This is a genomic window from Streptomyces sp. NPDC032091 (assembly GCF_055580265.1).
Map to the genome: position 1 here is coordinate 54,178 of NZ_JBVILR010000026.1, position 56,390 is coordinate 110,567.

At 72.9% G+C, this 56,390-nt stretch carries 47 protein-coding genes (2 of these 47 only partly in view); 24 read left to right on the forward strand and 23 right to left on the reverse strand.

Annotated elements, in window-relative coordinates; all coding sequences use genetic code 11:
- Positions 1-47: the 5' portion of a multidrug effflux MFS transporter gene (locus ACZ5NJ_RS31885; protein ID WP_468769456.1), read on the reverse strand. The gene continues 1,270 nt to the left of window position 1, outside the view; the window shows 47 of its 1,317 coding nt (coding positions 1-47); it begins with the start codon at positions 45-47; its stop codon lies off the left edge, out of view.
- 108 nt (positions 48-155) lie between these two features.
- Here ACZ5NJ_RS31885 and ACZ5NJ_RS31890 point away from each other — a divergent pair, with 108 nt between their 5' ends.
- Positions 156-917: an SDR family oxidoreductase gene (locus ACZ5NJ_RS31890; RefSeq protein WP_468769458.1), complete on the forward strand. Its 762-nt coding sequence runs from the start codon at positions 156-158 to the stop codon at positions 915-917.
- An 86-nt stretch (positions 918-1,003) separates the two neighbouring features.
- Here the strand turns inward: ACZ5NJ_RS31890 and efeU are convergent, their stop codons facing one another.
- Genes efeU through efeO form a run of 3 tightly spaced genes read right to left on the reverse strand, consistent with a single transcriptional unit; the run spans position 1,004 to position 4,358 of the window.
- Positions 1,004-1,840, reverse strand: a complete 837-nt coding sequence (efeU, locus tag ACZ5NJ_RS31895; RefSeq protein WP_468769460.1) for an iron uptake transporter permease EfeU — start codon at positions 1,838-1,840, stop codon at positions 1,004-1,006.
- Between the two features lie 30 nt (positions 1,841-1,870).
- Entirely contained in the window at positions 1,871-3,175 is a 1,305-nt protein-coding gene (gene efeB / locus ACZ5NJ_RS31900) for an iron uptake transporter deferrochelatase/peroxidase subunit (RefSeq protein ID WP_468769462.1), read from the reverse strand.
- 31 nt (positions 3,176-3,206) lie between these two features.
- On the reverse strand, positions 3,207-4,358 hold the full coding sequence (gene efeO / locus ACZ5NJ_RS31905) for an iron uptake system protein EfeO (protein ID WP_468769464.1): 1,152 nt from the start codon (positions 4,356-4,358) through the stop codon (positions 3,207-3,209).
- A 304-nt stretch (positions 4,359-4,662) separates the two neighbouring features.
- Between efeO and ACZ5NJ_RS31910 the strand changes: the two genes are divergently transcribed.
- Entirely contained in the window at positions 4,663-5,313 is a 651-nt protein-coding gene (locus ACZ5NJ_RS31910) for a PhzF family phenazine biosynthesis protein (RefSeq protein WP_468769466.1), read from the forward strand.
- A 194-nt stretch (positions 5,314-5,507) separates the two neighbouring features.
- On the opposite strand, the gene ACZ5NJ_RS31915 is transcribed toward ACZ5NJ_RS31910, so the two are convergent.
- Positions 5,508-6,155, reverse strand: a complete 648-nt coding sequence (locus tag ACZ5NJ_RS31915) for a biliverdin-producing heme oxygenase (protein ID WP_468769468.1) — start codon at positions 6,153-6,155, stop codon at positions 5,508-5,510.
- 130 nt (positions 6,156-6,285) lie between these two features.
- On the reverse strand, positions 6,286-7,143 hold the full coding sequence (gene map / locus ACZ5NJ_RS31920) for a type I methionyl aminopeptidase (RefSeq protein WP_468769470.1): 858 nt from the start codon (positions 7,141-7,143) through the stop codon (positions 6,286-6,288).
- 81 nt (positions 7,144-7,224) lie between these two features.
- Between map and ACZ5NJ_RS31925 the strand changes: the two genes are divergently transcribed.
- A complete protein-coding gene (locus ACZ5NJ_RS31925; protein ID WP_468769472.1) occupies positions 7,225-7,473 on the forward strand; it encodes a hypothetical protein in 249 nt (82 codons plus the stop codon).
- Between the two features lie 10 nt (positions 7,474-7,483).
- On the opposite strand, the gene ACZ5NJ_RS31930 is transcribed toward ACZ5NJ_RS31925, so the two are convergent.
- Positions 7,484-8,107: a hypothetical protein gene (locus tag ACZ5NJ_RS31930; protein ID WP_468769474.1), complete on the reverse strand. Its 624-nt coding sequence runs from the start codon at positions 8,105-8,107 to the stop codon at positions 7,484-7,486.
- Between the two features lie 96 nt (positions 8,108-8,203).
- Here ACZ5NJ_RS31930 and npdG point away from each other — a divergent pair, with 96 nt between their 5' ends.
- Both npdG and ACZ5NJ_RS31940 read left to right on the forward strand, forming a co-directional pair.
- A complete protein-coding gene (gene npdG / locus ACZ5NJ_RS31935) occupies positions 8,204-8,908 on the forward strand; it encodes an NADPH-dependent F420 reductase (protein ID WP_468769476.1) in 705 nt (234 codons plus the stop codon).
- Between the two features lie 103 nt (positions 8,909-9,011).
- The gene (locus tag ACZ5NJ_RS31940) at positions 9,012-9,194 is read left to right on the forward strand and encodes a hypothetical protein (protein ID WP_079426446.1); all 183 of its coding nucleotides are present in this window, start codon (positions 9,012-9,014) and stop codon (positions 9,192-9,194) included.
- A 14-nt stretch (positions 9,195-9,208) separates the two neighbouring features.
- On the opposite strand, the gene ACZ5NJ_RS31945 is transcribed toward ACZ5NJ_RS31940, so the two are convergent.
- Positions 9,209-10,009, reverse strand: coding sequence for a site-2 protease family protein (locus tag ACZ5NJ_RS31945; protein WP_468769478.1), 801 nt, complete (start codon positions 10,007-10,009; stop codon positions 9,209-9,211).
- Between the two features lie 62 nt (positions 10,010-10,071).
- Here ACZ5NJ_RS31945 and ACZ5NJ_RS31950 point away from each other — a divergent pair, with 62 nt between their 5' ends.
- Positions 10,072-13,368: an AfsR/SARP family transcriptional regulator gene (locus tag ACZ5NJ_RS31950; protein ID WP_468769480.1), complete on the forward strand. Its 3,297-nt coding sequence runs from the start codon at positions 10,072-10,074 to the stop codon at positions 13,366-13,368.
- A 59-nt stretch (positions 13,369-13,427) separates the two neighbouring features.
- Here ACZ5NJ_RS31950 and ACZ5NJ_RS31955 read toward each other — a convergent pair whose 3' ends face one another.
- The 3 genes from ACZ5NJ_RS31955 to panB all read right to left on the reverse strand — a co-directional run bounded on the left by ACZ5NJ_RS31955 (position 13,428) and on the right by panB (position 16,264).
- Entirely contained in the window at positions 13,428-14,270 is an 843-nt protein-coding gene (locus ACZ5NJ_RS31955; RefSeq protein WP_468769482.1) for an ABC transporter permease, read from the reverse strand.
- Positions 14,267-15,289, reverse strand: a complete 1,023-nt coding sequence (locus tag ACZ5NJ_RS31960; protein ID WP_468769484.1) for an ATP-binding cassette domain-containing protein — start codon at positions 15,287-15,289, stop codon at positions 14,267-14,269. Before ACZ5NJ_RS31960 ends, ACZ5NJ_RS31955 begins: the two co-directional genes overlap by 4 nt.
- A 114-nt stretch (positions 15,290-15,403) precedes the next feature.
- On the reverse strand, positions 15,404-16,264 hold the full coding sequence (gene panB, locus ACZ5NJ_RS31965) for a 3-methyl-2-oxobutanoate hydroxymethyltransferase (RefSeq protein ID WP_395512041.1): 861 nt from the start codon (positions 16,262-16,264) through the stop codon (positions 15,404-15,406).
- 307 nt (positions 16,265-16,571) lie between these two features.
- Here panB and ACZ5NJ_RS31970 point away from each other — a divergent pair, with 307 nt between their 5' ends.
- The gene (locus ACZ5NJ_RS31970; RefSeq protein WP_468769486.1) at positions 16,572-17,621 is read left to right on the forward strand and encodes an endonuclease/exonuclease/phosphatase family protein; all 1,050 of its coding nucleotides are present in this window, start codon (positions 16,572-16,574) and stop codon (positions 17,619-17,621) included.
- A 113-nt stretch (positions 17,622-17,734) separates the two neighbouring features.
- On the opposite strand, the gene ACZ5NJ_RS31975 is transcribed toward ACZ5NJ_RS31970, so the two are convergent.
- Complete coding sequence (locus tag ACZ5NJ_RS31975) at positions 17,735-19,489, reverse strand: NAD+ synthase (RefSeq protein WP_468769488.1); 1,755 nt, start codon at positions 19,487-19,489, stop codon at positions 17,735-17,737.
- A gap of 69 nt (positions 19,490-19,558) precedes the next feature.
- Positions 19,559-21,127, reverse strand: coding sequence for a DUF4352 domain-containing protein (locus ACZ5NJ_RS31980; protein ID WP_468769489.1), 1,569 nt, complete (start codon positions 21,125-21,127; stop codon positions 19,559-19,561).
- A 274-nt stretch (positions 21,128-21,401) separates the two neighbouring features.
- Between ACZ5NJ_RS31980 and ACZ5NJ_RS31985 the strand changes: the two genes are divergently transcribed.
- Positions 21,402-22,202, forward strand: coding sequence for a DUF998 domain-containing protein (locus ACZ5NJ_RS31985; RefSeq protein WP_468769491.1), 801 nt, complete (start codon positions 21,402-21,404; stop codon positions 22,200-22,202).
- Positions 22,199-23,116 carry an alpha/beta fold hydrolase gene (locus tag ACZ5NJ_RS31990; RefSeq protein ID WP_468769493.1) on the forward strand — a complete coding sequence of 306 codons (918 nt, stop codon included), beginning with the start codon at positions 22,199-22,201 and terminating at the stop codon, positions 23,114-23,116. Before ACZ5NJ_RS31985 ends, ACZ5NJ_RS31990 begins: the two co-directional genes overlap by 4 nt.
- Here the strand turns inward: ACZ5NJ_RS31990 and ACZ5NJ_RS31995 are convergent.
- From ACZ5NJ_RS31995 to ACZ5NJ_RS32005, 3 genes are all read right to left on the reverse strand, one after another.
- Positions 23,085-23,813, reverse strand: coding sequence for a DUF305 domain-containing protein (locus tag ACZ5NJ_RS31995; RefSeq protein ID WP_468769495.1), 729 nt, complete (start codon positions 23,811-23,813; stop codon positions 23,085-23,087). The genes ACZ5NJ_RS31990 and ACZ5NJ_RS31995 overlap by 32 nt on opposite strands.
- The gene (locus ACZ5NJ_RS32000) at positions 23,810-24,469 is read right to left on the reverse strand and encodes a DUF3105 domain-containing protein (RefSeq protein ID WP_468769496.1); all 660 of its coding nucleotides are present in this window, start codon (positions 24,467-24,469) and stop codon (positions 23,810-23,812) included. The genes ACZ5NJ_RS31995 and ACZ5NJ_RS32000 overlap by 4 nt, the downstream gene beginning before the upstream one ends.
- Positions 24,470-24,540: 71 nt before the next feature.
- Entirely contained in the window at positions 24,541-24,984 is a 444-nt protein-coding gene (locus tag ACZ5NJ_RS32005) for a hypothetical protein (protein WP_468769498.1), read from the reverse strand.
- A gap of 173 nt (positions 24,985-25,157) precedes the next feature.
- Here ACZ5NJ_RS32005 and ACZ5NJ_RS32010 point away from each other — a divergent pair, with 173 nt between their 5' ends.
- On the forward strand, positions 25,158-26,519 hold the full coding sequence (locus ACZ5NJ_RS32010; RefSeq protein ID WP_344153501.1) for a glutamine synthetase family protein: 1,362 nt from the start codon (positions 25,158-25,160) through the stop codon (positions 26,517-26,519).
- Positions 26,520-26,577: 58 nt separating this feature from the next.
- Here the strand turns inward: ACZ5NJ_RS32010 and ACZ5NJ_RS32015 are convergent, their stop codons facing one another.
- From ACZ5NJ_RS32015 to ACZ5NJ_RS32030, 4 genes are all read right to left on the reverse strand, one after another.
- Positions 26,578-29,757 carry a tetratricopeptide repeat protein gene (locus ACZ5NJ_RS32015; protein WP_468769500.1) on the reverse strand — a complete coding sequence of 1,060 codons (3,180 nt, stop codon included), beginning with the start codon at positions 29,755-29,757 and terminating at the stop codon, positions 26,578-26,580.
- 10 nt (positions 29,758-29,767) lie between these two features.
- Positions 29,768-30,115, reverse strand: coding sequence for a trypco2 family protein (locus ACZ5NJ_RS32020; protein WP_468769502.1), 348 nt, complete (start codon positions 30,113-30,115; stop codon positions 29,768-29,770).
- An 83-nt stretch (positions 30,116-30,198) separates the two neighbouring features.
- The gene (locus ACZ5NJ_RS32025) at positions 30,199-32,277 is read right to left on the reverse strand and encodes a PIG-L family deacetylase (RefSeq protein ID WP_468769504.1); all 2,079 of its coding nucleotides are present in this window, start codon (positions 32,275-32,277) and stop codon (positions 30,199-30,201) included.
- Between the two features lie 338 nt (positions 32,278-32,615).
- Positions 32,616-34,820, reverse strand: a complete 2,205-nt coding sequence (locus ACZ5NJ_RS32030) for a PIG-L family deacetylase (protein ID WP_468769506.1) — start codon at positions 34,818-34,820, stop codon at positions 32,616-32,618.
- Between the two features lie 302 nt (positions 34,821-35,122).
- Here ACZ5NJ_RS32030 and ACZ5NJ_RS32035 point away from each other — a divergent pair, with 302 nt between their 5' ends.
- From ACZ5NJ_RS32035 to ACZ5NJ_RS32045, 3 genes are all read left to right on the forward strand, one after another.
- The gene (locus ACZ5NJ_RS32035; RefSeq protein ID WP_468769510.1) at positions 35,123-38,110 is read left to right on the forward strand and encodes a bifunctional [glutamine synthetase] adenylyltransferase/[glutamine synthetase]-adenylyl-L-tyrosine phosphorylase; all 2,988 of its coding nucleotides are present in this window, start codon (positions 35,123-35,125) and stop codon (positions 38,108-38,110) included.
- Between the two features lie 4 nt (positions 38,111-38,114).
- Positions 38,115-38,603, forward strand: a complete 489-nt coding sequence (locus ACZ5NJ_RS32040) for a hypothetical protein (protein WP_468769512.1) — start codon at positions 38,115-38,117, stop codon at positions 38,601-38,603.
- A gap of 73 nt (positions 38,604-38,676) precedes the next feature.
- The gene (locus ACZ5NJ_RS32045) at positions 38,677-39,135 is read left to right on the forward strand and encodes a hypothetical protein (protein WP_468769514.1); all 459 of its coding nucleotides are present in this window, start codon (positions 38,677-38,679) and stop codon (positions 39,133-39,135) included.
- Positions 39,136-39,175: 40 nt separating this feature from the next.
- On the opposite strand, the gene ACZ5NJ_RS32050 is transcribed toward ACZ5NJ_RS32045, so the two are convergent.
- The 3 genes from ACZ5NJ_RS32050 to ACZ5NJ_RS32060 form a co-directional block, all read right to left on the reverse strand.
- A complete protein-coding gene (locus tag ACZ5NJ_RS32050; RefSeq protein ID WP_468769516.1) occupies positions 39,176-40,090 on the reverse strand; it encodes a phosphatase PAP2 family protein in 915 nt (304 codons plus the stop codon).
- Between the two features lie 102 nt (positions 40,091-40,192).
- Positions 40,193-41,227: a LacI family DNA-binding transcriptional regulator gene (locus ACZ5NJ_RS32055; protein ID WP_468769518.1), complete on the reverse strand. Its 1,035-nt coding sequence runs from the start codon at positions 41,225-41,227 to the stop codon at positions 40,193-40,195.
- Between the two features lie 26 nt (positions 41,228-41,253).
- Positions 41,254-43,044, reverse strand: a complete 1,791-nt coding sequence (locus tag ACZ5NJ_RS32060) for a glycoside hydrolase family 13 protein (protein WP_468769521.1) — start codon at positions 43,042-43,044, stop codon at positions 41,254-41,256.
- Positions 43,045-43,265: 221 nt separating this feature from the next.
- Between ACZ5NJ_RS32060 and ACZ5NJ_RS32065 the strand changes: the two genes are divergently transcribed.
- From ACZ5NJ_RS32065 to pulA, 11 genes are all read left to right on the forward strand, one after another.
- Positions 43,266-44,540 carry an extracellular solute-binding protein gene (locus ACZ5NJ_RS32065; RefSeq protein ID WP_468769523.1) on the forward strand — a complete coding sequence of 425 codons (1,275 nt, stop codon included), beginning with the start codon at positions 43,266-43,268 and terminating at the stop codon, positions 44,538-44,540.
- An 8-nt stretch (positions 44,541-44,548) separates the two neighbouring features.
- Positions 44,549-45,589: a carbohydrate ABC transporter permease gene (locus tag ACZ5NJ_RS32070; RefSeq protein WP_468769525.1), complete on the forward strand. Its 1,041-nt coding sequence runs from the start codon at positions 44,549-44,551 to the stop codon at positions 45,587-45,589.
- Positions 45,586-46,455, forward strand: a complete 870-nt coding sequence (locus ACZ5NJ_RS32075; RefSeq protein WP_468769527.1) for a sugar ABC transporter permease — start codon at positions 45,586-45,588, stop codon at positions 46,453-46,455. The genes ACZ5NJ_RS32070 and ACZ5NJ_RS32075 overlap by 4 nt, the downstream gene beginning before the upstream one ends.
- Positions 46,456-46,534: 79 nt before the next feature.
- Positions 46,535-48,157, forward strand: a complete 1,623-nt coding sequence (locus ACZ5NJ_RS32080; protein ID WP_468769529.1) for a glycoside hydrolase family 13 protein — start codon at positions 46,535-46,537, stop codon at positions 48,155-48,157.
- A complete protein-coding gene (locus tag ACZ5NJ_RS32085) occupies positions 48,145-49,152 on the forward strand; it encodes a LacI family DNA-binding transcriptional regulator (protein WP_395513810.1) in 1,008 nt (335 codons plus the stop codon). Before ACZ5NJ_RS32080 ends, ACZ5NJ_RS32085 begins: the two co-directional genes overlap by 13 nt.
- A gap of 677 nt (positions 49,153-49,829) precedes the next feature.
- Positions 49,830-51,380: a M4 family metallopeptidase gene (locus tag ACZ5NJ_RS32090; protein WP_468769531.1), complete on the forward strand. Its 1,551-nt coding sequence runs from the start codon at positions 49,830-49,832 to the stop codon at positions 51,378-51,380.
- 87 nt (positions 51,381-51,467) lie between these two features.
- Complete coding sequence (locus tag ACZ5NJ_RS32095) at positions 51,468-51,722, forward strand: hypothetical protein (protein WP_468769533.1); 255 nt, start codon at positions 51,468-51,470, stop codon at positions 51,720-51,722.
- A complete protein-coding gene (locus ACZ5NJ_RS32100; RefSeq protein ID WP_468769535.1) occupies positions 51,719-52,087 on the forward strand; it encodes a hypothetical protein in 369 nt (122 codons plus the stop codon). Before ACZ5NJ_RS32095 ends, ACZ5NJ_RS32100 begins: the two co-directional genes overlap by 4 nt.
- Entirely contained in the window at positions 52,084-52,359 is a 276-nt protein-coding gene (locus ACZ5NJ_RS32105; protein WP_468769537.1) for a hypothetical protein, read from the forward strand. Before ACZ5NJ_RS32100 ends, ACZ5NJ_RS32105 begins: the two co-directional genes overlap by 4 nt.
- A 168-nt stretch (positions 52,360-52,527) precedes the next feature.
- Positions 52,528-54,252 carry a carbohydrate-binding module family 20 domain-containing protein gene (locus ACZ5NJ_RS32110; protein WP_468769539.1) on the forward strand — a complete coding sequence of 575 codons (1,725 nt, stop codon included), beginning with the start codon at positions 52,528-52,530 and terminating at the stop codon, positions 54,250-54,252.
- 81 nt (positions 54,253-54,333) lie between these two features.
- Positions 54,334-56,390, forward strand: the beginning of a protein-coding gene (pulA, locus tag ACZ5NJ_RS32115; protein WP_468769540.1) for a pullulanase-type alpha-1,6-glucosidase. Its footprint extends 3,340 nt past the window's final position; 2,057 of the gene's 5,397 nt are visible here — the first part of the coding sequence; it begins with the start codon at positions 54,334-54,336; the stop codon falls past the right edge of the window.

A 56,390-nucleotide genomic window follows, 5' to 3' on the forward strand; every position in this document is an offset into this window, starting at 1 on the left:
GGCGGGGACGCGTGCGAGGGGGCCGCGGAGGGGCCTCTCTCCGACATACGGGACTCCAGTCTTTTCATCTGCTTTATGCACCCCTGACCGACCCATGCTCTCAGCTGTCGGAACGTTCCGGACCGGATGTCCGCTGTGACGTAACCTGCGGCCCCATGAGCGCACCTGGGAAGAAGATCGCCGTAGTGACCGGGGCCGGCTCCGGGATCGGCCGCTCCGTGGCCCTCGCCCTGGCCGGGGCGGGCTGGTCGGTGGCCGTGGCCGGGCGCCGGGTCCAGCCCCTGGAGGAGACCGCCGCGGCCGCCGGGCAGGACGCGGACGTCCTGCCGGTACGGGCGGACGTCAGCGACCCGGGCGACGTGACGGCGCTGTTCGAGACGGTCCGCACCCGCTACGGCCGCCTCGACCTCCTCTTCAACAACGCCGGCACCTTCGGCCCGGCCGGCGTCCCGCTGGAGGACATCGCGTACGAGGACTGGCGCCAGGTCGTCGACGTCAACCTCACCGGGGCGTTCCTCTGCGCACAGGGGGCCTTCCGGGTGATGAAGGCGCAGGACCCGCAGGGCGGGCGCATCATCAACAACGGCTCCATCTCGGCCCACGTCCCGCGCCCGAACTCGATCGCCTACACGGCGACCAAGCACGCCATGACCGGCCTGACGAAGTCGCTGTCGCTGGACGGGCGGCCGTACCGGATCGCCTGCGGCCAGATCGACATCGGCAACGCGGCGACGGACATGACGGCGCGGATGCAGACCGGGATCCTCCAGGCCAACGGACAGCTGGCGGTGGAGCCGGTGATGGACGCCGCGGACGTCGCCCGCACGGTCCTGCACATGGCCGGGCTCCCGCTGGAGGCGAACGTCCAGTTCGCCACCGTGATGGCGACGGCCATGCCGTACATCGGCCGCGGATAGCAGCGGACCGCCGGGGAACGAGTACGGCGCCCGGTTCGTCCCCGCGGAGGGGGAAACGAGCCGGGCGCCGGGCCGGAGGGAGCGGGCTACTTCACCGCGGCCGGGGTCCTGGCCGCGCCGCGCACGCCCGCCGGGAGCAGGAACAGGGTCAGGACCGCCACCAGGTACAGGGACCAGACCACCAGCTGTGCCACCGTCGGGTCCGGCTGGAAGTTGAAGACGCCCTTCAGCAGGACCCCGTACCAGCTGTCCTGCGGGATCGCCGAGCTGATGTCGAACGCCTTGTTCTGCAGGCCGCCGATGAACCCGGCCTCCTGGAGGTCGTGCACGCCGTAGGCGAGGACGCCCGCCGCCACGACGACCAGCATCCCGCCGGTCCACGTGAAGAACTTCGACAGGTTGATCTTCAGCGCGCCCCGGTAGAACAGCCAGCCCAGCACGATGGCGGTGGCGATGCCCAGCAGCACCCCGATCAGCGGCGCCGAGGAGCCCTCCCCGCTGGCCCGTACCGACGCCCACACGAACAGCGCCGTCTCCAGGCCCTCGCGGCCCACCGCCAGGAAGGCGGTCGCGACCAGCGCGCCGGTGCCCATCGCGAGCGCCGCGTCGAGCTTGCCCTGGAGCTCGCTCTTCAGGTGCCGGGCGGTCTTCTTCATCCAGAAGACCATCCACGTCACCAGGCCGACCGAGACGATCGACAGGCTGCCGCCGAGCAGCTCCTGCGCCTCGAAGGTCAGCTCCTGCGTGCCGAAGGTGAGCAGCGCACCGAAGGCCAGCGAGATCGAGCAGGCGATCCCGATGCCGAGCCACACGGGCCGCAGCGCGGCCCGGTTCCCGGTCTTGACCAGGTAGGCGACCAGGATGCAGACGACCAGGCTGGCTTCGAGGCCCTCGCGCAGGCCGATCAGATAGTTGCCGAACACGGCGTTTCCTCTCCGGAAGGGACTACGCGACTACGCGAACAGCGTCCGGCCCCACCAGTCGTCCTTGTCGCGGACGCCCGGCGGGACGGCGAAGACGGCCGAGCCCACGTGCTGGATGTACTCGTTCAGCGCGTCGTTCTTCGACAGCTGGCGCTGGATCGCGACGAAGCCCTTGCGGACGTCGCGCTGGTAGGCGAGGAAGAACAGGCCCGCGTCGAGCCGGCCCAGACCGTCCGTGCCGTCGGTGAAGGAGTAGCCGCGGCGCAGGATGGTCGCGCCGTTGTTGCTGTCGGGGTGCGCGAGGCGGACGTGCGAGTCGGGCTTCATCGCCTTCAGGAACGGCTCGTCGCGCTCCTTGGACTTGCCGACGGGCGCGCCCTCGCCCTTGTCGCGGCCGAAGATGTCCTCCTGCTCGCGCAGGGAGGTGCGGTCCCAGGTCTCGATGTGCATCCGGATGCGCCGGGCGACCAGGTACGAGCCGCCGGTCATCCAGTCGCTGCCGTCGCCCGCGCCGACCCACACGTGCTTGTCGAGGGCGGCGGTGTCGGTCCCGGCGATGTTCCGGGTGCCGTCCTTGAAGCCCATCATGTTGCGCGGGGTCTGCTCGTCGGGCGTGGTCGAGGAGGTCTTGCCGAAGCCGAGCTGCGACCAGCGGATGGCGACCTTGCCGAAGCCGATGCGGGCCAGCTGGCGGATGGCGTGCACCGCGACCTGCGGGTCGTCGGCGCACGCCTGGACGCACAGGTCGCCGCCGGAGCGGGCCTGGTCCAGGTTGTCGTGGGGGAAGGCCTCCAGGTCCACCAGGGCCTCGGGGCGCTTGCCCTCCAGGCCGAAGCGGTCCTTGGCGAACAGGCCCGGGCCGACGCCGAAGGTCAGGGTCAGGCGGGAGGGCTTGAGGCCCAGGGCCTCGCCGGTGTCGGTCGGCGGGGCCTCGGGCGCGCCCTCGAACACGTCGCCGACGGGCAGGCCGGCCGTCATCAGCCGGGCGGCGGCCGTCCAGTCCTTGAGGAGCTTGACGAGCTCCTCGCGGTCCTTCGTCTTCACGTCGAAGGCGGCGAAGTGCAGCCGGTCCTGGACGGCGCTGGCGATGCCCGCCTGGTGCTCGCCGTGGAAGGGCACGGCCGCGCCGGCGGAGGCCGCCGGCGCGATGTCCGAGCCGCCGCCGAACGCGGCCGCGGCACCGCCGGCCGCGGCGGCGCCGAGCGCGAGCCCGGCTCCGCCCCAGCCGAGCACGGCGCGGCGCGAGGGCGCGACGGCGCCGTCGGCGGACTCCTGGGCGGACTCCTGGGCGGACTCCTGGGCCTCGGACACCTTCGGCTCCTGGGCGTCGGTCATGGTGAGATCTCCCGCTCTGCCTGGCTGTGGACTACTTGGCGACCGCGGCGGCCAGCTTCGAGAGCGGCTCGGCCAGGGCGCTGACACCGTCCGAGAGCTCCTTGCGCTCGGTCTCGCCGACCTTGTCGTAGGAGGTGAACTCGTAGGAGTTCTTGTCGGCGCGGTACTTGTCCAGGAGGGTGTTCAGCGCGGCGAACTGGGTGTCCAGCTGCTTGGCGAGCTCCGGGTCGTTCTTGGCGGTGACGGCCTTGAGGAGCTCGTAGGACTTCTCGGCGCCCTCGACGTTGCCCTTGAAGTCGACCAGGTCGGTGTGGCTGTAGCGCTCCTCCTCGCCCGTCACCTTGCCGGTGGCGACCTCGTCGAGGAGCTCCTTGGCGCCGTTGGCCATGGAGGTGGGGGTGATCTCCGCCTCGCCGACCCTCTTCTGCCAGGCGGTGAGGTCGGTGATCAGGGTGTCGGCGAGCTTCTTGTCGTTGTCGTCGATCTTGTTGTCCTGGAAGAGGGACTTCTCCAGGCGGTGCCAGCCGGTCCAGTCCTTCGCCGGGTCCTGGCCGGCCTCCAGGCCGTCCTCGCGCACGTCGACCTTCGGGTCGATGTCGCCGAAGGACTCGGCGACCGGCTCGGTGCGCTCCCAGCCCAGGCGGGAGGGGGCGTAGGCCTTCTTCGCGGCCTCCAGGTCGCCGGCCTTGACGGCGTCGGCGAAGGCCTGCGCCTTCGGCATGGTCTCGTCGGCCTGCTCCTGGACGTACTTGCGGTACGAGGCCACGGCGGCGTCCAGCTCGGGGCTGCGCTTCTCCGCGCCGCCCTTGCCGGTGGCCTTGACCTTGGTGCGGATGCCGTCGCCCTTCATGCCGGGCTTGCAGGTGAAGAGGTAGTCGCCGGCCTTGATCTCGGCGGTGATGGTGGCCTTGGTGCCGGGGCCGATGTTCTCGCGCTCGGCGACGATGCGGTCGTCGGGGAAGAGCACGTACAGCTCGGTGACCTTGGAGCCCTTGTTCTCGACCTCGATGGAGACCTTGCCCGCCGGGAACTCCGTCTTCGAGACCTCGCAGGCGCTGTCGGTCGCGTTCACGTGGAGCGCGTCCGATCCGCCCTTGTCGCTCTTCTCCGCGCAGCCGGTGACGGCGGTGAGCGCGGCGACGGCTGCGGCCGCGGTGAGGACGGTGAGGCGGGCGGGGCGCATGAGGGCTCCTGGCGAGGGTGGAGGCGTGGGGCAGCCTGGTGAGGCGGACCTAACTTAACCGAGGCTTACCTCACCGATACCCACTCGTCCAGTGATTCAGCTCTCACCTTCCGGCCCCGGACACGGGCCCGTCACGGCCCTTCCATGGGCGGCTCAAGCGAAGGTCAAGCAAGAGTCAAGTGTCTGCCCGCGTTCCCGTGTGGACCGGGGTTACCGTCCGGTTTTGCCCGGGCTTCGGCGGGCGGCGGAAGCGCCGGGGGGCGCACGGGGCCGGGTCCGCGCCGGGCCGTGCTTCAATGCCGCTGTGAACGATCTCGACGTGATCAAGGTGTTCTGCGCGGGTGACGGCCGGCACGGCAACCTGCTCGGAGTCGTCCGCGACGGCCGTACCGTCCCGGACGACGCGGCCCGGCAGGCCCTCGCCGCCGAACTCGGCTACAGCGAGACGGTGTTCGTCGACGACCCCGAGCGCGGCGTCGTCGACATCCGCACCCCCGGCACGCGCATGTCCTTCGCCGGACACCCGCTGGTCGGCGTCGCCTGGCTGCTCGACATCGAGGAGCTCCAGCCGCCCGCCGGCCCCGTGTGGGCCCGCGGCGACGGGGAGTTCACCTGGATCACCGCCCGCCCCGAGTGGGTCACCGGCAAGCGCACCCGGCAGTACGCCAGCGCCGCCGAGGTCGAGGCGCTGCCCACCCCGCCGCCCGGCGAGGGCTGGCTCTACGCCTGGGCCTGGGAGGACGAGCCCGCCGGCCGGATCCGCGCCCGGGGCTTCCCGCGCCGCCCCGACGGGGTGATCGCCGAGGACGAGGCCACCGGCTCGGCGGCGATCCTCCTCACCGCCGAACTGGGCCGCGCCCTGAACATCACCCAGGGCGCCGGCTCCCAACTGCTCACCGCCCCGGCCCCGGACGGCACGGTGGAACTGGGCGGCCGCGTCCGCTTCGCGGCCTAGGGGGTGTCCGCAAAGTAGCGTCGTCCGCCCGCAGGGCGGGCCCTGCGGCGTCCGGTGCGTGCTCTCGGTGCGCCGGGCGCGAGACCTCGTACTGGACGTACTCGGTCTTGCGCCCGGTGCGGCGAGAGTGCGTGCCGGGCGTCGCGGGGCAGGCGGGACTTTGCGGACACCCCCTAGGAACACGCCCCCTGGCGCTACGCGCTGATCCGGAACTCCTCCCCGAGCTCCCGGAACACGGCCCCGTTGAAGTCGAAGGCCCGCTTGCACTCGTCGACGATCCGCCGCTTCTCCAGGTCGTCGGCGGCGATCGCGTCGAGCAGCTCGCGGTACTCCCGCTTGAACGCCGCCGGATTGGCGATGTCCGCGAAGACGTAGAACCGCACCCCGTCGCCCTTGCGCGCGAAGCCCCAGGTCCGCTCCGCCCTGTCCCGGATGATCTGCCCGCCGGAGAGGTCGCCCAGGTAGCGGGTGTAGTGGTGGGCGACGTACCCGCCCGGCCAGCTCCGCGCGCAGTGCGCCACCCGGGCCGCGTACGCCTCCGTCGCGGGCAGCGCCGACACCCTCTCCCGCCAGCCGGGCCCGATCAGGTGCGCCAGGTCCCGCTCGATCTCGGCGACCCGCATCAGCTCCGGCCGGATGAACGGGCCCGCCACCGGGTCCTGGCGCAGGGCGCCGGCCGCGTCCTCCAGCGCCCGGTACACGAACCACAACTGCTCGGTGTAGCGGGTGTAGGCGTCCACTCCGAGCCGACCGCCGAGCAGGTCGCCCATGAACGCGGAGGTCTCGGCTTCGGTGTGCTGCTCGTGCGAGGCGACACGGATGAGCGTGGAGAAGGCGTCCAAGACGGACCTCCGCAGAAGAGGAATCGGGCGCGGCGACACCGCCGCCACGCCCGATCCTCCTGCTTAGGCATACCTAAGTCAATGTGTTCCCGACGGGTTGTCGGTAAAAAGTCCCCTACGGCGAAGGCCGCTACGGCAGGGTCAGGATCTCCGCCCCGGTCTCCGTCACCACCAGCGTGTGCTCGAACTGCGCCGTCCGCTTGCGGTCCTTCGTGACGACCGTCCAGCCGTCCTCCCACATGTCGTACTCGTGGGTGCCCAGCGTCAGCATCGGCTCGATCGTGAACGTCATGCCCGGCTCCATGACCGTGGTCGCGTGCGGGCTGTCGTAGTGCGGGATGATCAGACCGGAGTGGAACGACGAGTTGATGCCGTGCCCGGTGAAGTCCCGGACCACGCCGTAGCCGAACCGCTTCGCGTACGACTCGATGACCCGCCCGATCACGTTGATCTGGCGGCCCGGCTTGACCGCCTTGATGGCCCGGTTCAGGGCCTCGCGGGTGCGCTCCACCAGCAGCCGCGACTCCTCGTCGACCTCGCCGCACAGGTAGGTGGCGTTGTTGTCGCCGTGCACACCGCCGATGTACGCGGTGACGTCGAGGTTGACGATGTCGCCGTCGCGCAGGACGGTCGAGTCGGGGATGCCGTGGCAGATGACCTCGTTGAGCGAGGAGCACAGGGACTTGGGGAAGCCCCGGTAGCCCAGCGTCGACGGGTAGGCGCCGTGGTCGCACATGTACTCGTGCGCGACGCGGTCCAGCTCGTCCGTGGTCACCCCCGGCGCGATGTGCTTCGCGGCCTCCTCCATCGCCTGCGCGGCGATGCGGCCCGCGACGCGCATGGCCTCGATGGTCTCGGCGGACTGCACCTCGGGTCCGGTGTACGGCTTCGGGCCGGGCTTGCCCACGTACTCGGGACGGCGGATGTTTCCGGGAACGGAACGGGCGGGAGAGAGCTCGCCTGGTACGAGCAGCGACTGGCCAGACATGCAAGCGAGTGTATCGAGCGGTCTTGGGGCAGCATGGCGCTGTAGAGAGGACCGAGAGGGACCGAGAGGAGCCTGGAGACGATGGCCCTGTTCAAGAAGCGGCAGGTGGGCAAGCCGGGCGAGTGGTACTACTGCCTGGTCCACAAGAAGGTCGAGGAGGGCCCGGAGTGCCCCGCCAAGGACCGCTTCGGCCCGTACACCACGCCGGAGGAAGCCGCCCACGCCATGGAGACGGCGCAGGAACGCAACCTCGAATGGCAGAACGACCCCCACTGGAACGACAGGACCCGCGAGGACGAGGGGGACGGCACCGGCACCGCCACCCCCTGACGGACCCCCGTCACCAGCGGCTGGGCGGCGGCGCGGTCAGCTGATCGGCCAGCCGCGCCAGCCGGTCCCGCAGCCGCCGCACCCCCGTGCCGGCCCCCGCGCCCCGCCGCACCGGCAGGCCGTTCTCCCCGGCCGCCGCCCCGACCAGGTGCTGCACCGTGTCCAGGTCCAGGGCGCAGTCCGCCGCCGGCACCGACAGCGCGTCGTGCGCGAGGGCGCCCAGATCCGCGTCCCCGCCGTCCAGGGACAGCACGGTCGCCCCCGCCCGCCGGGCGTCGTGGACCCGCTCCAGCAGGCCCTCGCCCGGCCGCTCCGGAGCCACCACCAGCAGGGTGTGCCCGCGCCGGGCCGCCTCCAGCCGGCCCAGACCGACGGACAGGTGCGGCGGCTCGCCCGGCCGCACCCGGTGCCGCACCAGCGTCGGCGCCAGCTCCGGCTGCCCCGACCAGGCGGCCTCGTCCACCAGGTGCGCCGCCAGGTGCCAGGGCTCGTACCGCTCCGTCCCCACCAGCAGCAGGCCCCCGCCGGCCGGCACCACCGCCCGCCGCAGCGACCCGGCGAACCTCCGCGCCTCACCCGGCCACGGCGTCCCGGCGAGCACCTCGCGCAGCAGAGCCACCCTCACGGCATCCATGGCCCGCATCCTGCCGCACACGCCGGGCCCCACGGAGCGCTTCCGTCCCTCTCCCACCCCTTCGACCCCGGCGTACCCGGCAGTACGCTCGCCCCCATGACTTCCTCAGACAGCACGCAGAAGCCGCCGGCCAAGGACCCCTGGGACCTCCCCGACGTCTCCGGCCTGGTCGTCGGCGTCCTCGGCGGCACCGGCGACCAGGGCCGGGGCCTCGCCTACCGCCTCGCCCGCGCGGGCCAGAAGGTCATCATCGGCTCCCGCGCCGCCGACCGCGCCGAGACCGCCGCCCGGGAACTGGGCCTCGGCGTCGAGGGCGCCGACAACGCCGAGTGCGCCCGCCGCAGCGACATCGTCATCATCGCGGTGCCGTGGGAGGGCCACGCCAAGACCCTGGAGGCCCTGCGCGAGGACCTCGCCGGCAAGCTCGTCGTGGACTGCGTCAACCCGCTGGGCTTCGACAAGCAGGGCGCCTACGCCCTCCGGGTCGAGGAGGGCAGCGCCGCCCAGCAGGCCGCCGCCCTGCTCACGGACTCCCGGGTCACCGCGGCCTTCCACCACCTCTCCGCGGTCCTCCTCCAGGACACCTCCGTCGAGGAGATCGACACCGACGTCATGGTCCTCGGCGAGTCCCGCGCCGACACCGACCTCGTCCAGGCCCTCGCCGCCCGCATCCCCGGCATGCGCGGGGTCTTCGCGGGCCGCCTGCGCAACGCCCACCAGGTGGAGGCGATGGTCGCCAACCTCATCTCCACCAACCGCCGCTACAAGGCCCACGCGGGCCTCCGCCTCACGGACGTCTGAGCAGCCACCCCCGGGCCCCGCGCCGCCGACGCGGGGCCCCGGCGGGGATGGGGGACACTGGAGGGGCTCGACCCCGTTTCGTGTCGCCGAGGAGCTGTTCCCGATGCCCCGCCTTGCCGTGTTCGCCGTAGTCGTCTGCGTCCTTGCCGTGGCCGCCGCCGTGGTCGCCTTCGTGGAGGGCAGCTTCCTCGGGATCGTGTGGGTCCTGCTCGCGGGCGTGACGTCCAACATGGCCTGGTTCTATGTGCGCAAGGCCAAGGCCGAGAAGCAGCGCACCGCCGCCTGAGGGGTGCCCGCCCGTCAGTCGGTCGGGACCGCGCAGAAGCCGTCCTGCTCGCGCCAGAAGCGGTACAGGTCGTGGCCGCAGTACGTCTCCAGGTCCTCCACGCCCAGCGCGCGCAGGACCGCCTGGACCGCGTCGAAGAAGACAGCGTTCACCTGCGGGATCCACAGCAGCGCGAACACCCCGATCAGCGCGAACGGCGCCAGCGGCGCGAGCTCGCGGCGGGCGCGGTGCGACAGCCAGGGCTCGATGACCCCGTAACCGTCCAGGCCCGGGACCGGCAGGAAGTTCAGGATCGCCGCCGAGACCTGGAGCAGCGCCAGGAACGCCAGCGCGAAGCGGAACGTCACCGGCACCCCGTCGAGGGCGCCCAGCCAGAACGGCGCCGTGCACACGACCGCGAAGGCCACGTTCGTTAGCGGGCCCGCCGCCGACACCAGGCTGTGCTTCCAGCGGCCCCGGATCCGGTCCCGCTCGATGTACACCGCCCCGCCGGGCAGGCCCAGCCCGCCCAGGATCACGAAGACCACCGGCAGCACGATGCTGAGCAGCGCGTGCGTGTACTTCAGCGGGTTCAGGGTGAGGTAGCCCTTGGCTCCGACGCTGATGTCACCGCCGTGCAGCGCGGTACGGGCGTGCGCGTACTCGTGCAGGCACAGCGAGACCACCCACGCCGAGGTGACGAAGAGGAACACGGCCAGCCCCGGGCTCGTCGCGTACCCCGTCCACACCGCCCAGCCCGTCACCGCCATGACGGCCACGATGCCGAGGAAAACGGAACTGACACGCCGCTCGCTGCGGCCACCCTGGTGAACCATGCGGCGAAACCTATCCCGGCCGCGCGGTCAGCCCGCCCCCGGGGGCCGGGGACAATGGGCCGGTGCGCTACGCGATTCTCGGCACCGCCCAGGCCATCCGCGACGACGGAACCCCCGTCGCCGTCGGCGGAGCGCGCCTGCGCGCCCTCCTGACCGCCCTCGCCCTGCGCCCCGGCCGGACCGTACCCGCCGGACTGCTCGTCACCGAGGTGTGGGACGCCGACCCGCCGGCCGACGCCCCCGCCGCGCTCCAGGCCCTGGTGGCCCGGCTGCGGCGGGCCCTGGGACACGGGGCCGTGCGCTCCGCGGAGGGCGGCTACCGGCTGGACGCCGGACGTGACGACGTCGACCTGTACCGCTTCGAAGGGCTCGTGCGCTCCGCCGCTGCCGCCCCGGACCCCGCCCGGGCGGCGGCCCTGTACGACGAGGCCCTCGCCCTGTGGCGGGGCCCCGCGCTGGACTCCCTCCCCGACCCGTCGGCCGAGTCCGCCCGCTGGGAGGCCGTACGGATGGACGCGCGCCGGGGCCGGCTCGGCGCGGCGCTGGCCCTGGGCGAGGCGGAACGGGCCCTGCCGGAGCTGACCGAACTGTGCGCCCGCCACCCCCTGGACGAGTCCCTGCAGTCCCTCCGCATCCGGGCCCTCCGCGCCGCCGGCCGCCCCGCCGAGGCCCTGGCCGCCTACGAGACCGTCCGCCGGGACCTCTCCGAGCGCCTCGGCACGGACCCGGGCCCGGCCCTGCGCGCCCTCCACACCGAACTCCTCTCGGGCACCCCCGCCCCGCAGCCCGCCCCGCCGGCCCCCGCCGCCCCGCACACCGGGGCCCCGGCCGGGGGCGTCGCCGGGAACCTGCGGGCACGGCTGACCACCTTCGTCGGCCGGGAGGAGGACATCCGGGTCATCGGGAGCGACCTCGCCCGGTCCCGCCTCGTCACCCTCCTCGGACCCGGCGGGGCCGGCAAGACCCGGCTGTCCCAGGAGGCCGCCGAAGCGCACCCCGCGGCCGACTGGCCCGACGGCGTCTGGCTCGTCGAACTGGCCCCCGTCGACGACCCCGAGGACGTCGCCGAAGCCGCCCTCGCCGCCGTCGGCGCCCGCGAGACCAGGCTGCGCGCCGCCGCCGCCGAGGAGCTGCGCGCGCTCACCGACCGCGCCGGCGACCGGCCCCTCGACCGGCTCGCCGAGCACTGCTCCCGACGCCGCCTCCTGCTGCTCCTGGACAACTGCGAGCACGTGATCGGGGCCGCCGCCGAGCTCGCCGAGCGGATCCTGACCCAGTGCCCCGGGGTGCGGATCCTCGCCACCAGCCGGGAACCCCTGGGCGTGCCCGGCGAGTTGCTGCGGCCCGTCGAGCCGCTGCCCGACCCCGTCGCGCTGCGGCTGCTCGACGACCGCGGCGCCGCCGCCCGGCCCGGCTTCCGGGTCGCCGACGACCCGGAGGCCGCCGCCGAGATCTGCCGCCGCCTCGACGGACTGCCGCTCGCCATCGAGCTGGCCGCCGCCCGGCTGCGCCTGCTCACCCTCCGCCAGATCGCCGACCGGCTCGACGACCGCTTCCGCCTCCTCACCGGCGGAGCCCGCACCGTACTGCCCCGCCAGCAGACCCTGCGCGCCGTCGTCGACTGGTCCTGGGAGCTCCTCGACGAGCCCGAACGGGCCGTCCTGCGCCGGCTGTCCGTCTTCGCCGGCGGCTGCGACCTGGAGGCCGCCGAGGCCGTCTGCGCGGACGGCAGCGGCCTCGACGTCGCCGACCTCATGGCGGCCCTCGTCGACAAGTCCCTCGTCGTCGCCGCCCCCGGCCCGGCCGGCGACATGCGCTACCGCCTCCTGGAGACCGTCGGCGAGTACGCCGCCGAGCGGCTGGAGGAGGCCGACCGCGAGGAGACCGAACACCGCCACCTCGTCCACTACCGCGAACTCGCCCGCACCACCGAGCCCCTGCTGCGCGGCCACGGCCAGCGCGCGGCCGCCGACCGCATCGCCACCGAGTACGAGAACCTCCGCACCGCCCTGCGCCGCGCCGTCGCCGTCCGGGACGTCGGCGAGGTGCTGTGCCTGATCCACGCCCTCACCTGGTACTGGCACATGCAGGACCTGCGCACCGAGACCCGGCACTGGACGGAGGCCGCCGCCGCCCTCGGCCCCGACCCCTTCGCGCCGCCCCACGTCCCGGCCGAGCCCGTCCTGGAGCGACTCCTCGACTCGCCCCCGCCCTACTCGGGGGAGCTCCTCACCGAGGCCTGGCGCGCCGTGCACCTGCTGCGCCTCTCCTCCCGCGACCACACGTCCGCCACCTGGGACAGCCCGGAGGCCCGCGCCGAGGTGGAAGGGGTCCTCGCCACCTACCGGCCCGGCCTCCCGCAGACCTGCTGTACGCCGGGCTCCCTGTGGATCTACGCTGTCATGATCGCGGGGGAGGCCGGACTGCTCAGACGGGTCGTCGACGAGACCCTCGACACCGCCCGGGCCCTCGGCCACGGCTACCGCTGGGAACTGGCCTCCGCCCTCCAGCTGCGGGCCAACATCCTCGCCAACCGCGCCGACTGGGCCGGCGACGCCTCCCGCGACGCCGACGAGAGCCTCGCCCTCTTCCGCGAGCTCGGCGACGACTGGGGCTGCGCCGAAGCGCTGTCCGCGCGCGCCGAGTCCCGGGAGAAGAGCGGCGCGTACGACCTCGCCTGCCAGGACTACCTCGAAGCCATCACCTACGCCGAACGGCTCGGCGCCCAGGCCCAGGTGATGGTGCTGCGCGTACGGATGGCCGGGTCCCTCATGGAGGGCGGCCGGCTGGAGGAGGCGGAGGAGATCCTCGGCGGGATCACCGCCACCGAGCAGTGGTTCGGCAACGAGGCCATGCCCGCCGCCCGCATGTTCTACGCGGGACTCCTCGGCCGCACCGGCCGGATCTCCGAGGCCCGCGCCCAGATCGCGGTCCTGCGCGAGGAGTTCGCCCTCGGCGCGTTCGCCGTCTTCGACGTGTTCCTGCAGGCGACGGCGGCCTGGCTGGACAACCAGGAGGGCAAGTGCGAGGACGCCCTGGAGCGGATCCGGGACGCCCGGGCGGCCATGCGCCACCCGCTCGCGGCGATGGTCGCCCCGCAGCTGCCCGCCGTGTTCCTGGTGACGGCCGCCGTCTCCCTCGCCTTGCTCGGCGGCCGGGAGCGGGCGTACGACGCGGCGCGGCTGGTCGGCGCCTACCAGGCGCACCTGCCGCCCCGGCACGTCCCGGTCACCGCGGAACGCGAGGACGCCGCCCGTGCCGAGGAACTCGCCCGGGCGGCGCTGGGGGACGCGGCGTACGAGGCCGCGCGCGCCGAAGGCGGCGGCCTCACGATGGAGGAGGCCGCCGCCCTCTACTGACCCGCCCCCCGTACGGGGCCCGGTCCGGGACGCGATCCGGAACGGACCGTCCGCCCGGATCAGGTCTTCTGGCGGAACTTGCGGACCGCGATCGGCATGGTGACGGCGGTGATGCCCACCGACCACGCCAGCGTGATCCACACGGAGTTGCCCAGCGGGGTGCCGTTGATCAGCCCGCGGGCCGCGTCGGCCAGGTTGGACAGCGGGTTCACGTCGGTGAAGCTCTGCAGCCAGCCGGGCATCGTCGTCGGCGGGGCGAAGATCGAGCTGCCGAACTGCAGCGGCATCAGGACGATCATCGCCATGCCCTGGACGGCCTGGGCCGTCTTCAGGGTCAGACCCAGCAGGATGAAGATCCACATCAGGGAGGCGCCGAAGACGGCCGACAGCCCGATGGCGAGGAACAGGTCCAGCACCGAGGTCTTGATGGACAGACCCAGGATGAAGCCCACGGCGAGTAGGATCGCGATGGCGACCATCATCCGGCCGAGCTCGACCACGATCTTCGCGACGAGGACCGAGGACCGGGCGATCGGCATGGACCGGAAGCGGTCCATCACGCCCTTCTTGAAGTCGTCGTTGACGCCGGTGCCGACACCCATGGCGATGTTCATGCCCATCATCGCCATCAGGCCCGGGACCACGTAGTTGACGTACTCGCCCTGGTTGCCCTTGCCGGAGATCGCGCCGCCGAAGACGAACACGAACAGCAGCGTGAAGATGATCGGCATGAACAGGACGTCGAACATCGACTCCGGGTCCTGCTTGATCTGGAGGGCGTTGCGGCGCACCAGGGCGCCGATGTGCCGCAGGTTGCCCCGCAGGCCGATCCGGCCGTCCTCGGACGGGGCCGCCGCGGCGGCCCGGGGGGCCGCGGGCTTGGTGGTGGTGACGGTGCTCATACCGCGACCTCCTCGGTCTTCTCGGTGGGAACGGAGTCCTCGGACACGGCGGGCCGCTGTCCGGTGATGGAGAGGAACACCTCGTCCAGGCTGGGCAGGTAGGTGCCGAGGTCGGCGATCGCGTACCCGCGCCCGGCCAGCAGGCCGACGACGGCCGTCAGCTGCTCGTCGCTGAGGATCGGGACCAGCAGCACCCCCTCGTCCGGCACGGCCTGGGCGCCGGCCACCCCGTCCAGACCGGCCTCGGACAGGGCGCGGGCCATGTCCGGCAGGTCGGCGGAGGCCACCGGGCGGATCCGCAGGGTCCGGCCGCCGACGCGCGCCTTCAGCTCGTCGACCTTGCCGTTGGCGATGACCTTGCCGCGGTCGATGACCGTCAGCTCGCTCGCCAGCTGCTCGGCCTCCTCCATGTACTGGGTGGTGAGCAGGACCGTGGCCCCCTCGGCGACCATCCGCTGCACCTCGTCCCACACCTCGTTGCGGGTGCGGGGGTCCAGACCGGTGGTCGGCTCGTCCAGGTACAGGACGGCCGGGCGGCCGATCATCGAGGCGGCCAGGTCGAGCCGGCGGCGCATGCCGCCGGAGTAGTGCATCGCGGCCTTCTTCGCGGCCTCGGTGAGGGAGAACCGCTCCAGCAGCTCGTCGGCCCGCGACCGGGCCTCCTTGCGGGACAGGTCCAGCAGCCGGCCGATCATGTAGAGGTTCTCCCAGCCGGAGAGCTTCTCGTCGACCGAGGCGTACTGGCCGGTCAGGCCTATGGTGCGGCGCAGCTGCCGCGGCTGGCGGACCACGTCGTAGCCCGCGACCGTCGCCGTGCCGGCGTCGGGCACGATCAGCGTGGACAGGCAGCGGACCAGCGTGGTCTTGCCCGCGCCGTTCGGACCGAGGACGCCGAGCACGGTGCCCTCGCGGACGAAGAGGTCGACCCCGTCCAGGGCCTTCGTGTCGCCGTAGTGCTTCACCAGCCCCCGCACTTCTACGGCGTGGGGGTTCTTGTCGTTTCGCGTCATGTCCACCATGGGACCAGCCGCCACCGACAAAGCCCCGACAGCCGGCCGACGGCGTACCGACGGCGTACCGACGGCCCGTCGGCAGCCCGGAGGAGGGCTGCCGGCGGGCCGTCCGCGGACCCGCTAGTGGAAGGCGTGCTCCGGCTGCGGGAACGATCCGCCGACGACGTCCTCGGCGAACGCCTTCGCCGCGTCACCCATGGTCGCGCGCAGGTTCGCGTACTGCTTCACGAACCGCGGCATCTTCCCGCCGGTCAGGCCCATCATGTCGGTCCACACCAGCACCTGCGCGTCGCACTCCGCGCCCGCCCCGATGCCCACGGTCGGGATGTGCAGGGACCGGGTGACCTCGGCGGCCAGCTCGGCCGGGACCAGCTCCAGCACCACCGCGAAGGCGCCCGCGTCCTGCGCCGCCTTCGCGTCGCGCAGCAGCTGGTGCGCGGCCTCGTCACCGCGGCCCTGCACCCGGTAGCCCATGGCGTTCACGGACTGCGGGGTCAGGCCCAGGTGGGACATGACCGGGATGCCGGACTGCACGATCAGCTCGGTCTGGGCGAGCGAGCGCTCGCCGCCCTCCAGCTTCACGGCCCCGACACCGGCCTCCTTGACCAGCCGGGTCGCGCTGCGCAGCGCCTGCACGGCGCCTTCCTGGTACGAGCCGAACGGCAGGTCGCCGACGACCAGGGCCCGGCTGGTGCCCCGTACGACGGCCGCCGACAGCAGGGTCATCTCGTCCATCGTCACGGGGACGGTGGTCTCGTAGCCGAGGTGACAGTTGCCCATCGAGTCGCCGACGAGGATGACCGGGATGCCGGCCTCGTCGAACACGGACGCCGTCATGGCGTCGTACGCGGTGAGCATGGGCCACTTCTCGCCGCGCTCCTTGGCGAGGGTGAGGTCGCGGACGGTGATCCGCCGGGTGCCCGTGCCCCCGTACAGGGTGGGGGAGGCTGCTTCGCGGGCAGGCGAAACGGCATGCGTCATTGCAACTGCTCCTTGTGTCATCTCGAGGCGCCCTCACGGCGTCCCCGGACTCACCCACCATGGTGGCACTCCCTCGGGCGTGGACGGAAGTGCCGCAGCGGCGGCGCACCGACCGGTCCGTCACACTCCTGGCCGGGCTCCAGGCGCACCGGAGCCAATGTGCGCGTTTCGTGACAAGCGGAACCCCGGCCGCACGGCCGTTCGTCCTCCCGGTCGTACGTCCGTGAAGGACGACACGGAAGGCTCCCGTCATCGCCTAGGGTCAAGGGGCGGGGACGGAGCGCGAGCACGGCAGCGAGGACATGGCATGGCACAGGCGTACCTGACGGAGACGGGGAACGGCGGCTCCGAGCCCGGGCCCTCCGGATCCGGTCTGCGACGCCGATGGGCCGCGCTGCGTCGCAGACTGGCGGAGCTGCGCCGCGATCCCGGCATCTGGAAGCGGGGCATCGTCACCGCGGCCTTCGCGCTGCTGATCTCCGGGATCATGGTCTTCCACGCGGACCTGCCCAACGACGTCGGCAACCTCGGCAGCCTCACCGAGACCTTCCTGCCCTGGCTGGGCGTGTTCGTGCCGGTCCTGCTGGTCATCGCGGTGGTCCGCAGGTCCGCGACCGCCCTGCTCGCGATACTGCTGACGGCCGCGGTCTGGGTGAACCTCTTCGGCGGACTGGTCACCGACAAGTCGGGCCCCGGCGGCAACCTGGTGGTCGCCACCCACAACGTCGACGCCGACAACCCCGACCCGCGCGGCACGGCCCGTTCCGTCGCCAGGTCCGGAGCCGACGTCCTGGCCCTCACCGAGCTCAAGGCCGGCGCCGTCCCGATCTACGAGGAGGCCCTGGCGGGCACGTACAAGTACCACGCGGTCGAGGGCACCGTCGGCGTGTGGAGCAAGTACCCGCTGACCTCCAGCAAGCCCGTGGACATCCGGCTGGGCTGGACCCGGGCCATGCGCACCACCGTCGCCGGCCCCTTCGGCGAGATGGGCGTCTACGTCGCCCACCTGCCGTCGGTGCGCGTCAAGCTCAACGCCGGGTTCACCGCCAACCAGCGCGACAACAGCGCCGACGCCCTGGGCGCCGCCCTCGCCGCCGAGCCGCTGAAGAACGTCGTCCTGCTCGGCGACCTCAACGGCACGATGAACGACCGCTCCCTGTCCGAGGTCACCTCGCAGATGCGCTCCACCCAGGGCGCGGCCGGCAACGGCTTCGGCTTCAGCTGGCCCGCCCAGTTCCCGATGGCCCGCATCGACCAGATCATGGTCCGCGGGGTGAAGCCGGAGGCCTCCTGGACCCTGCCGCGCACGGGCAGCGACCACCTCCCGGTCGCGGCGCGGCTCACGGTCCGCAAGTAGGGCGAGGCGTAGGGAAGACGAGGCGTACGGAAGACGGGGCGTACGGAAGACGAGGCGTACCCAAGGGGCCCCGCCGCGGGTGGCGGCGGGGCCCCTTCCGCGTTCCCCGGGCCCTACGGGTGTTCGCGCCAGCCGTTGGTGATCGGCAGCCGGCGGTCCTTCCCGAAGCCCTTCGCCGAGATCTTCGTACCCGGCGGGTACTGGCGCCGCTTGTACTCGGCCGTGTCGACCATCCGGATGGTCCTCGCCACCAGCGCGCGGTCGAAGCCCGCCTCCACGATCGCCTCCAGCCCCTGGTCGCGGTCCACGTACAGCTCCAGCACCGCGTCCAGCACCGGGTAGTCCGGCAGCGAGTCCGTGTCCACCTGGCCCGGGCGCAGCTCGGCGCTCGGCGGCTTCACGATCGAGTTCTCCGGGATCGGCGGGGTCTCGCCCCGCTCGGCGGCCGCCCGGTTGCGGTACCGGGCGAGCCGGAAGACGTCCGTCTTGTAGACGTCCTTGATCGGCCCGTACGCGCCGACCGAGTCCCCGTAGAGGGTGGAGTAGCCGACGGCCAGCTCCGACTTGTTGCCGGGGGCCAGCACGATGTGCCCCTCCTGGTTGGACAGTGCCATCAGCAGCGTGCCGCGCAGCCGGGACTGGAGGTTCTCCTCGGCCAGGCCGGTGAGCTCCAGCGCGCCCGTGTAGGCGTCGAACATCGGCTCGATGGAGACGGTCCGGAAGTTCAGGCCGGTCCGCCGGGCCAGGTCGGCGGCGTCGTCCCGGGAGTGCTGCGAGGAGTACTTCGAGGGCATCGACACGCCGTACACGTTCTGCGCGCCGATGGCGTCGCAGGCGAGGGCGGCGACGAGCGCGGAGTCGATGCCGCCGGAGAGCCCGATCAGGACGGACCGGAACCCGTTCTTCTTCACGTACGCGCGCAGGCCCACGACCAGCGCGTCGTAGACCTCCTCGTCGTCGTCGAGGCGCTCGGCGTAGCCGCCGGGGACGACCGCTTCGTACGGCTCCACGGGCTCCTCGGAGAGGACGACGCGGTCGATGCGCAAGCCGTCGTCCACGATCCCCCCGGGGGCGTCGGGCCGGGCCGCCGGCAGGTCCAGGTCGACCAGCACGCAGCCCTCGGAGAACTGCGGGGCGCGCATGACGACCTCTCCGGAGGCGTCCACGACGATCGAGTCCCCGTCGAAGACCAGGTCGTCCTGGCCGCCGATCATCGCCAGGTAGGCCAGGGTGCAGCCGGCCTCCTGGGCCCGCTTGCGGACCAGTTCCAGGCGGACGTCGTCCTTGTTGCGCTCGTACGGGGAGGCGTTGACCGAGATCAGCAGTCCGGCTCCGGCGGAGCGGGTGGCGGGGACGCGGCCGCCCTCCTGCCAGAGGTCCTCGCAGATGGCCAGGGCCACGTCGACGCCGCGGACCCGGATCACCGGCTGGGTGTCGCCGGGCACGAAGTAGCGGAACTCGTCGAAGACCCCGTAGTTGGGGAGGTGGTGCTTGGCGAAGCGCAGGACGACCTCGCCGCGGTGCAGCACGGCGGCCGCGTTCTCCGGGGAGCCGGCGGGGCGGCCGAGCCGGGCCACGGCCCGCTCGGCGCGGTCGAGGTAGCCGACGACGACGGGGAGCTCCCCGAAGCCCTCGTCCGCCAGCCGGCGGGCGAGGGCCACCAGCGCGGTGCGGGAGGCGTCGACGAAGGACCCGCGCAGGGCGAGGTCCTCGACGGGGTACCCGGTGAGCGCCATCTCGGGGAACGCCACGAGGTGGGCGCCCTGCTCGGCGGAGTGCCGGGTCCAGTGCACGACCGAGTCGGCGTTGGCGGCGATGTCGCCGACCCGCGAGTCGATCTGATTCAGCGCGAGGCGTAGTTGAGGCACGGGCCCAGTCTAATCGTCTTTCTGACGCGATGTCCTGGACCCGGGCCGCTCGACGGGCTGTTCGACGGGCTATTCGACGGGTCCGGTGAACTTCGCCGGGTCCATCAGGGTGCCGGGGGAGAGCTCGGCGCTGATGCTCTTCGTCCCCTCGGGAACCTGGAAGGCGGCGGTGCCGGTCATGGACTGGCCCGGCTCGATCACGCCCTTGATCCACTTCGGGGTGTCGCCGTCGAAGACGAGCTTGGCGGAGCCGCCCTTGTCGTCCTTGACCTCCGGCATGGCGTAGATGACCTTGTGCGGCTTGTCGGAGTCGTTGGTGAGGGTGAACGACACCTCCACCGCGTTGCCCACGTCCATCCACTCGGCCTTGCTGACGTACTTGTGCGGCGGGGCCACGGTCACCTTGATGCCGTCGGGGTACGCCACGGTCCGGCCGAAGGGGACGGGCGTGCCGAAGCCCGGGCCCTTGGAGCCCTTGGGCTTGGAGGGCTTGGGCGGGAGGGAGAAGCGCGGGGCGGACGGGGTGGGGGAGGGCTCGTCCTGCCAGTCCTCGGGGTCCTCGCCCCACTGGGGGTCGTTCTGCCGCTCGTGGGCGATGCGCTCGTGGGCCCTGTCGAGGATGGCGGTGGTCAGGAACCAGCCGCCGACGGAGGCGGCGAGGCCGGCGATGCCGAGGACGGCGCCGACCACGGACATCGCCTTGCGCCCGGCGCCGCGCCGGGCCCGGGCCAGGCCGCCGCCGGCGAGACCGATACCGGTGAGGGCGAGGCAGGCACCGAGCCAGAAGAGGAACGGGAGGGCGCCGATGGGGAGGGAGAGGATCCCGAGGACGAGCGCGGCGACGGCCAGGCCGTTGGTCCGCGGCGGAGGGGCGGGGTAGTACCCGGCCACCCCGGGGTACCCCGGGTACCCGCCGGGCGGCGGCGGCCCCCAGGACCCGCCGGGCACCGCGTACCCGCCCCCGTGCGGCGGGGGCGGGTACGCCCCGGGCGCGGCGAACGCCCCAGGGGCACCGGGCGCACCGGCGGCGGGCGCGGCGGGCGCTCCGGGCGCGGGCGTCGCCCACGGGTCGACGGGGGCCTGCGGGGGCACCTGCGGTGCGGCGGCGGGGGTGTGCGGGGGCACCTGCGGTGCGGCGGGGGCGGTGGGGGTGGGGGCGGTGGGGGTCTCCGCCGCTGCCCCACCGGCCGCGGCGCCGGCCGCCTCCGCCTTGTTCAGCGACAGCCGCCCGTCCCCGGCACCTCCCTCGGGCGCGGGCGAGGCGGGCTCACCGCCCGAAAGCCGCGCGGTCTCGGCGGGGTCCTCCGCCGGGGTGGCGGGCTTGTCGAGGGACAGCCGGGCCGTCTCGGCGAGGTCCTCGCCCTGGGCCTGGGGCGCGGGGTGCTCCTCGGCGGGGGCGGCGGGCTTGTCCAGCGACAGCCGGGCCGTCTCGGCGAGGTCCTCGTCCGGGAGCTCCGCGGGCTGCTCCTCGGCCGGGGCGGCGGGCGTCTCCAGGGGCAGGCGGGCCGTCTCGGTGGGATTCGGCTGCGTCGGGGACGGCTGGTCTCCGGGGTGGGGCGCCGCCTCGGGTATCGGCGTGCCGCCGGGTTCGGTCGGCGGGCCGGACGGGCGGTTCGGCGGGGTCGGCGGCGTGCTCATACCTGGCGGCGTCCTTGTGAGTGCGGGCTACGGAGATGCGGGCAGCCTGCCACGACCGTCCGTCCCCTCCAACCGGATTGGCCCCCGGCCTCCCCCCGGAGGCGGAAATCTGGCGATCTGTCACCATCCCGCCCACCCGGAGGGGAACGCTCCGCGCCGCCCCCTCGTTCAGCCCGCTGAGGGATTCCGCCGGACGGCCCCCGGCGATCCCCGGCAGCGCCGCCGCGCGGGGCGCCGCGCGTCACCGCCCGATCTGCTGAGGATCATGCACCCCATGGGTACACAAGCCGACCCCGCCCCCGACACCGACCCCCGTCCCGACCCCGAAGACCGCGGCAGCGACACCGGCACCGGGTCCGTCGCCGGCCTCGTCGGCCTCGTCGGCCTCGGCGCGGCCGCGTACACCGCCTGGGTCCTCGAAGTCGTCCTCTCCACGGGCCTCAACCCCATCGAGACGTACGTCAGCGAGCTCGCCGCCCAGGACCAGCCCCTCGGCGGCCTCTTCCGGGCCACCGACTTCACCGCCGGCCTGCTCGTCTTCCTCGGCGGCCTCCTCGCCCTCGCCCGCCTCGCCCGCCTCGCCCGCCTCGCCCGCCCCTTCCGCCTCTCCCGCCCCGCCCTCGACCCCGGCTCCCGCCGCCCCTGGGCGGTCGCCGGCTGGGCCGGGGTCACCCTCTTCGGCGCGGCCACCGCCGCCGACGCCTGGCTGCCGCTCAGCTGCCGGCCGACCGCCGACCCCGTGTGCGCCGCCCGCGAGACCGCCGGCCTGGTCCCGGCCACCCACCAGGCCCACGCCGTCAGCAGCACCCTCGCCATGACCGGCGCCCTCGTCGGGGTCTGCGCCCTGACCGTCGCCGCCCGCCGCTACCGCCGCCTCGCCCCGCTCGCCCGCTACGGCCCCGCCCTCGTCGTCCTGGAACTGCTCGCCACCGCCTGGACCCTGACCGCCATCTCCCTGTTCACCGCCGGGCGCGGCACCTGGGCCCTCGGCGCCGGCCAGCGGCTCCAGGTGCTGCTCGTGGCACTCTGGCTGGGCCTGCTGGCGTACTCCGTCCACAAGGAGCGCCGCACATGACGCACCCGCCCACGGCCGCCCGCTTCCTCCGGGTGGACGGCGTCGCCCTCCACACCGTCGTGGAGGGCGACGGCCCTCCCGTCGTGCTGAGCGCCGGGCTCGCCATGGCCTGGTTCGACTGGGACGAGGTCGCCGCCCTGCTCGTGGCCGCCGGCCGGACCGTCATCCGCTTCGACCGCCCCGGCCACGGCCTCAGCGCCCCGGCCACCACCCCGCCGACCGCCGCGGGCGAGGCCCACCGCATCGCCGGCCTGCTCGACGCGCTCGGCGTCACCGGGCCCGTCACCGTCGTCGGGCACTCCCTCGCCGGCTTCCACGCCGAGGCCTTCGCCCGCCTCCACCCCGGCCGCACCGCCGCCCTGGTGCTGGTCGACTCCAGCGTCGAGGAGTCCCCCCGTACGCTCCTGCCCGCCGCGCTGCGCACCGGCGCCGCCCGCGCCCTCGGCCGGGCCCTCACCGCCGCCGGGATCCCCGCCGCGCTGGGACCCGCCGCCCGGCGGGCCGCCGTACGGGCCTCCCGTACGGGGTCCGGCGCCGGCGACCCGGCCGCGCCGGACCTCGTACGCCGCTGCTACCGCACCGGCCGGGTCTGGCGGGGCATCCTCCTGGAGAACTCCCGCTACCCGGACACCGCCGCCGAACTCCTCGCCCTGCGGGCCCGCCACCCCCTGCCGGCCCCCGCCACCGTCCTCGTCGCGCACGACGGCGGCCACGGCCGCGCCGCGCGGCGCCGGCTCGCCCGCCAGGCGGCCCTCGCCGACCGGCTCGGGGCCCGCTTCGAGGTGGCCGAGCCGGCCGGGCACCTGGTCATGCTGGACCGCCCGCACCAGGTGGCGCGGGCGGTCCGGTACGCGGCGGCCCCGCTCACGCCGGGCCGCCCCCTCACGGGCGCGGCGCGGCCCCCCGCTCCTTGAGCATGTCCGCCATCAGCTTCATCTCCGACTGCTGCGCCTCGACCATGCCCTGGGCCAGCGCCCGCTCGGCCGGGGTCCTGCACTGCCTGGCGCAGCCCTGCGCCATGGCGACGCCGCCCTTGTGGTGCTCGGTCATCAGCTGGAGGTACAGCACCTCGGCGTCCCGGCCACTGCTGGTGCGGAGCTGGTCGAGCTCCTCCTTGGTGGCCATGCCGGGCATGAGCGCGCCGGGCTTCGTGGCCTGCCCCTCGTGCCCCGCCGCGTGGTCCATGGACCCCATGGACCCCATGGACCCCATCGAGGACGAGGATGAGGACCCCATCTCCATCCACGACATCGGCGGCTCGTCCGCCACCACCTTCGGCAGCCCCCACAGGTCCAGCCAGCCCAGCAGCATGCCGCGCTGGTTGGCCTGGGTGTTGGCGATGTCGTACGCGAGCCCGCGGACCGGCTCGCCCTGGGTGCGGTCGCGGACGATGAAGGACATCTCCACCGCCTGCTGGTGGTGCACCGCCATGTCGCGGGCGAAGCCGGCGTCGGGGGAGTAGAGCGCCGGCGTCCGCGAGGCGGCGGAGCCGTCCGCACCGCTCCGGGAGCCGTCCGCCGTGGCGAAGGTGGCCCCCGCCGCGAACAGGGCGGCCAGCACCACCGCCGTGCCGGCGGCCCAGTACGTACGGTTCGTGCGGCTGCGGGTCACTTCTCGCCCAGCCCGTTGGTGCAGGCCGCGCCCGGTTCGGGGGTCTGCGGGCCCTGCACGTACTTGGTGAAGAACTGCGCCACCCGGGGGTCGTCCGCCTTGTCGACCGTCAGCTGCTTGCCCCAGGCGCTGAGCATGATGGGGCCCGCCTGCTCCTTGTCGGGGCTCATCAGGGTGTAGGGGGTCTTGCCCACCTTGCCGGCGAGCGTGTCGACGTCGGCCTTGGCGGCCTTGTCGTTGTACGTGACCCAGACCGCGCCGTGCTCCAGCGAGTGCACGGCGTTCACCTCGGGGATCGGGTTCTTGTAGACGTCGCCGTTGCAGTTCATCCAGCGGGGGTTGTGGTCGCCGCCGACCGGCGGGTTCATCTCGTACTTGACCGGGGTCTCGACGTGGTTGCGTCCGAGCTTCTTGACGTCCCAGCTCTGCTCGCCGTTGACCGGCGCCTTGCGGGCGGCCTCGGCGTCCCGGTCCTTCTGCTTCTGGTCCATGATCACCCACGAGCCGAAGCCGATGAGCGCGGCGACGACCGCCGCGGAGACGCTGATCGCGATGATCTTGTTGCGGCGGTCGCGCGCCTTCTCGGCGCGGCGCATCTCGGCTATGCGGTTCTGGCGGGAGTTGTTGTCGTTCCGGTCCGACGTCCTGCTGGCCATGTGCCCTGTTTCCTTCTGCTGAGGGGGGTGTGGGGGTGGTGCCGGTGGTGTCGTGTACGGCGCCGGACCCGTCAGGTCCGCAGCACTTGCAGGGCGTGCAGGTCGGGAGCGCGCGCGAGGGTCCCCGGCGGCCGCGCCGGGCCCGTGGCGGACGGGAGGGCGCGGAGCGCCGGTCCGGGCCGCGCGGCGGTGACGGCGGGCGGCGGGGCGGGCAGCACGGCCGGGGTCACATGGGACAGGGGCGAACAGCCGGGCAGCTCGTACGGGGACACACAGGCGACCCGCGATCCGGGCGCGCCGTGCGGGCCGGACGCGCCGTGCGGGCCGGGCGCGTCATGCGCGGCGTACGCCCGAACGGGCCCTTCCGCGGCCCGCGCGCCCTGCACGGCCGCCCCGCCCCGCACGCACAGGAACCCCATCCCGGCCGCCACGCCGAGGGCGAGCAGCAGCAGGAGGGCACCGCGACGGGCGTGACGCCCGTGACGCCCGCTCCGCGTGTGCTCCCAGCCCCCCATGGCCGCCGATGGTAATGCTCATGACGGGCCCGAGGTCAGAGCGGGGGTGCCATCGGCCTTGAGGGGTGCGTAATGTGGCGGAAACCACCACTAGGGATACTGGACGGGCCCGGCTGTGCCGCCGGTCCCCTCGGGTTGGTGTGCACAGATCGTCTGAACTGCGAGGATGAGGCATGGACAAGCAGCAGGAATTCGTCCTCCGGACGCTTGAGGAGCGCGACATCCGCTTCGTGCGCCTGTGGTTCACCGACGTACTGGGCTTCCTGAAGTCCGTCGCGGTCGCTCCCGCCGAGCTGGAGCAGGCCTTCGACGAGGGCATCGGTTTCGACGGCTCCGCGATCGAGGGCTTCGCCCGCGTCTACGAGTCCGACATGATCGCCAAGCCGGACCCCGGCACGTTCCAGATACTGCCGTGGCGCGCCGAGGCCCCCGGGACCGCCCGGATGTTCTGCGACATCCTGATGCCGGACGGCTCCCCGTCCTTCGCGGACCCGCGCTACGTCCTCAAGCGCATCCTGGCCAAGACCTCCGACCTGGGCTTCACCTTCTACACCCACCCGGAGATCGAGTTCTTCCTGCTGAAGGACAAGCCGCTGGACGGCACCCGTCCGGTCCCTGCGGACAACTCCGGCTATTTCGACCACACTCCGCAGAACGTGGGCATGGACTTCCGCCGCCAGGCGATCACCATGCTCGAATCCATGGGCATCTCGGTCGAGTTCAGCCACCACGAGGGCGCCCCCGGCCAGCAGGAGATCGACCTCCGCTACGCCGACGCCCTCTCCACGGCCGACAACATCATGACCTTCCGCCTGGTCATGAAGCAGGTCGCGCTGGAACAGGGCGTCCAGGCGACGTTCATGCCGAAGCCCTTCTCGGAGTACCCCGGCTCGGGCATGCACACCCACCTCTCCCTCTTCGAGGGCGACCGCAACGCCTTCTACGAGTCGGGCGCCGAGTACCAGCTCTCGAAGGTCGGCCGCTCCTTCATCGCGGGCCTCCTGAAGCACGCCGCCGAGACCGCCGCGGTGACCAACCAGTGGGTCAACTCGTACAAGCGCATCTGGGGCGGCTCGTCCCGCACCGCCGGCTCCGGCGGCGAGGCCCCCTCGTACATCTGCTGGGGCCACAACAACCGCTCGGCCCTGATCCGCGTCCCGATGTACAAGCCGGGCAAGACCGGTTCCTCCCGGGTCGAGGTCCGCTCGATCGACTCGGGCGCCAACCCCTACCTCACGTACGCCGTCCTCCTGGCGGCGGGCCTCAAGGGCATCGAGGAGGGCTACGAACTCCCGGCGGGCGCCGACGACGACGTCTGGGCCCTCTCCGACGCCGAACGCCGCGCCATGGGCATCGAACCCCTCCCCCAGAACCTCGGCGAGGCCATCTCCCTGATGGAACGCAGCGAACTGGTCGCCGAAACCCTCGGCGAGCACGTCTTCGACTTCTTCCTCCGCAACAAGAAGCAGGAGTGGGAGGAATACCGCTCGGAGGTCACGGCCTTCGAACTCCGCAAGAACCTCCCGGTGCTGTAGCCGCGGGATGTGCTGACGCTCCGGGCCGGGGGTCGGTGACCCTCGGCCCGGAGGCGTTTCAGGCCTGCCCGTCGTGCTCCAGAGGGGCCCATACGGCCATGGCGTCCCAGGAGGCCGTTGCCTCCGCCATCGCCTCCACCGTCACGGCGCCCGGGCCCACGGCGCTGGTGAGGACGAGCGCGAGGCCACCGGACTGCCGGACGAGGTCGAGGAGCGGCTCCGTGGCCTCGGCCGACCAGGTGGCCGCGAGGGTCGGGACGGCCACCTCGCCCTCGCCCGCGAACACCCGGACGCGGTTCTCCGGCGAAGGGGACGGAACGCCCTTCCACAAGGGTTGCAGGCCGAGAGCGGGGGCGAGGGCGGAGCGGGGACCGTACATCCCCGTGACCGACCACCTCCCCGACGCGTCCGGCCGCAGCTGGGACCATTCCAGGGACGGGTTGACGAAGAGCGCGGGAACGATCCCCGAAGGATGCCGCGGGCTGTGGAGGAAGCCCGTGAAGGACCTCCAGCTGGAACCGGCGTCCTTCACGAAGGTCATGAGCGCGGACTCGTTCCAGCGCGGGTAGCGGCAGGCCCCGAGGTGGAACAGCCGGGCGTCGGCGTGGGCGACGAGGTCGTCCACGTGCAGTGCGGGCACCCCGTCACCCAGGGAGTACCCGCAGCTCAGGCAGTCGCCCGCCCACAGGGACGCCATCAGGACGCGGATCTCCTCCTCGCCCAGGCGCGCGAGCGTATCGCCGCTGACGGCGAGGGAGGGGAGCCCGCCGGATCCGTCCTCGTCCCTCAGGACGGTCCACTCCGGCTCGGCACCCCGCTCGGCCGCCAGTGCCCACCAGCGCTCGCCGGCCGCGAGATCGCCGTTGAGGTACGCCGAGACGCCCGCCATCAGCGCGCCCGCCCCGTTGCCCAGCAGGGCCAGCCGGCGGGCGTCCTCGTCGGCCTTCGCCATGTACCGGGCCGCCGCGTCGGGCTGGTCCCGGGCGAGGAGCGCGCCCGCGTAGGAGAGGCTCGCGACGGGGAGGTCCCCGTCGGCGGCGACGCGCAGGGCCTCCAGGGCCTCGTCGGAGTTCCACTGGGAGCCCATCCACTCCGAGTAGTAGAGGGCGCTGGCCGCGTCGCCGGCCTCCGTTCCCCGGCGCCAGGACTCGACGGCACACTCCTTGTCGCCGAGCCTCTCCTCGGCCAGGCCCAGGGCGCCGAGGGCCTGGCTCTCGCCCCGCTCGACGGCGGTGGTCAGCCAGGCGCGGGCCCGGGTCAGATCGCCGAGCTGCATGTACGTCACGCCCAGGTTGTACGCGCCCATGGCGTCGCCGGCCTCGGCTGCCAGGGCGAACAGCTCCGCCGCGCCCGTGTGGTCCCCCTCCTCGGCCAGGAGCGCCCCGAGGTTGATCAGCCCGTCGGGTTCCCCGGCCTCCGCCAGGGGCCGGAGCACCTCCTTGGCGGTCTCGGGCCGGCCGGCGAACCGTGCCGCCGTGGAGACGAGCGCGCGCCGGGTGTCGTCGACGACCCGGACGACCTCGTCCCAGACCTGGAGCGGGAGCGAGTCGATGCCCGACCTGCGGGCCGCGTCGGAGACGAGGTAGTCGAACGGCTTCCACCGCCCGTGGCCCGCCGGGACCAGGGGGCTCGTGACGCCGAGCACCACGCGGTCCGCCCACCGCCAGGCGTCGGCGAGGGGTTCCGGACGGAGGGCGGGCCCTCCCGCCTCGCTCAGGTAGTGCTCGTGGAGGCGTTCGAGGGACTCGGGAGGCAGGGCCCGGTCCAGCCCGGTCCGCGCCAGGTCCACCGCCGCTGCGACCAGGGCCGCACCGCGGGGGTTGGCTCCGGCGCGGGAGGCGCTCTTGCACAGGGCGAGGATCTGGGGGCCGGCCGCCAGATATTCGGCCAGACCGTAGGCCCGGTCCGCCGAGAGGGCCTGCACCACGCGGGGGTCCGGGTGCCCGGCGGCGGACGCGCGCTCCGCCTCGGTCCACGTCCGCTCCAGCTCCACCCTGCTCGCCGCCCGCACGACGCGGGCGGGTGAACTGGGCAGTCGTGGTCCCGAACTCCCGTCCCCGCCGGACGGATCGGTCCGGCCCGGCGCGTAGTGGTCGTAGAACTCCGAGCGCAGGGTGGCGAGCACGATGACGCCGCCGCGCTTCAGGGCGCTGAGGAGCCGGGGCGTCAGTCCGTCGGGCCGCAGGTAGGCGTGCAGGTCGTCCAGCCAGACCACGCGGCGGCCGCCGTCGGCGCACGCGTACAGGAAGGAGAGGTCGTCGTCGGGGTCGGGACGGCAGACCAGCCGGTCGGGCAGGTTCCGCTTCATGGCCTCCAAGAGGGCCCGGGTCTTCCCGGCGGCGGAGTCGCCGGTGAGCAGAAGGAAGCCGCCGGCGGTGGCCATGTCCGAGATCAGCTGGTCCAGTTCCCCGTCCACGTCACGGGGGATGTGGGCGATGACCTGGGGGAGCCCCGGACCGGCCTGTACGGGGTGGATGCCGTAGTCGACGGGGTCCGCCTCGGCGACGGAGATCCACTCTGCGGCCGGGTACGCCTCCTCGGGGACCGGTACGGGGGTCGCCGCCGGGGCGGGCGTCCGGCTGATGACCGTCAGGCGGGGGCGGATCCCGGTGAACTCCTCGACGGCCCGCTGGAAGCCGGGATCCTCGGCGAAGGCGGAGACGGGAACCGCCTCGACGCGGCTGTGGCCCCACTGCACGGGATCGCCGCTCACCACCCCGACCAGGTGGTGCCCGGCGAAGAGGGCGGCTCCGGACATGCCCTGCCACGGGGAGCCGCCCGGCGCGGACGCCCGTCCGGGCGCCGCGTGGATGCTGTCGAGCACGTAGCGGCCGCTCATGAGCGCCGAGCCGGGTTTGAGCGTGCCGACGAGTTGCTCGGTGTCGGCTCGGGCCCCGCTCCTGCGGGCGGCCTGGGGGTACCCCACGGCCTCGCAGTCCGGCCAGGGGGCGATGTCCTGGATCCGGCCCCACAGGACGTCGGCCGGCGGGCAGGCCGAGGGGTCGGCGACGAGGTCGGCGTCCGCCGCGAGCAGGGCGGCGTCACAGGTGCCGTCGTCGCGTACCCAGACGACGCGGCAGGGCCGGGCCCCCGTCCCGCCGGGCACGGCCGCCCGGACCGCCGCGCCGTCGGCGAGCAGGTGCGCCGAGGTCAGCACCAGCCGCGGGCCGATGAGGTAGCCGCTTCCCTGCCGGGCCGACTGGACGATGGCGATCCGCTGTCCGGCTCGGACGGTCATGCCCCGGCCCTCAGCGCTCGTCCGCCGGCACGGCCGTGAAGTCCCCCAGGTCCACGGCGGAGTCGTTGCCGATGGCGACGGTCTCCCCGTCGGCGGCGGTCTTCGGGCGCAGGGTGATGGAGACCTTGTGGGTCACGGACTTCGCCGCGCTCGCGTGGGTCTCGCCCGCGAGGACCCACGCCTTGAACCCGAGCTTGGCCCCCGCGTCGCGCCGCAGCTCCACGGCGAAGTCGAGGGTGATCCCCTCCACCTCGAAGAGGATGTCCCGTCCCTGCGACTCCGCCGCCGCCGCGACGAGCTGGTCCCGTATGCCCTGTACGGCGGCCGACAGTTCGATGCTGTCCAGCGAAGGCTGCATGCTGTCCGTCTCCTGTTCCACTTCGTTCCGTGATCAGTCACAACGGACGGTACGGGGCGTGGAGTTCCTCGGGGACGGCGGGTTCACGCGGCCGGTGTCGGCAGGATCGCCGGGTGCCAGGTCGGGGTGGGGGTGGTGGGGTGGGGGGTGGTGGTGTGGAGTTGGGCGTCCAGGCCGAGGGCCGTGGTGGTGGGCGTGCCCGTCGAGTCCAGGACCGCCGAGGGGGCGCCCGCGTAGAGCATGCGGGACTCCGTCCACGCCGGGGGGCCGCCCAGGGTGGTCGTGGAGACGGTGCCCGTGTCGGCGCGGCCCGCCAGGAGGCGGCCCGCGACGCCGATCGCGCCGTAGCCCGCCCGGCCGCCGGACTCCGAGACGCCGGAGACCTGCGGGGCGCCCGGGCCGGCGGTGACCAGGGCGCTGCGGACGACCCCGGAGTCGGGGCGGCGGAAGTAGAGGCGGATGCCCGCGCCGTCCCGGGCGGCCGTGAGGGGGACCGTGGTGGCGGGGAGGCCGGTGGGGTACGGGCCGGCGAGCGGGGCGTCCGGGGTGGGCTGGGTCCAGGCCAGGACGGATTTGGTGGTGGTGGCGTAGACGTGGCGGCGGCCCGCCGAGTCCGTGATCACCGCCGGGTCGCTCTGGAGGTCCTCGCCGCCCAGCTTCTGCCAGTCGCCGAAGGCGCCCGAGGGCTGCTGGACGCGGGCCCGCAGGGTCCGCTTCGTGTCGCGGACGTACACGGTCAGCCGGCCCGCCGCGTCGACGGCCGCCGCGGGGGCGCTGATGGCGGAGGTGCCCGGTTCGTCGCCCGGTTCCGGGGTGCCGAGGGACTGCCAGGGGCCGAACGGGCCGTCGGGGGCGGCCTGGACCGCGTACACCACCTCGCGCCGGTAGTCGGCCGGCCGGGGCCCGAGGACGGTACGGGTGGCCAGGACGGCGACGCGGCCGTCGGGGAGGCGGGCGGTGCCGGTGCCGGAGTCGATGCCGGTGCCGGGGAGCAGGTCGGGGCCGGTCCAGGTGCCGGAGCGGTCGCGGGTCCAGACGGCCATCCTGCCGTCGAGGGCGGCGAAGGCCCAGAGGCGGCCGGGGGTGCCCTCGGTGAGCCAGCCGGCGTTGTCGGCGCGGGCGTAGCGCAGGGACTGGGCCCAGTTGCGGCCGGTGGGGCTGCCGGCCACCTTGCGGTCGCCGCAGCCGTCGGGGGAGCCGCAGTAGTCGGCGTGGTCCTGCCAGGCGTACGTCTTGAGGTAGCCGATCTTCGTCTCGGCGGTCTGCGGGTCCAGGGCGTGGGGGAGGGTCCCGTTGTGGTAGCCGAGGTAGTTCTGCACCGAGAAGTGCGGCCGGTCGGCGACCCGTTCGGCGTACGCGGCGGTGGCGGCCTGCACGAAGCGGGCGCCGTACATGTGGTCCTGGTGGTCGGTGTACTTGCCGGTGTCCGGGTACCGGTTGGGCGTCGGGTCCTGCATCCGTATCGTCGTCGGACGGTAGCGCTCCAGGATGCCCGATATGGACTGGACCACCTGGTCCTTGGTGTACGAGAACGGCTGCTTGACCGGGGTGCCGGTGGTGAGCTGGGCGCCCAGCGCCGGTATCTCGCCGTTCCACAGGCCGCGCAGGCTGTCCGGGTTGTCGGCGGCGGGGTTGCGGGCCTCGCGCAGCTGGAACCAGACCAGGTTGACCCGGGGCCGGGCGACGAGGACGTCGAGCTCGGCCTGGCCGCCGCCGGCGGTGGGTATGACCGTGCGCTTCCACGCGCTCGTGCGGTCTCCGGTGGCCATCTGGGCGTAGGCGGAGCGTATGCCGTTCTGCCGGGCCTCCGCGTAGCGGGCGCGGTCGGCGGGCTGCTGGGGGTCCTTGGCCTGGCCGCCGTTGGCCTCGTTGCGGCCGTCGGCCTCGCCGGAGGTGAGGTAGGCGGTGGTGACGGGGAGCCCGGCCAGCAGGGAGCGGCTGAGGTCGGGGTTCATGAAGAACAGGTCGTCGTCCGGGTGGGCGACGACCTGGACGACCGTGCCGGAGGTGGTGCTGGCGGGCAGGAGGGCGGACGGGTCCTTCCCCTGGGTGGCCTCGGCCGCCGTCTGCTGGCCGGAGGCGATGGAGAGCACGCCGGAGGCGCCCAGGGTGAGCATGGGGACGACGGCCGCGAGGAGGAAGCGGCGGCGGGAAACGGGCATCGGTTACGCCTTGGGGTCGTTCCGGACGGGAAGAACCGCTGTGCAGTCACTGAGAGGCGAAATCGGGCGAGTTGGTTCACCGATTCCACCGATGACGCGCGTTTTCCGAAAACGACCGGGTGTGATTGTGCACGGGCGGCGGCGTCCGTGCGCAGGTCCGCCCGGATCGTGGACGCCTCCCGGCCCCGGGGCGGGCAAGGACGGTCCGGATGCGGGGTGTTGGTACTGGTCTGGCACGGATGGTGTCTGTCCAGACGGTGCGCCGGATATGCCGGGGCCGGGGGCGGGCTGGGGGCGGGCCGGTGTGGGCAGGGGGCGGGTGGGGGCGCGTGGGGGCGTTACGGGGTGTTGCGCGGTCCCACCGGCTGCCACGGCGCCAGGTAGGCGTCCGGCTCGTCCGCGGACGAGGTGACGTACAGCCGCGCGTCGAGGCCCACCACCGCCAGGCCGACCAGGTTCTTCCCGATCATGGTGCTGGACGGGGCGCCCACGAACATCAGCGGCGAGCGCTGCCAAGGCTGCCCCTCGCCGACGTCCGAGCCGAGCGTCCCGCCCGCCGAGCGGCCGGCCAGGACGTGTCCGCTCGCGGTCACGGCGCCGAAGCCCTGGAGCCCGCCGAGGTCGGTGAGGCCGGTCGCCTTCAGGCCCTCGTCGCCGCCGGTCATCAGGGCGGTGCGGACGTTGCCGGAGCCGGGCTTGCGGAACCAGACGCGTACGCCGCCCTCGCGGCCCTCGGCCGTGATCGGGAGGGTGGTCTCGGGCAGGCCGGTGGGGGTGGCGGGGCCGAGCGGGGCGCCGGGTCCGGGCTGGAGCCAGCCGGTGACCGACTTGGTGGTGGCGGCGAAGACCATCCGCCGGCCGGCCCCGTCGGTGCCGGTGACCGGGGTGCCGTGCAGGTCGGTGCCGCCGTGGGCCTCCCAGGGGCCCCAGGCGCCGTCCGGGCCCTGGACGCGGCCGCGCAGGGTGGAGGCGCCGTCGCGCACGTAGACGGCGAGGGCGCCGGCGCCGTCGACGGACACGGCGGGCGCGCTGATGTCGGAGGTCCAGTCGGCGTCGGCGGCCTCGGGGGTGCCCAGCGACTCCCAGGGGCCGAACTCCTCGGAGCCGGGGGCCTGCTGGACGGCGTAGACGACCTCGCGCCGGTAGTCGGCGGGCCGGTCGCCGAAGGAGGTGCGGGTGCCGAAGGCGGCTATTCGGCCGTCCTTGAGGGTGACGGTGGATATGCCCTGGTCCATCCCGGTTCCGGGGAGGAGGGTCGGGCCGGTCCAGCGGCCTATGAGGCCCTTGCGGTGCCAGAGGGCGGCCTGGCCGTCGAGGACCTTGAAGGCCCACAGGCCGTGCTCGGCGTCGGAGGACAGCCAGGTGGTGCCGGTGCCGCGGGCGTAGTTGATGGACTGGGTCCAGCCGTTGCCCGAGGGGTGCTCGGCGACCTTGAGGTCCCCGCAGCCGGCCTCGCTGCCGCAGTGGTTCTCCTTGTCCAGCCAGGCGTAGGTGTCCAGGATGTCCAGCTTCTCCTTGGCCTCGACGGGGCCGAGGGCGCGGGGCAGGGAGCCGTTGAAGTAGCCGACGTAGTTCTGGACGGCGAAGTGCGGGCGCTCCTTGAACCGCTCCGCGTACGCGGCGGTGGCCATCTGCACGAACCGGGCGCCGTAGAAGTGGTCCTGGTGGTCGGTGTAGCGCTTGGTGTCGTGGAAGCGGCCGGGGGTCGGGTCCTGGGTGCGGACGGTGGTGGGCCGGTACCGCTCCAGGATGCCGACGATCGTCTCGACGACCTGCTCCTTGGTGTCCGCGAACCCCTGCCGGACGGGGCTGCCGGAGGCGAGCACCGACTCCAGCCGCGGTACCTTGCCGTCCCACAGGCCGTGGAGGCTGTCGGGGACGTCCTGGTAGACGTTGCCGGCCTCGCGCAGCTGGAGCCAGACGAGGTTGATCTGGGGCCGGGCGACGAGGACGTCGACCTCGGCGTGGCCGCCGCCCTTGGTCGGGATGACGGTGCGCTTCCAGGCGCTGCTGCGGTCGCCGGTGGCCATCTTGGCGTAGGCGGCGCGGATGCCGTTCTGCCGGGCCTCGGCGTAGGCGGGCTTGTCGGGCCGGGTGGAGGCCGCCTTGCCGGCGCCGGCGTTGACGCCGTCGGCCTCGCCGGAGGTGAGGTAGACGGAGGTCACCGGGTGGCCGGCGGTGATGGAGTACCCCAGGTCGGGGTTCATGAAGTACAGGTCGTCGTCGGGGTGCGCGACGATCTGGAGCACCCGGCCGGGGTCGGGGGCGTCGGGGGAGGCGGCGGCGGAGCTCCGGGGGTCGGCGGTGGCGGGCGTGTCGAGTCCGGTGAGGGCCTCGTTGCCGCGGAGGACGAGCATGCCTCCGGCGGCGGTGGCGGCGAGGAGGGCGACGGCCTTGACGACCGCGCGGGCGCGGGGGTGTCCGACGTGGTGGTGGCCGTGCCGGACGGTCGCGGCGGCCTCGCGGGCCGCCCCGGGAGCGGTGGGGGCGGGGTCGGGGGAGGGCGCGGAGGCAGGGCGCGAGGACGGGGGTCCGTCGGACATGGGGCTCCTCGCGGCCGGTCGGGCGGGGACCGGGCCCCTGACGCACAGATCTAGAGAGCTATAAGTAAGCAGATAATCCGATAATCCGCCTCATGATATCGGCCACGGTGCCCGGTGAGTCGAACGCCTGCTCCGGCTAGGCTCCCTCCGGGAGAGGACCGGCCCACGGGCGGAACCGGACCGACGGCACCGGCCGACCGGCGGCCACACCGGCCGACCGGGGCGGCACCGGCCGACCGGCGGCGCCGGGCCCGGACCGGCAGGCAGGCAGGCACGCAGCGACAGACTCGGGAGGCGGCGGGATGACAGTCCCGGGACGCAGGAGCAGTACCTTCATCCGGCTGCTGCGGAGCGGATTCACCGATCCCACCGCCGCGTCCCGGCTCCTCGACGCCGACGCGCTGGCCGCCGTACGCACCGACCCCGTGCTCCTCGACGCCCTCGGCGCCACCGCCGACCCCGACCTCGCCCTCCTCGGCCTCGTCCGCCTCGCCGAGGCCCAGACCGCCGAGGACCTCCCCCTCCTCCTCGACACCCTCGTCGCCGCCAAACCCCTGCGCGACCGCCTCCTCGGCGTCCTCGGCGCCTCCGAAGCCCTCGCCGACCACCTCGCCCGCCACCCCCGCGACTGGCAGGCCCTGGTCACCTACGAGGCCGCCGACCTGCACCCGGGCCTGCCCGAGTTCGAACGCGGCCTCGCCGACGCCCACGACCCCGTCGCCCTGCGCGTCGCCTACCGCCGCTGCCTGCTCTCCATCGCCGCCCGCGACGTCTGCGCGACGATAGACGTCGCCCAGACCGCCGCCGAGCTCGCCGACCTCGCCACCGCCACCCTCCGCGCCGCCCTGCGCATCGCCTCCGCCGCCGCCCCCCAGGACGCCGCCGCCTGCCGGCTCGCCGTCATCGCCATGGGCAAGTGCGGCGGCAACGAACTCAACTACGTCTCCGACGTCGACGTGATCTTCGTCGGCGAGGCCGTGCCCGGCACCGACGAGGGCAAGGGCATCCAGGCCGCCACCCGCCTCGCCTCCCACCTCGTGCGGATCTGCTCCGAGACCACCGTCGAGGGCACCATCTGGCCCGTCGACGCCAACCTCCGCCCCGAGGGCCGCAACGGCCCCCTCGTCCGCACCCTCGCCTCCCATGTGGCCTACTACCAGCGCTGGGCCAAGACCTGGGAGTTCCAGGCCCTCCTCAAGGCCCGCGCCGTCGCCGGCGACCCCGAACTCGGCGCCCAGTACATCGACGCCATAACGCCGCTGGTCTGGCAGGCCGCCGAACGCGAGAACTTCGTCGCCGACGTCCAGAAGATGCGCCGCCGCGTCGTCGACAACATCCCCGCCTCCCAGATCGACCGCGAACTCAAACTCGGCCCCGGCGGCCTGCGCGACGTCGAGTTCGCCGTCCAGCTCCTCCAGCTCGTCCACGGCCGCAGCGACACCAGCCTCCGCTCCGGCACCACCCTCGACGCCCTCCACGCCCTCGCCGCCGGCGGCTACGTCGGCCGCGCCGACGCCGCCCAGCTCCACGACGCGTACCGCTTCCTGCGCACCATGGAACACCGCATCCAGCTGTACCGGCTCCGCCGCACCCACCTCGTCCCCGAGGACGAGACCGACCTGCGCCGCCTCGGCCGCTCCATGGGCCTGCGCACCGAACCCGTCGCCGAACTCAACAAGGCCTGGCGCCGGCACGCCTCCGTCGTCCGCCGCCTCCACGAGAAGCTCTTCTACCGGCCCCTCCTCGACGCCGTCGCCCAGCTCGCCCCCGGCGAGACCCGGCTCTCCCCGGCCGCCGCCGGCCAGCGCCTCGAAGCCCTCGGCTACGCCGACCCGGCCTCCGCCCTGCGCCACCTCGAAGCCCTCGCCTCCGGCGTCAGCCGCAAGGCCGCCATCCAGCGCACCCTGCTGCCCGTCCTCCTCGGCTGGTTCGCCGACTCCGCCGACCCCGACGCCGGCCTCCTCAACTTCCGCAAGGTCTCCGACGCCCTCGGCAAGACACCCTGGTACCTGCGGCTGCTGCGCGACGAGGGCGCCGCCGCCGAGAACCTCGCCCGGGTGCTGTCCGCCGGCCGCCTCGCCCCCGACCTCCTCATGCGCGCCCCCGAGGCCGTCGCCCTCCTCGGCGACCCCGACAACCTCCAGCCCCGTACGCCGGAGGCCCTGGAGCAGGAGGTGCTCGCCGCCGTCGGCCGCGCCGACAGCGGCGAGGCCGCCGTCGCCGCCGCCCGCGGGGTCCGCCGCCGCGAGCTCTTCCGTACCGCCGCCGCCGACATCATCGCCTCCTACGGCACCGAGGACACCCCCGCCGAGAAGGACTGCGGCGCCCTCGTCGACCGGGTCGGCGACGCCGTCTCCGAACTCACCGCCGCCACCATCGCCGGAGCCCTGCGCGCCGCCGTCCGCGACCACTGGGGCGAGACCCTCCCCACCCGCTTCGCCGTCATCGGCGTCGGCCGCTTCGGCGGGCACGAGCTCGGCTACGGCTCCGACGCCGACGTCCTCTTCGTCCACGACCCCCGCGAGGGCGTCGACGAACAGGAGGCCGCCAAGGCCGCCCAGACCGTCATCGCCGAGATGCGCAGGCTGCTCCAGCTGCCCACCGCCGACCCGCCGCTCCTCATCGACGCCGACCTGCGCCCCGAGGGCCGCTCTGGCCCCCTAGTGCGCACCCTCGCCTCCTACGCCGCCTACTACCGGCGCTGGTCCCTGACCTGGGAGAGCCAGGCCCTGCTGCGCGCCGAGCCCGTCGCGGGCGACGCCGACCTGGGCCGCACCTTCATCGACCTGATCGACCCGATGCGCTACCCCGCCGGGGGCCTCGGCGAGGAAGCGGTGCGCGAGATCCGGCGTCTCAAGGCCCGCATGGAGTCCGAACGCCTCCCGCGCGGCGCCGACCCCACCCTCCACACGAAGCTCGGCCGCGGCGGCCTCAGCGACGTCGAGTGGACCGTCCAGCTCCTCCAGATGCGGCACGCCTGGTCCGAACCCGGCCTGCGCACCACCCGCACCCGCCAGGCCCTGGCCGCCGCCCACACCGCCGGCCTGATCCCGGCGGAGGAGGCCCAGATCCTCGACGAGGCCTGGGTCCTGGCGACCCGCGTCCGCAACGCCGTGATGCTGGTCCGCGGCCGCGCCGGCGACACCTTCCCCACGGACGCCCGCGAACTGGCGGCCGTCGGCCGCTACCTCGGCTACCCGGAGGGCAGGGTTGGCGAAATGCTGGAGGAATACCGCCGCACCACCCGCCGAGCCCGCGCGGTCGTCGACGACCTCTTCTACGGGGCGTGAGCCGATGAGGGAGGGGCGTCCCCCGCTCGGTCTGCTGGCCGGTGCTCTGGCCGTGGCCGCCGGGCTCGTCGCCGGGTGTGCCGGTGGGGCGGCGGAGGCGCGGAGGGTGCCCTACTGGATGGACGGGGTCACCGTGGACGCGGTGGCCGAGCATCTGAAAGTCGGGCTTCCCGCCACCGCGACCGAGGCCACGGCCGCCCGGCAGAGGGGGCACGACGACTTGTTCCTCCTGTCGTTCGTCCTGCCCACCGCGGAGGTGGACGGCTTCCTCGACGGGCTGGAACCGGAGCACCCGCTGCGGCCCGGGGCGCCCTTCGCCGGGGAGGCCAAGCTCTTCGACCGTCTCGGACTGCCGGACCCGGGTTCCGTGCCCGGTGTCCGGGAGACACAGGTGTGCGCCCCCTGTGTGAAGCGTGACCTCGACTTCCTCCAGCTCGCGGTGACCGCAGTGGACGAGAAGAGCAGCCGGGTGTACATCAGGGCCGTCGACTGAGGCCGGCCGAGTCTGACAGGGGACGGGGATCAGGTTGAAACGCGGAGGACGGTTCCGGGCGTGGTGCGGGGTGATGCTGCTGGTGGCCGCGGGGTTCAGTGCCGGGTGCACGGCGGGGTCGGCGCCGTTGAGGACGGTGCCGTACTGGGTGGACGGGGTCACCACCGCGGAGGTGGTCCGGACGCTTCAGGTGGAGGTGCCGCCGTCCGCGAGCGATCTGCGGTCCGGCTACCGGAAGGGGTTCCAGGATGACGAGCTCCTCCTGGCGTTCGTCCTGCCCAGCGCCGACGTGGACGGCTTCCTCGCGCGGCTGAAGCCGCAGGAGCCGGTGAAGGCGGGCCCGAAGTCCTTCGCCGGGCCCCAGCCGGTGGCGCCCTTCGCGCACGTCGGCCTGCCCGAACCGGATTCCGTGCCCGGCGTCCGCACGGCACAGGTGTGCGCACCGTGTGCGGGACAGGTCGACTTCATGCACGTGGCGGTCGCGCGGGTGGACGACAGGACCAGCCGGGTGTACCTCCAGGCCGCCGACTGAGGCCGCCCGGCCCCTGGCCTCCGGCCCCCCGGCCGGGGGGTCAGGTTCGGCGGAGGCGGTTCAGGACGGCTGCCGTCGCCGGGTGCGGGGTGGTGTCCAGGGGGCTGCGGGGGAGGCGGTGGGGGAGGGCGCCGTACCAGGCGCGGGAGGCCGTGTAGCCGAAGGCCAGGCAGAGCATGCCGCCGACGGCGTCCAGCCAGAAGTGGTTCGCCGTGGAGACGATGACGACCAGGGTCGCCGCCGGGTAGAGGAGGCCCAGGATCCGGGCCCAGGGGGCCGAGGCGACCGCGAAGATGGTCAGCCCGCACCAGAGCGACCACCCTATGTGCATGGACGGCATCGCGGCGTACTGGTTCGACATGTGCTTGAGGTTCCCCGAGGCCATCGACCCCCAGGTGTGGTGCACCAGCACGGTGTCGACGAAGCGGCCCCCGTTCATCAGCCGGGGCGGCGCGAGCGGGAAGAAGTAGTAGCCGAGCAGGGCCACGCCCGTGGTGGCGAAGAGGACGAAGCGGGTGGCCGCGTAACGGCCGGGATGGAAGCGGTAGATCCACACCAGCACGAACACCGTCACGATGAAGTGCAGCGTGGCGTAGTAGTAGTTCATGCCCACGACGAGCCACGTCACCGAGTTGACGGCGTGGTTGACGGACTGCTCCACCGCGATGCCCAGGCCCCGCTCGACGCTCCAGATCCAGTCGGCGTTCGCGAGCGCGGCGGCCTTCTGCTCGGGGACCGCGTTGCGGATCAGCGAGTACGTCCAGTAGCTGATGCCGATCAGCAGCACCTCGAACCAGATCCGCGGCCGGCGCGGCGCCCGCAGCCGGGTGAGGAGGGAGCGGTCCGGTGCCGGACGGGTTCCGTCCGCGGCCACCGCGGGTGACACGGCGTCCGTGCTGGTGGTGCCCCCGGCGGTGGCCGGGGTTTCCAGTGTCTTCACGCTCGCTTCACCCATGGGGAGAGAGTCTGCCAGATGCGTCCTCGCCTCCGATCATCCCTCGGGACGGTCTTCCGCGCCCGTCCTCCGCCCTGCGGAGGACACGCCCCCGAAGGCCCGCTACCCTGCCCCGCGCCGCTGTCCGGGGCCGGACGCCGTGGAGCCGCGCACCACCAGTTCCGGCAGGAACACGAACTCGCTGTGCGGGGCCGGCGTACCGCCGATCTCCTCCAGCAGGGTGCGCACCGCCGCCTGCCCCATGGCCTGCACGGGCTGGCGGATGGTGGTCAGCGGCGGATCGGTGAACGCTATGAGCGGGGAGTCGTCGAAGCCGACCACCGAGACGTCCTGCGGCACCCGCAGCCCCTGCTGGCGCGCGGCCCGGATCGCGCCGAGCGCCATCATGTCGCTGGCGCAGACGACGGCCGTGCAGCCGCGGGCGATGAGCGCGGCCGCGGCGGCCTGGCCGCCCTCCAGGGTGTAGAGGGAGTGCTGGATCAGCTCCTCGGTCCCGGCTTCGTCGAGCCCGAGCCGCTCCCGCATCGCGAGCCGGAAGCCCTCGATCTTGCGCAGCACGGGCACGAACCGCTTCGGGCCGACCGCGAGGCCGATCCGGGTGTGCCCCAGCGCCGTGAGGTGGGTCACCGCCAGGTGCATGGCGGCCCGGTCGTCGGGGGAGACGAAGGGGGCCCGCACCTTGTCGGAGAAGCCGTTGATCAGGACGTACGGGACGCCCTGGCCGCGCAGCTGGTCGTAGCGGCCCATGTCGGCGGTGGTGTCGGCGTGCAGGCCGGAGACGAAGATGATCCCGGAGACCCCGCGGTCCACCAGCATCTCGGTCAGCTCGTCCTCGGTGGACCCGCCGGGCGTCTGCGTGGCCAGCACGGGCGTGTAGCCCTGCCGGGTCAGCGCCTGGCCGATGACCTGCGCGAGCGCGGGGAAGATGGGGTTGTCCAGCTCGGGGGTTATCAGCCCGACCAGCCCGGCACTGCGCTGCCGCAGCCGTACGGGCCGCTCGTAGCCGAGCACGTCGAGCGCGGCCAGCACGGACTCACGGGTGCCTGCGGCCACGCCGGGCTTGCCGTTGAGCACGCGGCTGACTGTGGCTTCGCTGACCCCCGCCTGGGCTGCGATGTCGGCAAGCCGTGCGGTCACGGGATTGGACTGTACCGGTAGGCGGCTCACAAAGCCCACCACGTGCAGGAATCAGGGGGAAGACGGACGGTGCGGCCGTCGGTCTCGACCGGGGCGCTGGAGAGGACGGGGCGGCCCGGGCTCGGCATCTGCACGGGGACGGGACGGGTGTTGAGGGTGCAGGCGAAGCCGGGCCGGGTGAAGAGGAGCACCCCCTCGGGGGCCGGCCGCCAGCGCATGCCCCGGGCGAAGACCGCGGGTCCCGCCCCCGTACCGGGCCAGTCCTCGGCCGGGCCGCCCTGATCGGACCGCGCGCCGGGCCCGGCCTGGCCGGCCTCGACCGCGCCCAGGCCCGGCAGGGCGCGGCGCAGCTCCAGGGCGGCGCGGTAGAGCTCCAGGGTGGAGTGCGGGTCGCCGGTCTGCGCGGCGACGGTGAGCCCGCCCCACCCCTCGGGCTGCGGAAGCCAGGTGCCGCCGGGCCCGAACCCGTACGGGGCCTCGTGCCCGGACCAGGGGAGGGGCACCCGGCACCCGTCGCGGAGCCCGTCCTGGCCGTCGGCCGCGTCCCGCCCCTCGGCCCCGTCCCGGCCGGCCGCCCCGTCGGCCCCCGCCGGGCCCCCGTCGGCCCCCGTGCGGGGGCGGCGGCGGAAGGCCGGGTCTCGGCGGGTCTCCGCCGGGAGGTCGGTGACCTCCGGGAGGCCGAGTTCCTCGCCCTGGTAGATGTACGCCGACCCCGGCAGGGCCAGCATCAGCAGCGCCGCCGCCCGCGCCCGGGCCAGCCCCTGCGCCCCGCCCCCGTACCGCGTCACGTGCCGTACGACGTCGTGGTTGGACAGCACCCACGTCGTCGGCGCCCCCACCGCCGAGGTCGCGGCCAGGGACTCGTCGATGACCGTCCGCATCGCCGCCGGGTCCCAGGGGCAGTTCAGGAACCGGAAGTTGAACGCCTGGTGCAGCTCGTCGGGCCGCACGTACAGCGCCAGCCGCTCCGAGGTCGGCGCCCACGCCTCGGCGACCCCGATCCGCCCGCCCCCGTACGAGTCGAGGAGGCGCCGCCAGGAGCGGTGGATGGCGTGCACCCCGTCCTGGTCGAAGAAGGGGAGCGCCTCGGTGCCGATCAGCGTGGCCTGCGCGCCCCGGCCGATGTCCGGCAGACCGGGGGCCTTCACCATGCCGTGGGCCACGTCCACCCGGAACCCGTCCACCCCGAGGTCCAGCCAGAACCGCAGCACCGAGGCGAACTCCTCCGCCACCTCCGGGTGCTCCCAGTCCAGGTCGGGCTGCTCGGGCGCGAACAGGTGCAGGTACCACTCCCCGTCCGCGACCCGCGTCCAGGCGGGCCCGCCGAAGACGGACTCCCAGTCGTTCGGCGGCAGCGAGCCGTCGACCCCGCGCCCGGGCCGGAACAGGTACCGCTCCCGGGCGCCGGGCACGCCGGCGAGGGCCTCCTGGAACCAGGGGTGCCGCTCGGAGGTGTGGTTCGGCACCACGTCCACGATCACCCGCAGGCCGAGCGCGTGCGCCGCCCGGACGAGGTCGTCGGCGTCGGCGAGGTCGCCGAAGAGCGGGTCGACGGCCCGGTAGTCGGCGACGTCGTAGCCGCCGTCCGCCTGCGGGGACACGTAGAAGGGGGTCAGCCACACCGCGTCCACGCCGAGCCGGGCCAGGTGCGGGAGCCGCTCGCGCACCCCGCGCAGGTCCCCGATCCCGTCGCCGTCGCTGTCAGCGAAGGAGCGGACGTACACCTGGTAGATGACGGCATCGCGCCACCAGCCGCCGCTCACGGCCGGGTCGCTGGAAGTTCTTGCAAGCGGGAGGGCCGTCAACTCGTGGTTCATACCGCAGTCAACGCGCCTGCACACCCCGTGGTTGCGGGCCGGGGAATCGAAGCGCCCTCGAACTAACAGCAAGCTGCGGCAACCGTAGGGACACACGGATGTAACGATCCCCTCCGCTTGCAGAAAATTGCCGCAAGGTCTTTCCGTCAGCTTTCAGGCTTGTTACGTTCCCTGCAACTCGGGACCGCGAGGGCGCGGCCGGGATCATCGAAGGAGTTCATATGCGGCGTGGCATAGCGGCCACCGCGCTGGTCGCGACCCTGGCGCTCGCGGCGACGGGTTGCGGCGGTGACACCAAGGACGTCGGTGGAGAGACGAAGGCCGGCGGCGAGCTGACCGGCACCGTCACCTGGTGGGACACCTCCAACGAGGCCGAGAAGGCGAGCTTCCAGAAGATCGCCGAGGCGTTCACCGCGAAGCACCCCAAGGTGACCGTCAAGTACGTCAACGTGCCCTACGGCGACGCCCAGAACAAGGTCAAGAACGCCTTCAGCAGCGGCGCCGACGCCCCTGACGTGATCCGCGCCGACGTCGGCTGGGTCGCCGACTTCGCCTCCCTCGGCTACCTCGACGAGGTCCCGGCCGACCAGGTCAAGAAGGTCGAGGCCGAGTTCCTCCCGCAGGCCGCCGCCAGCGGGAAGTTCGACGGCAAGACGTACGCCGTCCCCCAGGTCATCGACACCCTCGGCCTCTTCTACAACAAGAAGATGCTCGCCGACGCCGGCGTCCAGCCCCCCAAGACCCTGGAGGAGCTGAAGACCGCCGCCGCCGCGATCAAGGCCAAGACCGGCAAGACCGGCCTCTACCTGCGCGGCGACGACTCCTACTGGTTCCTGCCGTTCATCTACGGCGAGGGCGGCGACCTCGTCGACGCCAAGAACAAGACCGTCACCGTCGACGGCCCCGCCGGCGTGAAGGCCTTCAAGGCCGCCCGTGACCTGGTCGCCTCCGGCGCCGCGGTCACCAACGCCACCGACGGCTGGACTAACATGCAGACCGCCTTCAAATCCGGGGAGGTCGCGATGATGATCAACGGCCCCTGGGCGGTCGAGGACAGCTACGCCGGCGAGCAGTTCAAGGACAAGTCCAACCTCGGCATCGCCACCGTCCCGGCCGGTTCCGTCAAGGCCGGCGCCCCGCAGGGCGGCCACGACCTCGCCGTGTACGCCGGCTCCAAGAACACCGCCGCCGCGCACGCCTTCGTCGAGTACATGACCTCCCAGGAGGTCCAGGTCCGGTCCGCCAAGGAGCTGAGCCTGCTGCCGACGCGCACCGCCGCCTACGAGCAGCCGGACGTCAAGAACAGCGAGATGGTCCAGTTCTTCAAGCCGGCCGTCGACCAGTCCGTCCAGCGCGCCTGGATCCCGGAGAACGGCTCCCTCTTCGAGCCGCTGAAGGTCGAGTACACCAAGGCCGTCACCGGGGCGTCGAGCCCCGAGGACGCGGCCAAGGCGGCCGGCGTCGAGTTCCGCAAGATCCTCAAGGGCTGGAAGTAGTACGCACGATGGCTGCCGACACCAGCCGGTCGGTGACCGAGGCCGCGGCCGGCGAGACGACCCTCGCCGACCGCGGCCCCGGCCGCACGACTGCCAAGACCGCAACCGCCGCCCGGAGCCCGCGCGGCGGCCTCGGCCGTGCCCTCGCCACGCACTGGTACGCCTGGGCCATGGTCGCCCCGGTCGTCCTCGTCCTCGGCGTCATCGTCGGCTGGCCGCTCGTCCGCGGCGTCTACCTGTCGCTGACCAACGCCAGCGAGCGCAACGTCTCCCGGACGATCGGCGTGCGGCACATCGAGGCCACGTACGAGTTCGTCGGCTTCGACAATTACGCGGCGGTCCTCGGCGACCCCGTCTTCTGGCAGCGGCTGGTGTGGACGGTGGTGTGGACCGTCGCCTGCGTCTCGGTCACCTTCGCCCTCGGCCTCGGCCTGGCCACCGTCCTCAACCGGCAGTTCCGCGGCCGCGCCGCCTACCGGATGGCGCTCATCCTGCCCTGGGCCGTGCCCGGCTTCGTCTCCGTCTTCGCCTGGCGGTTCCTCTTCAACCGCGACAACGGCATCCTCAACAAGATCCTCGACGGCGGGGGGATCGCGGCCGTCCCGTGGCTCGACGACCCGACCTGGGCCAAGGTCTCCGTCATCGCCGTCAACGTCTGGCTCGGCGTGCCGTTCATGATGGTCGCCCTGCTCGGCGGACTCCAGTCGATCCCTGCGGAGCTCTACGAGGCCGCCGAGATGGACGGCGCCGGACCGTGGCAGCGGTTCCGGCACATCACCCTGCCGGGGCTGCGCGCCGTCAGCATGACGGTGATCCTGCTCTCCACCATCTGGACCTTCAACATGTTCCCGGTGATCTTCCTGCTCACGCGGGGCGGCCCCGGCGACTCCACCGAGATCCTCGTCACCCAGGCCTTCCGCCAGGCCTTCGTCGCCAGCCCGCGCGACTTCGCCGGCTCCGCGACCTGGGGCGTGCTGATCCTCGGTCTGCTCATGATCTTCGCGCTGGTCTACCGGCGCTCGCTGCGCAAGCAGGGAGAGGTGTGGTGACCGTGTCCGACGCCGCCATCCGGTCCAAGGGGGCCCGTCCGCGGGGTGCGCGGTCGCCGCTCGCCTCCTTCGGACTGCACGCCACGCTCCTCGTCGCGTCCGTCATCGCCGTCTTCCCGGTGCTGTGGATCCTGCTGACCTCGCTGAAGCCCGCGAAGTACGCCATCAGCACGGACTTCGTGAAGGAACCGACGCTCGACAACTACTCCGCCCTGCTGGAGTCCAGCCACTTCCTGAGCTGGTTCTGGAACTCCGTGCTGGTGGCGGGCGTGACGACGGTGCTGGGCGTGTTCATCGCCGCCACCACCGGCTACGCCGTCAGCCGCTTCAGGTTCCCGGGCATGAAGCCGCTCATGTGGACCCTGCTCATCACGCAGATGTTCCCGATGGCCATCCTCATCGTCCCGCTCTACAACCTGATGGGCGACCTCGGGCTGCTCAACCAGCCCCTCGGCCTGATCATCACGTACCTCACCATCGCCGTGCCGTTCTGCGCGTGGATGATGAAGGGCTTCTTCGACACCATCCCGGTCGAGATCGACGAATCGGGACGGGTCGACGGGCTCAACCCCTTCGGCACCTTCTGGCGCCTGATCCTCCCGCTCGCCCGGCCCGGTCTGGCCGTCACCGGCTTCTACGCCTTCATCACCGCGTGGGGCGAAGTCGCGTACGCCTCGGCCTTCATGGTCGGCGAGGAGAACCTCACCCTCGCCGGCGGCCTCCAGACCTTCGTCACGCAGTACACGTCCAACTGGGGTGCGATGAGCGCGGCTTCCGTCCTCATCGCCATCCCCGCGGCCGTCTTCTTCCTGTTCGCCCAGCGTCACCTCGTCGCCGGTATGACGGCGGGCGCCACCAAGGGCTGACCGACCCGGCGTTCTCCAGCCCCGGGTTCCGCTCCCGCGCCCGTCGTACGACCACCGGCCCGATCTCTCCAAGGACATCATGACCCAGCACCTCGCCGACGCCCTCCCCACCCCGACCGGGACCCGGTCCGGCTGGTGGAGAGACGCGGTGATCTACCAGGTCTATCCGCGCAGCTTCGCCGACTCCAACGGGGACGGCATGGGGGACCTGGCGGGCATCCGCGGCAGACTGCCCTACCTCAAGGAGCTGGGCGTCGACGCCGTCTGGCTCAGCCCCTTCTACGCCTCCCCGCAGGCCGACGCCGGCTACGACGTCGCCGACTACCGGGCCATCGACCCCATGTTCGGCACCCTGCACGACGCCGACGCCGTCATCCGCGAGGCCCATGGGCTGGGCCTGCGCATCATCGTCGACCTCGTCCCCAACCACTGCTCCGACCAGCACGAATGGTTCAAGCAGGCACTCCGGGAAGGCCCCGGGACCCCGCTGCGCGAACGCTTCCACTTCCGCCCGGGGAAGGGCGAGTCGGGGGAGCGGCCGCCCAACGACTGGGAGTCCATCTTCGGCGGGCCGGCGTGGACCCGGGTCGAGGACGGGGAGTGGTACCTGCACCTCTTCGCGCCCGAGCAGCCCGACTTCAACTGGGAACACCCGGCGGTGCAGGACGAGTTCCGGTCCGTACTGCGGTTCTGGCTGGACCTCGGGGTGGACGGCTTCCGGATCGACGTCGCGCACGGTCTGGTGAAGGCGGACGGGCTGCCCGACCTGGGGCGCGACGAGCAGCTCAAGCTGCTGGGAAACCAGGTGCTGCCCTTCTTCGACCAGGACGGGGTCCACGAGATCTACCGGTCGTGGCGCAAGGTCCTCGACGAGTACGCGGGCGAGCGGATCGGGGTCGCGGAGGCCTGGGCGCCGAGCGTGGCGCGCACCGCGCTGTACGTGCGCGGCGACGAGCTGCACCAGGCCTTCAACTTCCACTACCTGACCACTGGTTGGGACGCCGCCGCGCTGCGGGCCGCCGTCGACGAGTCGCTGGACGCCATGCGGCCCGTGGGCGCCCCGACCACCTGGGTGCTGTCCAACCACGACGTGGTCCGGCACCGGACGCGGTTCGGGAGCCTGGCGCGGGCGCGGGCGGCCGCGCTGCTGATGCTGGCCCTGCCGGGGTCCGCGTACGTGTACCAGGGGGAGGAGCTCGGGCTGCCGGAGGTGACCGAGCTGCCGGACGAGGTGCGCCAGGACCCGTCCTTCTTCAAGGCGAACGGCCAGGACGGGCTGCGCGACGGGTGCCGGGTGCCGATCCCGTGGTCGGGGGACACCGCCCCGTACGGGTTCGGGACGGGGGGCAGCTGGCTGCCGCAGCCCGAGGAGTGGGCCGCGTTGAGCGTGGAGGCGCAGACCGGGGACGCCGGGTCGACGCTGGAGCTCTACCGTGCGGCACTGCGGATCCGGCGGGAGCACGCGGACCTGGGGGCGGGGGACTCGGTGGAGTGGCTGGAGGGGCCCGAGGGGGTTCTGGCGTTCCGGCGGGGGGCGTTCGTCTGCACCGTCAACACGACGGGCGAGGACGTGCGGATAGCCGGTATGGGTGTGGGTGTGGGTGTGGGTGCGGGTGCGGGTGCGGTGCTCCTCGCCAGTGGAGAGCTGGGGACCGACCCCGAGGTGCTGCCCGCCGACACCACGGTGTGGTGGCAGGGGTGAGTTCCCCGTTGCGGCTGACGGACATCGCCTCGCAGGCCCAGGTCAGCGAGGCGACCGTCAGCCGTGTGCTCAACGGCAAGGCGGGCGTGGCGGCCGGCACCCGGCACCGGGTGCTGGCCGCCATGGACCTGCTGGGCTACGAGCGGCCGGTGCGGCTGAAGCGGCGGAGCAACGGGCTGGTCGGGCTGCTCATCCCCGAGCTGACCAACCCCATCTTTCCGGCGTTCGCGCAGGTCATCGAGCAGGCGCTGGCCGGGCACGGGTACACGCCCGTGCTGTGCACGCAGACCCCGGGCGGGGCCACCGAGGACGAGCTCGTCGAGCAGCTGGAGGAGCGCGGGGTCACCGGGATCGTCTTCCTGTCCGGGCTGCACGCGGATGCGACCGCCGATCCGGCGAGGTACCAGCGGCTGGCGGCGCGCGGGGTTCCGTTCGTGATGGTCAACGGCTTCAACGAGCACGTGCAGGCGCCGTTCGTCTCCCCGGACGACCGGGCCGCGGCCGACATGGCCGTACGGCACCTGGAGGAGCTGGGGCACCGCAGGATCGGGCTGGCCATCGGCCCGACGCGGTACGTCCCGTCGGCGCGCAAGGAGCAGGGGTTCCTGGCGGCGCGGCCGGGGGCCGACGGGGAGGGGCTGGTCCAGCGCACCCTGTTCAGCGTCGAGGGGGGCCACGCGGCCGGCATCGCCCTGCTGGAGCGGGGCTGCACGGGGGTGGTGTGCGCGAGCGACCTGATGGCCCTCGGCGTCATCCGCGCCGCGCGGGAGCGGGGGCTGCGGGTGCCGGAGGACGTGTCGGTGGTCGGCTTCGACGACTCGCCGCTGATCGCCTTCACGGACCCGCCGCTGACGACGGTCCGTCAGCCGGTCCGGGCGATGGCCACGGCGGCGGTGGGGGCGCTGCTGGAAGCGGTGGCGGGAACGCCGGTCCAGCGGACGGAGTACGTGTTCCAGCCGGAGCTGGTGGTCCGGGGCTCCACGGGGCCGGGGTAGGGGGGCGTGGGGTTGGCGGGGTCTGACCTGGGCGGTTTCAGAGCGGCCTTGGGGGTTTCCCGTCAGTCCCACTGTCCTTCCGGTTCGGGACGCCCTGTCAAGGGCGCTCCTTCGTCGCGTCGCTGCGCGATGGCCTTCGGCCACCCTTGACAGGCCGTCCCGCCCCGGAAAGACAAGGACTGCCGGGAAACCCCCAGAAGGACGGCACGGGCGTACCTGAGACAACCGGCTCCCTCGGCGAGCAGGCGAGGTGGCGGGGGGTCGGCAGACCGGGCATCCGGGCTGCCATGAGTGCCGTGCGGGGCCGACGTCCGCGACAGATCGCTACGCGCTTCTCCCGTCTCGGCGTCCGCCGCCCGTCTGGGGTTGCTACCCGCGCCAAATGCCGAAATGAATGGCATCCGGGGCCGGTGGGCGCGCCAGATCGCTACGCCGCCACGGTGCGGAGGCCTGCCGTCGTGGATCAGGTCGGGTAGCAGTGAGGACGACCGGCAGGTGATCGATCAACTCGCTTTTCGGGTAAGCGGAATGGGGCGTTTTCGTTCGTTGAGCGGAGGTTGTGCGCCGCTCAACGGACAACGGCAGGTCAAATCCTTGTTGCGTACCTGTCACTCGGGTCATTCTCCTGGCACTCTCTCAGCCAGTCCCCCCACGGCTACCTAGGAGTGACCTTCCCCATGTCCTCTTCCCGCACGCTGCGTGCCGCCGCGATCGTCGCCTCGGCGGCCATGGTCGCCATCGCCGTCCAGACCGGTTCCGCCAGTGCCTCCGCCGAGCGCGAAGCCGGCGCCACCGCCCTCAACCTGTCGGCCGGGGCCCGCGCGCAGGCGATCGGCGAGGCGCAGAACTCCGCCGCCGGCACCGCGAGCGCCATCGGCCTGTCCGGCGACGAGGCCCTCGTGGCCCGTGACGTCGTCAAGGACGCGGACGGCACCGTCCACACCCGTTACGAGCGCACCTACCAGGGCCTGCCCGTCCTCGGCGGCGACCTGGTCGTCCACCAGAAGAAGGACGGCAGCCGCAAGACCGACAAGGCCGTCGAGGCCAAGATAGCCCCGGCCGGCGCCCGTTCGAGCCTGCGGGCACCCGCCGGGGCACGCCAGGTCGTGTGGGCCGCGACCGGCAAGCCGGTCTTCGCGTACGAGGCCGTCGTCACCGGTACCCAGCACGACGGCACGCCGAGCCGGCGGCACGTCATCACCGACGCCGCCACCGGTGCGGAGCTGTACTCGTACGAGGACATCGAGACCGGCATCGGGACCAGCGAGTACTCCGGCTCGGTCACCCTGGGCACCGCGTCCAGCGGCTCGGCGTTCAGCCTGACCGACACCGCGCGCGGCGGTCACAAGACGTACGACCTGAACGGCGGCACCTCCGGTACCGGCACGCTGTTCACCGACGCGGACGACAAGTGGGGCGACGGCACCCCGTCGAACCGCCAGACCGCCGCCGTCGACGCCCACTACGGCGCGGCCGTGACCTGGGACTTCTACAAGTCCGAGCTCGGCCGCAACGGCATCGCCGGCGATGGCAAGGCCGCCTACTCCCGCGTCCACTACGGCAACGCTTACGTGAACGCCTTCTGGGACGACAGCTGCTTCTGCATGACCTACGGCGACGGCCAGAACAACCAGAAGCCGCTGACCGCGCTGGACGTCGCCGGCCACGAGATGAGCCACGGCCTCACGGCCGCCACGGCCAAGCTCAACTACAGCCGCGAGTCGGGCGGTCTGAACGAGGCCACCAGCGACATCTTCGGCACGTCGGTGGAGTTCTTCGCCAACAACGCCTCGGACCCGGGTGACTACCTCATCGGCGAGAAGATCGACATCCGGGGCGACGGCTCCCCGCTGCGCTACATGGACAAGCCGAGCAAGGACGGCGCCTCGGCCGACTACTGGTCCAAGACGGTGGGCCGGCTCGACGTCCACAACTCGTCGGGCGTCGCCAACCACTTCTTCTACCTGCTGTCCGAGGGCAGCGGCGCGAAGACGGTCAACGGCGTGGCCTACAACTCGCCCACCTACGACGGCTCCACCGTCGCGGGCATCGGCCGGACCAAGGCGTACAAGATCTGGTACAAGGCCCTCTCGACGTACATGACCTCGACGACCGACTACGCGGGCGCCCGGGTGGCGACCCTGAAGGCGACGGCCGACCTGTACGGCTCGACGGGCGTCGAGTACCAGCAGGTGGCGGCCGCCTGGAAGGCCGTCAACGTCAAGTGATCACGGGTGGGGCGGGAGGTGCGGTGCACCTCCCGCCCCGTCCTGTTTGCACAGTGTCAAGTGTGGATGACGGTTTATGCTCGGAGGATGCGATCCACGAGCGATCCACTGACCGATGCCGAGAAGGCGGAACTCGACGACGCCCTTGAGCTCGTCCGGCGCGCCGAAGCGGCCCTCGCCTTGGCGCAGGCCCAGCTCAATGCGGTGGTGGGGCGTGTCGGCTCCGCCGAGCGCTACGGGCAGAAGGCTGCGGTGGGCCGGCGTGTCGGCTGGTCCCGCCAGCACGTCACCACCCTCGTCGGTGTCTACCAGGCCGACGGTGTCGAGGGGGTGGCGGCATGAGCCAGCCGGCCCACGGTGCGATGTCCGTACCCCAGCCGCCCGTGCAGGCGGAGGCGATCCGGGCCGTGCTGGCCCAGGTCGCCCCGGAGCTGCTGCCGCAGTTCGATCAGGACCGGGCGGCGGCCACCGCGCGTGCGCGCGCCGAGACCTCTCCCGCGCCGCTGCGGGTGTTCGTCGAGGCCTGGGCGGTCGAGGTCGCCATCGCCCGGCATCCGGAGACGGCCCTCCGGCTGAGAGGGCTTGAGGCCGACGCATCCGCTGCCGCCGATCTGGACACGGCGCGGAACATCGCCGCCGAAATCAGTTCCATCCGCCGCGCCGCCGCCGCCGAAGCGGGCCTCCGTGCGGCGGGGGACGGCCGGTGAGTGGCGAATGGACGTGGGAGTACGCCTTCCATGCCGCGGACGAGGCGAGCTATCCCAAGAGCGTCCGGGACGAGGTGAAGGCGCTCGCCGATCAGATCGTGGAGCTCGCCGACCTCGGCATCGATCCGGCGGAGCTGGGTGAGCCGACCCGGGGTACCGCGCGGCGGCACGTGCTGCCGTCGGGGGGCTGGTTCGAGACGCAGGCCCTCCCCAACGCCCGGCCCCGTCTCCTGGCGGTGGTCCTGGTCGTGCCGCCTCTGACCCTGCTCTGATCCCGTATGTGACGAAGGCCCGTCCCCTGGCAGGGGGCGGGCCTTCGTCGTGCCTCCGACCAGGAAACAATTCTGCAATCTCTTGCGCAAAGTCTTGCAACACTCCTGGCCTGCCCCTACGGTCGCGTGCAACCCCCCACACCACCTTCCCGCCAGGAGGTCGCCCCCATGGCCAGATCCGTATCCGCGCGCGCCGGCAGAGCCGCCCTCGCCGCCGCCGCGCTCGCCGCCGCCTCCCTCACCGCGCAGGCGCCGCAGGCGCTGGCCGCCCCGCCCGGGGACAGGGACGTCACCGCCGTGCTCTTCGAGTGGCGGTTCGACTCCGTCGCCAAGGCCTGCACCGACACCCTCGGGCCCGCCGGATACGGGTACGTCCAGGTCTCGCCGCCGCAGGAGCACATCCAGGGGCCCCAGTGGTGGACCTCGTACCAGCCCGTCAGCTACAAGATCGCCGGCCGGCTCGGGGACCGGGCCGCCTTCCAGCGGATGGTCGGCACCTGCCACGCCGCCGGGGTCAAGGTCGTCGCCGACTCCGTCATCAACCACATGGCCGCCGGCGACGGGATCGGGACCGGCGGGTCCTCGTATACGAAGTACGACTACCCGGGCGTCTACTCCGGCGCCGACATGGACGACTGCCGGGCGACCGTCTCCAACTACCAGGACCGCGCCAACGTCCAGAACTGCGAGCTCGTCCAGCTCGCCGACCTCGACACCGGCGAGGAGTACGTACGCGGCCGGATCGCCGGCTACCTCAACGACCTGCTCTCCCTCGGCGTCGACGGCTTCCGGATCGACGCCGCCAAGCACATGCCCGCCGCCGACCTCGCCGCCATCAAGTCCCGGCTCGCCAACCCCTCCGTCTACTGGAAGCAGGAGGCGATCTACGGGTCCGGCGAGGCCGTGCAGCCCAGCGAGTACCTCGGCAACGGGGACGTGCAGGAGTTCCGGTACGCCCGCGACCTGAAGCGGGTCTTCCAGGGCGAGAAGCTGGCCTACCTGAAGAACTTCGGCGAGGCCTGGGGCTACATGCCCTCCGGGCAGTCCGCGGTCTTCGTCGACAACCACGACACCGAGCGCGTCGGCGACACCCTCACCTACAAGGACGGCGCCAACTACACCCTCGCCTCCGTCTTCATGCTGGCCTGGCCCTACGGCTCCCCGGACGTCCACTCCGGCTACGAGTGGACCGACAAGGACGCCGGCCCTCCCAACGGGGGCACCGTCAACGCCTGTTACGCCGACGGGTGGAAGTGCCAGCACGCCTGGCCGGAGATCTCCTCGATGGTGGCCTTCCGCAACACCGCCCGCGGCCAGGGCGTCACCGACTGGTGGGACAACGGGGGCAACCAGATCGCCTTCGGGCGCGGGAGCAAGGCGTACGTGGCCCTCAACCACGAGAGCGGCACCCTGACGCGGACCTTCCAGACCTCCCTCCCCGCTGGGACCTACTGCGACGTGCAGAGCGGTCGTCCCGTGACCGTCGACTCCGCAGGCCGGTTCACCGCCACCCTCGCCCCCCAGACCGCCCTCGCGCTGCACACCGGCGCCCGCACCTGCACCGGTACCGGAACCGGTACGCCCCCCGCCCCCGCCCCCGCCACCGGCGCCTTGTTCGCCGTCAACGCCACCACCGTCCCCGGCCAGGACATCTACGTCGCCGGCGACCGCCCCGAACTCGGCAACTGGAACACCGGCGCCGCACTCAAGCTCGACCCGGCCTCCTACCCCGTCTGGAAGCTCGGCGTCACCCTCCCCGCCGGGACCGCGTTCTCCTACAAGTACGTCCGCAAGGACGCCTCCGGGAACGTCACCTGGGAGAGCGGGGCCAACCGCTCCGCCACCGTCCCGGCCAACGGCCAGGTCACCCTGACCGACATCTGGCGCAACTGACCCGGCGCCCCCGACCAGGGCCGCCCGGCACCCCTGACCCTGCCACGCCGGGCGGCCCTCACCTCCCCGAGGAGAGACCCCTTGATACGCCCCGCAGCGGGGATCGTCGCCGCCGCCCTGGCCGTGACCGTCCTGCCGGCCCTGCCCCACGGCGCGGCCGCCGCCACGCCCCCCGCCCCGCCCTCGGACGCGAAGCTCGCCGCCGAGCCCGCCCGGCACGACCTGACCCGCGAGCAGTTCTACTTCGTGCTCCCGGACCGCTTCGCCAACGGCGACCCGCGCAACGACACCGGCGGACTGACCGGCACCCGGCTGCAGACCGGCCTGGACCCCACCGACAAGGGCTTCTACCAGGGCGGCGACCTCAAGGGGATCACCGACCGCCTCGACTACATCAAGGGGCTCGGCACCACCGCCATCTGGCTGGCCCCGATCTTCAAGAACCAGCCCGTGCAAGGGGAGGGGGCCAACGCCTCAGCCGGCTACCACGGCTACTGGATCACCGACTTCACCCAGGTCGACCCGCACTTCGGCACCAACGCCGACCTCGCCCGCCTCATCGACAAGGCGCACGGCAAGGGGATGAAGGTCTTCTTCGACGTCATCACCAACCACACCGCCGACGTCGTCGACTACAAGGAGGGCTCCCACGACTACCTGTCGAAGGGTGCCTTCCCCTACCTGACCAAGGACGGCGTCCCCTTCGACGACGCGGCCTATGCCGACGGGAAGCGGAAGTTCCCCGCCGTCGACGCCGCCCGCACCTTCCCCCGCACCCCCTTCGTGCCGGCCGCGAAGAAGGACCTCAAGTCCCCGGCCTGGCTCAACGACCCGTCGATGTACCACAACCGGGGCGATTCCACCTTCGCCGGGGAATCGGCCGGGCAGGGGGACTTCGCCGGGCTCGACGACCTGTGGACCGAGCGCCCCGAGGTCGTCAGCGGCATGGAGAAGATCTACGAGAAGTGGGTCCGCGACTTCGCCGTCGACGGCTTCCGCATCGACACCGTCAAACACGTCGACATGGACTTCTGGACCCAGTGGGCCACCGCCCTCGACCGGTACGCGGCCGAGCACGGCCGCAAGAAGTTCTTCATGTTCGGCGAGGTCTACTCCGCCGACACCGCCGTCACCTCCCCCTACGTGACCCGCGGCCGCCTCGACGCCACCCTCGACTTCCCGTTCCAGGACGCGGTCCGCGCGTACGCCTCCCAGGGCGCGCCCGCCGGACGCCTCGCCTCCGTCCTCGCGGACGACTACCGGTACACGACCGACAAGGCCAACGCCTACGAGCAGGTGACCTTCCTCGGCAACCACGACATGGGCCGCTTCGGCAGCTTCCTGAAGCAGGACCGGCCCGGCGCCGGCGAGGCCGAGCTGCTGGACCGCTACCGGCTCGCCAACGAGCTGATGTTCCTCTCCCGCGGCAACCCGGTGGTGTACTCCGGCGACGAACAGGGCTTCACCGGCTCCGGCGGCGACAAGGACGCCCGTCAGCCCCTCTTCGCCACCCGGATCGCCGACTACCTCGACGACGACGAGCTGGGCACCACCCGTACCGCCGAGAGCGACGCCTACGACACGGAGCACCCTCTCTACAAGGAGATCAGTGCTCTCTCGAAGCTGGTGAAGGACCACCCGGCCCTGCGCGACGGCATCCAGAGCGAACGCCTCTCCGACGGCGGCGTCTACGCCTTCGCCCGCACCGACCCCAAGACCCGCACCGAGTACCTGGTCGCCGCCAACAACGCCGCCGAGCCGAGGACCGTCCAGCTCGACGCCCCCGCCGGCGCCGGCTACCGCACCCTCTACGGCGGCCCCGCGGCCACCACCCCCGCCTCCCTCTGGTCCACCGGCCTGACCACCGCCTCCCCGTCCGGCAAGCTCACGGTCACCGTCCCCGCCCTCGCCACCACCGTCCTCAAGGCCACCACCCCCCTCCCCGCCCCCGCCACCGGCCCCTCCCTCACCCTCACGCCCCCGGCCCCCGGCGCCACCGGCACCGTCGAGCTGTCCGCCGCCCCCACGGGGGGCTCGCTCAACCGGGTCGTCTTCGCCGCGCAGACCGGCAACGGCCCCTGGAAGGTCCTCGGCTCCGCCGACCACGCCCCCTACAAGGTCACCCAGTCCCTCGACGC

Excerpts from the sequence above, each read along its gene's own strand:
- ACZ5NJ_RS31890 (WP_468769458.1), top strand. The coding sequence starts at position 156 with ATGAGCGCACCTGGGAAGAAGATCGCCGTAGTGACCGGGGCCGGCTCC.
- efeB (WP_468769462.1), bottom strand. The coding sequence starts at position 3,175 with ATGACCGACGCCCAGGAGCCGAAGGTGTCCGAGGCCCAGGAGTCCGCC.
- efeO (WP_468769464.1), bottom strand. The coding sequence starts at position 4,358 with ATGCGCCCCGCCCGCCTCACCGTCCTCACCGCGGCCGCAGCCGTCGCC.
- map (WP_468769470.1), bottom strand. The coding sequence starts at position 7,143 with ATGTCTGGCCAGTCGCTGCTCGTACCAGGCGAGCTCTCTCCCGCCCGT.
- ACZ5NJ_RS31925 (WP_468769472.1), top strand. The coding sequence starts at position 7,225 with ATGGCCCTGTTCAAGAAGCGGCAGGTGGGCAAGCCGGGCGAGTGGTAC.
- ACZ5NJ_RS31930 (WP_468769474.1), bottom strand. The coding sequence starts at position 8,107 with ATGGATGCCGTGAGGGTGGCTCTGCTGCGCGAGGTGCTCGCCGGGACG.
- npdG (WP_468769476.1), top strand. The coding sequence starts at position 8,204 with ATGACTTCCTCAGACAGCACGCAGAAGCCGCCGGCCAAGGACCCCTGG.
- ACZ5NJ_RS31940 (WP_079426446.1), top strand. The coding sequence starts at position 9,012 with ATGCCCCGCCTTGCCGTGTTCGCCGTAGTCGTCTGCGTCCTTGCCGTG.
- ACZ5NJ_RS31945 (WP_468769478.1), bottom strand. The coding sequence starts at position 10,009 with ATGGTTCACCAGGGTGGCCGCAGCGAGCGGCGTGTCAGTTCCGTTTTC.
- ACZ5NJ_RS31955 (WP_468769482.1), bottom strand. The coding sequence starts at position 14,270 with ATGAGCACCGTCACCACCACCAAGCCCGCGGCCCCCCGGGCCGCCGCG.
- ACZ5NJ_RS31960 (WP_468769484.1), bottom strand. The coding sequence starts at position 15,289 with ATGGTGGACATGACGCGAAACGACAAGAACCCCCACGCCGTAGAAGTG.
- panB (WP_395512041.1), bottom strand. The coding sequence starts at position 16,264 with ATGACGCATGCCGTTTCGCCTGCCCGCGAAGCAGCCTCCCCCACCCTG.
- ACZ5NJ_RS31970 (WP_468769486.1), top strand. The coding sequence starts at position 16,572 with ATGGCACAGGCGTACCTGACGGAGACGGGGAACGGCGGCTCCGAGCCC.
- ACZ5NJ_RS31980 (WP_468769489.1), bottom strand. The coding sequence starts at position 21,127 with ATGAGCACGCCGCCGACCCCGCCGAACCGCCCGTCCGGCCCGCCGACC.
- ACZ5NJ_RS31985 (WP_468769491.1), top strand. The coding sequence starts at position 21,402 with ATGGGTACACAAGCCGACCCCGCCCCCGACACCGACCCCCGTCCCGAC.
- ACZ5NJ_RS31990 (WP_468769493.1), top strand. The coding sequence starts at position 22,199 with ATGACGCACCCGCCCACGGCCGCCCGCTTCCTCCGGGTGGACGGCGTC.
- ACZ5NJ_RS32000 (WP_468769496.1), bottom strand. The coding sequence starts at position 24,469 with ATGGCCAGCAGGACGTCGGACCGGAACGACAACAACTCCCGCCAGAAC.
- ACZ5NJ_RS32005 (WP_468769498.1), bottom strand. The coding sequence starts at position 24,984 with ATGGGGGGCTGGGAGCACACGCGGAGCGGGCGTCACGGGCGTCACGCC.
- ACZ5NJ_RS32010 (WP_344153501.1), top strand. The coding sequence starts at position 25,158 with ATGGACAAGCAGCAGGAATTCGTCCTCCGGACGCTTGAGGAGCGCGAC.
- ACZ5NJ_RS32015 (WP_468769500.1), bottom strand. The coding sequence starts at position 29,757 with ATGACCGTCCGAGCCGGACAGCGGATCGCCATCGTCCAGTCGGCCCGG.
- ACZ5NJ_RS32020 (WP_468769502.1), bottom strand. The coding sequence starts at position 30,115 with ATGCAGCCTTCGCTGGACAGCATCGAACTGTCGGCCGCCGTACAGGGC.
- ACZ5NJ_RS32025 (WP_468769504.1), bottom strand. The coding sequence starts at position 32,277 with ATGCCCGTTTCCCGCCGCCGCTTCCTCCTCGCGGCCGTCGTCCCCATG.
- ACZ5NJ_RS32030 (WP_468769506.1), bottom strand. The coding sequence starts at position 34,820 with ATGTCCGACGGACCCCCGTCCTCGCGCCCTGCCTCCGCGCCCTCCCCC.
- ACZ5NJ_RS32035 (WP_468769510.1), top strand. The coding sequence starts at position 35,123 with ATGACAGTCCCGGGACGCAGGAGCAGTACCTTCATCCGGCTGCTGCGG.
- ACZ5NJ_RS32040 (WP_468769512.1), top strand. The coding sequence starts at position 38,115 with ATGAGGGAGGGGCGTCCCCCGCTCGGTCTGCTGGCCGGTGCTCTGGCC.
- ACZ5NJ_RS32045 (WP_468769514.1), top strand. The coding sequence starts at position 38,677 with ATGCTGCTGGTGGCCGCGGGGTTCAGTGCCGGGTGCACGGCGGGGTCG.
- ACZ5NJ_RS32050 (WP_468769516.1), bottom strand. The coding sequence starts at position 40,090 with ATGGGTGAAGCGAGCGTGAAGACACTGGAAACCCCGGCCACCGCCGGG.
- ACZ5NJ_RS32060 (WP_468769521.1), bottom strand. The coding sequence starts at position 43,044 with ATGAACCACGAGTTGACGGCCCTCCCGCTTGCAAGAACTTCCAGCGAC.
- ACZ5NJ_RS32065 (WP_468769523.1), top strand. The coding sequence starts at position 43,266 with ATGCGGCGTGGCATAGCGGCCACCGCGCTGGTCGCGACCCTGGCGCTC.
- ACZ5NJ_RS32070 (WP_468769525.1), top strand. The coding sequence starts at position 44,549 with ATGGCTGCCGACACCAGCCGGTCGGTGACCGAGGCCGCGGCCGGCGAG.
- ACZ5NJ_RS32080 (WP_468769529.1), top strand. The coding sequence starts at position 46,535 with ATGACCCAGCACCTCGCCGACGCCCTCCCCACCCCGACCGGGACCCGG.
- ACZ5NJ_RS32090 (WP_468769531.1), top strand. The coding sequence starts at position 49,830 with ATGTCCTCTTCCCGCACGCTGCGTGCCGCCGCGATCGTCGCCTCGGCG.
- ACZ5NJ_RS32095 (WP_468769533.1), top strand. The coding sequence starts at position 51,468 with ATGCGATCCACGAGCGATCCACTGACCGATGCCGAGAAGGCGGAACTC.
- ACZ5NJ_RS32100 (WP_468769535.1), top strand. The coding sequence starts at position 51,719 with ATGAGCCAGCCGGCCCACGGTGCGATGTCCGTACCCCAGCCGCCCGTG.
- ACZ5NJ_RS32110 (WP_468769539.1), top strand. The coding sequence starts at position 52,528 with ATGGCCAGATCCGTATCCGCGCGCGCCGGCAGAGCCGCCCTCGCCGCC.